This is a genomic window from Georgenia sp. H159 (genome assembly GCF_035607575.1).
GTDB lineage: Bacteria > Actinomycetota > Actinomycetes > Actinomycetales > Actinomycetaceae > Oceanitalea.
In genome coordinates this window covers 450,368-507,120 of record NZ_JAYDZY010000006.1, presented here as the reverse complement: position 1 = coordinate 507,120, position 56,753 = coordinate 450,368, and the positions used below count along the sequence as shown (strand labels likewise).

At 71.5% G+C, this 56,753-nt stretch carries 54 protein-coding genes and 1 pseudogene (2 of these 55 running past the window's edge); 39 read left to right on the top strand and 16 right to left on the bottom strand.

The features are described from left to right. The 4 genes in view from VR894_RS10545 to VR894_RS10530 are tightly spaced (at most 55 nt apart) and all read right to left on the bottom strand, a layout consistent with a single transcriptional unit that may run on beyond the window. Window positions 1-869, bottom strand: the 5' portion of a protein-coding gene (locus VR894_RS10545) for a glycosyl hydrolase family 32 (protein WP_324651354.1). It extends 91 nt beyond the left edge of the window; only the first 869 of its 960 coding nucleotides appear in the window; it begins with the start codon at window positions 867-869; its stop codon lies off the left edge, out of view. Between the two features lie 46 nt (window positions 870-915). Further along, complete coding sequence (locus VR894_RS10540; protein WP_324651353.1) at window positions 916-1,767, bottom strand: carbohydrate ABC transporter permease; 852 nt, start codon at window positions 1,765-1,767, stop codon at window positions 916-918. After that, complete coding sequence (locus tag VR894_RS10535) at window positions 1,764-2,699, bottom strand: sugar ABC transporter permease (RefSeq protein WP_324651352.1); 936 nt, start codon at window positions 2,697-2,699, stop codon at window positions 1,764-1,766. Before VR894_RS10535 ends, VR894_RS10540 begins: the two co-directional genes overlap by 4 nt. 55 nt (window positions 2,700-2,754) lie before the next feature. Next, window positions 2,755-4,092 carry a sugar ABC transporter substrate-binding protein gene (locus VR894_RS10530; protein WP_324651351.1) on the bottom strand — a complete coding sequence of 446 codons (1,338 nt, stop codon included), beginning with the start codon at window positions 4,090-4,092 and terminating at the stop codon, window positions 2,755-2,757. A gap of 333 nt (window positions 4,093-4,425) precedes the next feature. Between VR894_RS10530 and murA the strand changes: the two genes are divergently transcribed. From murA to VR894_RS10495, 7 genes are all read left to right on the top strand, one after another. Beyond that, window positions 4,426-5,760: a UDP-N-acetylglucosamine 1-carboxyvinyltransferase gene (gene murA / locus VR894_RS10525; RefSeq protein ID WP_324651349.1), complete on the top strand. Its 1,335-nt coding sequence runs from the start codon at window positions 4,426-4,428 to the stop codon at window positions 5,758-5,760. A 160-nt stretch (window positions 5,761-5,920) separates the two neighbouring features. Further along, window positions 5,921-6,898 carry an ABC transporter ATP-binding protein gene (locus tag VR894_RS10520; RefSeq protein WP_324651348.1) on the top strand — a complete coding sequence of 326 codons (978 nt, stop codon included), beginning with the start codon at window positions 5,921-5,923 and terminating at the stop codon, window positions 6,896-6,898. 33 nt (window positions 6,899-6,931) lie between these two features. Beyond that, window positions 6,932-7,765, top strand: coding sequence for an ABC transporter permease (locus VR894_RS10515; protein ID WP_324651347.1), 834 nt, complete (start codon window positions 6,932-6,934; stop codon window positions 7,763-7,765). 13 nt (window positions 7,766-7,778) lie between these two features. After that, the gene (locus VR894_RS10510) at window positions 7,779-9,035 is read left to right on the top strand and encodes a sensor histidine kinase (protein WP_324651346.1); all 1,257 of its coding nucleotides are present in this window, start codon (window positions 7,779-7,781) and stop codon (window positions 9,033-9,035) included. Further along, entirely contained in the window at window positions 9,032-9,637 is a 606-nt protein-coding gene (locus tag VR894_RS10505; RefSeq protein ID WP_324651345.1) for a response regulator transcription factor, read from the top strand. The genes VR894_RS10510 and VR894_RS10505 overlap by 4 nt, the downstream gene beginning before the upstream one ends. A gap of 71 nt (window positions 9,638-9,708) precedes the next feature. Further along, the gene (locus tag VR894_RS10500) at window positions 9,709-10,494 is read left to right on the top strand and encodes a lysophospholipid acyltransferase family protein (protein ID WP_324651343.1); all 786 of its coding nucleotides are present in this window, start codon (window positions 9,709-9,711) and stop codon (window positions 10,492-10,494) included. Continuing rightward, window positions 10,491-11,489 carry an NAD(P)H-dependent glycerol-3-phosphate dehydrogenase gene (locus tag VR894_RS10495; RefSeq protein WP_324651342.1) on the top strand — a complete coding sequence of 333 codons (999 nt, stop codon included), beginning with the start codon at window positions 10,491-10,493 and terminating at the stop codon, window positions 11,487-11,489. The genes VR894_RS10500 and VR894_RS10495 overlap by 4 nt, the downstream gene beginning before the upstream one ends. Before the next feature lie 85 nt (window positions 11,490-11,574). Here VR894_RS10495 and VR894_RS10490 read toward each other — a convergent pair whose 3' ends face one another. Together VR894_RS10490 and VR894_RS10485 are read right to left on the bottom strand one after the other, a co-directional pair. After that, window positions 11,575-12,270, bottom strand: coding sequence for a hypothetical protein (locus tag VR894_RS10490; protein ID WP_324651341.1), 696 nt, complete (start codon window positions 12,268-12,270; stop codon window positions 11,575-11,577). Window positions 12,271-12,307: 37 nt separating this feature from the next. Further along, entirely contained in the window at window positions 12,308-13,456 is a 1,149-nt protein-coding gene (locus VR894_RS10485; RefSeq protein ID WP_324651339.1) for a PLP-dependent aspartate aminotransferase family protein, read from the bottom strand. Window positions 13,457-13,738: 282 nt separating this feature from the next. Here VR894_RS10485 and VR894_RS10480 point away from each other — a divergent pair, with 282 nt between their 5' ends. Continuing rightward, the gene (locus VR894_RS10480; protein ID WP_324651337.1) at window positions 13,739-14,893 is read left to right on the top strand and encodes a D-alanine--D-alanine ligase family protein; all 1,155 of its coding nucleotides are present in this window, start codon (window positions 13,739-13,741) and stop codon (window positions 14,891-14,893) included. Between the two features lie 3 nt (window positions 14,894-14,896). Here the strand turns inward: VR894_RS10480 and VR894_RS10475 are convergent, their stop codons facing one another. Next, entirely contained in the window at window positions 14,897-15,463 is a 567-nt protein-coding gene (locus tag VR894_RS10475; RefSeq protein ID WP_324651336.1) for a DUF3515 domain-containing protein, read from the bottom strand. A gap of 90 nt (window positions 15,464-15,553) precedes the next feature. On the opposite strand from VR894_RS10475, the gene VR894_RS10470 reads away from it, so the two are divergent. From VR894_RS10470 to VR894_RS10440, 7 genes and pseudogenes are all read left to right on the top strand, one after another. After that, the gene (locus VR894_RS10470) at window positions 15,554-16,624 is read left to right on the top strand and encodes a thiamine-phosphate kinase (protein ID WP_324651335.1); all 1,071 of its coding nucleotides are present in this window, start codon (window positions 15,554-15,556) and stop codon (window positions 16,622-16,624) included. Between the two features lie 208 nt (window positions 16,625-16,832). Continuing rightward, entirely contained in the window at window positions 16,833-18,767 is a 1,935-nt protein-coding gene (locus tag VR894_RS10465; protein ID WP_324651333.1) for an FAD-binding monooxygenase, read from the top strand. Window position 18,768: 1 nt separating this feature from the next. Then, window positions 18,769-20,325, top strand: a complete 1,557-nt coding sequence (gene hpaE / locus VR894_RS10460) for a 5-carboxymethyl-2-hydroxymuconate semialdehyde dehydrogenase (protein WP_324651331.1) — start codon at window positions 18,769-18,771, stop codon at window positions 20,323-20,325. Between the two features lie 22 nt (window positions 20,326-20,347). Next, on the top strand, window positions 20,348-21,424 hold the full coding sequence (gene hpaD / locus VR894_RS10455; RefSeq protein ID WP_324651330.1) for a 3,4-dihydroxyphenylacetate 2,3-dioxygenase: 1,077 nt from the start codon (window positions 20,348-20,350) through the stop codon (window positions 21,422-21,424). A gap of 457 nt (window positions 21,425-21,881) precedes the next feature. After that, a complete protein-coding gene (locus VR894_RS10450; RefSeq protein WP_324651329.1) occupies window positions 21,882-23,078 on the top strand; it encodes an IS110 family transposase in 1,197 nt (398 codons plus the stop codon). Window positions 23,079-23,099: 21 nt separating this feature from the next. Next, window positions 23,100-23,456: pseudogene (locus VR894_RS10445) on the top strand (MFS transporter); the annotation flags it as partial. A gap of 52 nt (window positions 23,457-23,508) precedes the next feature. Beyond that, window positions 23,509-23,760 (top strand): hypothetical protein, encoded by a 252-nt coding sequence (locus tag VR894_RS10440; RefSeq protein ID WP_324651328.1) that lies wholly within the window; start codon window positions 23,509-23,511, stop codon window positions 23,758-23,760. A 218-nt stretch (window positions 23,761-23,978) separates the two neighbouring features. Here VR894_RS10440 and VR894_RS10435 read toward each other — a convergent pair whose 3' ends face one another. The 3 genes from VR894_RS10435 to VR894_RS10425 form a co-directional block, all read right to left on the bottom strand. After that, complete coding sequence (locus tag VR894_RS10435; RefSeq protein ID WP_324651327.1) at window positions 23,979-25,214, bottom strand: NAD(P)/FAD-dependent oxidoreductase; 1,236 nt, start codon at window positions 25,212-25,214, stop codon at window positions 23,979-23,981. A gap of 11 nt (window positions 25,215-25,225) precedes the next feature. After that, entirely contained in the window at window positions 25,226-25,552 is a 327-nt protein-coding gene (locus VR894_RS10430; RefSeq protein ID WP_324651326.1) for a 2Fe-2S iron-sulfur cluster-binding protein, read from the bottom strand. A gap of 66 nt (window positions 25,553-25,618) precedes the next feature. Next, a complete protein-coding gene (locus VR894_RS10425; RefSeq protein WP_324651325.1) occupies window positions 25,619-26,812 on the bottom strand; it encodes a cytochrome P450 in 1,194 nt (397 codons plus the stop codon). 113 nt (window positions 26,813-26,925) lie between these two features. On the opposite strand from VR894_RS10425, the gene VR894_RS10420 reads away from it, so the two are divergent. After that, complete coding sequence (locus VR894_RS10420) at window positions 26,926-27,852, top strand: LysR family transcriptional regulator (RefSeq protein WP_324651323.1); 927 nt, start codon at window positions 26,926-26,928, stop codon at window positions 27,850-27,852. A 7-nt stretch (window positions 27,853-27,859) separates the two neighbouring features. On the opposite strand, the gene VR894_RS10415 is transcribed toward VR894_RS10420, so the two are convergent. From VR894_RS10415 to VR894_RS10405, 3 genes are read right to left on the bottom strand one after another with little or no spacing between them, the layout of a single operon-like run. After that, complete coding sequence (locus VR894_RS10415; RefSeq protein WP_324651322.1) at window positions 27,860-29,011, bottom strand: thiolase family protein; 1,152 nt, start codon at window positions 29,009-29,011, stop codon at window positions 27,860-27,862. After that, the gene (locus VR894_RS10410) at window positions 29,008-29,412 is read right to left on the bottom strand and encodes a Zn-ribbon domain-containing OB-fold protein (protein WP_324651320.1); all 405 of its coding nucleotides are present in this window, start codon (window positions 29,410-29,412) and stop codon (window positions 29,008-29,010) included. The genes VR894_RS10415 and VR894_RS10410 overlap by 4 nt, the downstream gene beginning before the upstream one ends. Before the next feature lies 1 nt (window position 29,413). Continuing rightward, the gene (locus tag VR894_RS10405; RefSeq protein WP_324651319.1) at window positions 29,414-30,196 is read right to left on the bottom strand and encodes an SDR family NAD(P)-dependent oxidoreductase; all 783 of its coding nucleotides are present in this window, start codon (window positions 30,194-30,196) and stop codon (window positions 29,414-29,416) included. Window positions 30,197-30,360: 164 nt separating this feature from the next. Between VR894_RS10405 and VR894_RS10400 the strand changes: the two genes are divergently transcribed. From VR894_RS10400 to dctP, 16 genes are all read left to right on the top strand, one after another. Continuing rightward, the gene (locus tag VR894_RS10400; protein WP_324651318.1) at window positions 30,361-31,293 is read left to right on the top strand and encodes a LysR substrate-binding domain-containing protein; all 933 of its coding nucleotides are present in this window, start codon (window positions 30,361-30,363) and stop codon (window positions 31,291-31,293) included. A 132-nt stretch (window positions 31,294-31,425) separates the two neighbouring features. Beyond that, window positions 31,426-32,418 (top strand): helix-turn-helix domain-containing protein, encoded by a 993-nt coding sequence (locus VR894_RS10395; protein WP_324651416.1) that lies wholly within the window; start codon window positions 31,426-31,428, stop codon window positions 32,416-32,418. A gap of 17 nt (window positions 32,419-32,435) precedes the next feature. Continuing rightward, window positions 32,436-32,825 carry a nuclear transport factor 2 family protein gene (locus VR894_RS10390; RefSeq protein WP_324651317.1) on the top strand — a complete coding sequence of 130 codons (390 nt, stop codon included), beginning with the start codon at window positions 32,436-32,438 and terminating at the stop codon, window positions 32,823-32,825. Between the two features lie 82 nt (window positions 32,826-32,907). Then, the gene (locus VR894_RS10385) at window positions 32,908-34,083 is read left to right on the top strand and encodes an acyl-CoA dehydrogenase family protein (RefSeq protein WP_324651316.1); all 1,176 of its coding nucleotides are present in this window, start codon (window positions 32,908-32,910) and stop codon (window positions 34,081-34,083) included. A gap of 28 nt (window positions 34,084-34,111) precedes the next feature. Beyond that, window positions 34,112-35,683 (top strand): class I adenylate-forming enzyme family protein, encoded by a 1,572-nt coding sequence (locus tag VR894_RS10380; RefSeq protein ID WP_324651315.1) that lies wholly within the window; start codon window positions 34,112-34,114, stop codon window positions 35,681-35,683. After that, window positions 35,680-36,456 (top strand): enoyl-CoA hydratase/isomerase family protein, encoded by a 777-nt coding sequence (locus VR894_RS10375; protein WP_324651313.1) that lies wholly within the window; start codon window positions 35,680-35,682, stop codon window positions 36,454-36,456. The genes VR894_RS10380 and VR894_RS10375 overlap by 4 nt, the downstream gene beginning before the upstream one ends. Before the next feature lie 2 nt (window positions 36,457-36,458). Further along, the gene (locus tag VR894_RS10370) at window positions 36,459-36,893 is read left to right on the top strand and encodes a PaaI family thioesterase (RefSeq protein ID WP_324651311.1); all 435 of its coding nucleotides are present in this window, start codon (window positions 36,459-36,461) and stop codon (window positions 36,891-36,893) included. Next, the gene (locus VR894_RS10365; protein ID WP_324651310.1) at window positions 36,890-37,948 is read left to right on the top strand and encodes a CaiB/BaiF CoA-transferase family protein; all 1,059 of its coding nucleotides are present in this window, start codon (window positions 36,890-36,892) and stop codon (window positions 37,946-37,948) included. Before VR894_RS10370 ends, VR894_RS10365 begins: the two co-directional genes overlap by 4 nt. Further along, window positions 37,935-38,384: a thioesterase family protein gene (locus VR894_RS10360; protein ID WP_324651309.1), complete on the top strand. Its 450-nt coding sequence runs from the start codon at window positions 37,935-37,937 to the stop codon at window positions 38,382-38,384. The genes VR894_RS10365 and VR894_RS10360 overlap by 14 nt, the downstream gene beginning before the upstream one ends. 165 nt (window positions 38,385-38,549) lie before the next feature. Beyond that, window positions 38,550-39,002, top strand: a complete 453-nt coding sequence (locus VR894_RS10355; RefSeq protein ID WP_324651307.1) for a carboxymuconolactone decarboxylase family protein — start codon at window positions 38,550-38,552, stop codon at window positions 39,000-39,002. Window positions 39,003-39,005: 3 nt separating this feature from the next. Continuing rightward, entirely contained in the window at window positions 39,006-39,899 is an 894-nt protein-coding gene (locus tag VR894_RS10350; protein WP_324651306.1) for an NAD(P)-dependent oxidoreductase, read from the top strand. Between the two features lie 88 nt (window positions 39,900-39,987). After that, the gene (locus VR894_RS10345; protein ID WP_324651305.1) at window positions 39,988-40,593 is read left to right on the top strand and encodes a TRAP transporter small permease; all 606 of its coding nucleotides are present in this window, start codon (window positions 39,988-39,990) and stop codon (window positions 40,591-40,593) included. Between the two features lie 2 nt (window positions 40,594-40,595). Continuing rightward, window positions 40,596-42,038, top strand: coding sequence for a TRAP transporter large permease (locus tag VR894_RS10340; RefSeq protein WP_324651303.1), 1,443 nt, complete (start codon window positions 40,596-40,598; stop codon window positions 42,036-42,038). 47 nt (window positions 42,039-42,085) lie between these two features. After that, on the top strand, window positions 42,086-43,111 hold the full coding sequence (locus VR894_RS10335; RefSeq protein ID WP_324651302.1) for an enoyl-CoA hydratase/isomerase family protein: 1,026 nt from the start codon (window positions 42,086-42,088) through the stop codon (window positions 43,109-43,111). Next, window positions 43,111-43,953 carry a hypothetical protein gene (locus VR894_RS10330; protein ID WP_324651301.1) on the top strand — a complete coding sequence of 281 codons (843 nt, stop codon included), beginning with the start codon at window positions 43,111-43,113 and terminating at the stop codon, window positions 43,951-43,953. Before VR894_RS10335 ends, VR894_RS10330 begins: the two co-directional genes overlap by 1 nt. 237 nt (window positions 43,954-44,190) lie before the next feature. Next, entirely contained in the window at window positions 44,191-45,276 is a 1,086-nt protein-coding gene (gene dctP, locus VR894_RS10325; protein ID WP_324651299.1) for a TRAP transporter substrate-binding protein DctP, read from the top strand. Here dctP and VR894_RS10320 read toward each other — a convergent pair whose 3' ends face one another. Then, window positions 45,277-45,978, bottom strand: a complete 702-nt coding sequence (locus VR894_RS10320) for an IclR family transcriptional regulator (RefSeq protein ID WP_324651414.1) — start codon at window positions 45,976-45,978, stop codon at window positions 45,277-45,279. A 295-nt stretch (window positions 45,979-46,273) separates the two neighbouring features. Between VR894_RS10320 and VR894_RS10315 the strand changes: the two genes are divergently transcribed. From VR894_RS10315 to VR894_RS10290, 6 genes are all read left to right on the top strand, one after another. Beyond that, complete coding sequence (locus VR894_RS10315; protein WP_324651297.1) at window positions 46,274-47,755, top strand: APC family permease; 1,482 nt, start codon at window positions 46,274-46,276, stop codon at window positions 47,753-47,755. Window positions 47,756-47,783: 28 nt separating this feature from the next. Further along, a complete protein-coding gene (locus VR894_RS10310) occupies window positions 47,784-49,142 on the top strand; it encodes an NAD(P)/FAD-dependent oxidoreductase (protein ID WP_324651295.1) in 1,359 nt (452 codons plus the stop codon). Between the two features lie 96 nt (window positions 49,143-49,238). Beyond that, window positions 49,239-50,219: a helix-turn-helix domain-containing protein gene (locus VR894_RS10305; RefSeq protein ID WP_324651294.1), complete on the top strand. Its 981-nt coding sequence runs from the start codon at window positions 49,239-49,241 to the stop codon at window positions 50,217-50,219. Window positions 50,220-50,371: 152 nt separating this feature from the next. Beyond that, the gene (locus tag VR894_RS10300; protein ID WP_324651293.1) at window positions 50,372-51,808 is read left to right on the top strand and encodes an aldehyde dehydrogenase family protein; all 1,437 of its coding nucleotides are present in this window, start codon (window positions 50,372-50,374) and stop codon (window positions 51,806-51,808) included. 57 nt (window positions 51,809-51,865) lie between these two features. Next, window positions 51,866-53,518, top strand: coding sequence for a thiamine pyrophosphate-binding protein (locus VR894_RS10295; protein WP_324651292.1), 1,653 nt, complete (start codon window positions 51,866-51,868; stop codon window positions 53,516-53,518). A 302-nt stretch (window positions 53,519-53,820) separates the two neighbouring features. After that, on the top strand, window positions 53,821-55,008 hold the full coding sequence (locus VR894_RS10290; protein ID WP_324651291.1) for an MFS transporter: 1,188 nt from the start codon (window positions 53,821-53,823) through the stop codon (window positions 55,006-55,008). A 44-nt stretch (window positions 55,009-55,052) separates the two neighbouring features. Here VR894_RS10290 and VR894_RS10285 read toward each other — a convergent pair whose 3' ends face one another. Together VR894_RS10285 and rpmB are read right to left on the bottom strand one after the other, a co-directional pair. Then, on the bottom strand, window positions 55,053-55,577 hold the full coding sequence (locus tag VR894_RS10285; protein ID WP_324651290.1) for a GNAT family N-acetyltransferase: 525 nt from the start codon (window positions 55,575-55,577) through the stop codon (window positions 55,053-55,055). A 295-nt stretch (window positions 55,578-55,872) separates the two neighbouring features. Then, window positions 55,873-56,067 (bottom strand): 50S ribosomal protein L28, encoded by a 195-nt coding sequence (rpmB, locus tag VR894_RS10280; protein WP_324651289.1) that lies wholly within the window; start codon window positions 56,065-56,067, stop codon window positions 55,873-55,875. Window positions 56,068-56,288: 221 nt separating this feature from the next. On the opposite strand from rpmB, the gene VR894_RS10275 reads away from it, so the two are divergent. Then, window positions 56,289-56,753, top strand: partial view of a DAK2 domain-containing protein gene (locus tag VR894_RS10275; protein WP_324651288.1) — the 5' end (the start) only. 1,083 nt of this gene lie beyond the right edge of the window; the window shows 465 of its 1,548 coding nt (coding positions 1-465); its start codon is at window positions 56,289-56,291; its stop codon lies off the right edge, out of view.

The following is a 56,753-nucleotide window of genomic DNA, read 5'->3' as shown; positions in this document are numbered from 1 at the left end:
TCGACGTGCTCCCACGCGAGGAGGTACCACTCGCCGCGGTGCTCGACGAAGCGCCCCGCGTACAGGCTCGCCGTGGCGTCCCCGAGCAGGAAGTGCTCGTCGTCGAGTCGGAAGGGACCCAGCGGCCCCGGCCCGGTGAGGAGGTGGGTGCCGCCCTCGGCGACGAAACCCGGCCGTGCCTGCCGCGCGGTGCTGTGCTCGGCGGCGGTCAGGCAGAAGGCCACCCGCCAGGCACCACCGAGGTGGACCAGCTGGGGTACCTCGAGGTGGTAGAAGTCCCCGGGCTCGGAGACGGGGGCCGCGGCCTCCCAGGTGCGGAGGTCGTCGGACACCGCGTGCCCGATGACGCCGCGCCCGTCGAGCGGGCCGTGGTCGGCGCGGGCGGTGAGGAGCATGTGGAAGCGGCCGGTCGTCGGCTCGTGCCAGACCCACGGGTCGCGCCACGCCTCCTCCCGGACGCCGTCGTGCAGGCGCTCGTACCAGCGCGGGTCGGCCTCCAGGACCATCCCGTGCTTCGTCCACGTGACGAGGTCGGGGGAGGTCGCGCGGCCGACGCGCTGGACGGCCCCGCCCTCCGCCGTCGAGACGCCGGTGTAGAACATGTGCCACTCGCCGTCGTGCCGCAGGACGCAGCCGGTCCAGGTGGCGAGGGAGTCGAAGTCCCCGTCCGGTCCGGGGCCGAGCGCGTCCGGCAGCACCGTCCAGGTGCGCAGGTCGCGGCTCACCGCGTGGCCGACCGTCGCGTTGTGGTGGCGCAGCTCGGGATCCCCGAGGGAGCGCGGCGCCTGGAGGTAGAAGACGTGGACGTCGTCCCCGTCGTGGGCGAACCAGAAGTCCCAGACCCAGCGGTCGGGCAGGGCGAGTGTCATTGCGGATGCGGTGCTTTCTGTCGGGACGTGCGGACGTCGGCGCGGGTCAGCCCTTGAGGCCCGAGGAGGCCAGGGACTGGACGAACCAGCGCTGGAAGACGAGGAAGACGGCGAGGACGGGCAGCACCATGAGCACGCCGAAGGCGAAGATCTGGCCCCAGTCGTAGGGCGGCTGGCCCTGGAAGACCGCGATCGCCAGCGGCAGGGGGCGCTTCTGCGGCTGGTCGATCATCATGACCGGCCAGAGGAAGGAGCCCCACGTCGTGAGGAAGGACAGGATCGCGACGGTCGCGAAGGCCGGCTTGGACATCGGCACCACGATCTGCACGTAGGTCCGCCAGACGCCGGCGCCGTCGATCCGGGCGGCCTCCTCCATCTCCTTGGGCAGGCCGATGAAGAAGGAGTAGAAGAGGTAGATCGAGAACGCGCTCGCGACGAACGGCAGGATCTGGATGTAGTACGTGTTGCGGTGGTCGTTGAGCGCGTAGAACAGCGGCACCGCGATCGCCTCGAAGGGCAGGATCGTCAGGGCGACGACGCCGAGCAGGACGGCGTCCCGGCCACCCCACCGCAGGCGCGCCAGGGAGTAGGCGGCCATCGAGTTGACGAGCAGCCCGACGAGGACGACGGCGCTGGTCACGAGCAGCGACGTGAGGAAGAAGTCGTGGAAGTAGCCGGTGGCCGGGCTGGAGAAGCGCCCGAGCATGCCGGTGTAGTTGTCCAGCGACAGGTCGCGGGGGACGAAGCTGCCGACGCCGTCGATGACCTCCGAGGACGGCTTGAAGCTGCCGATGACGAGGTAGGCGATCGGTGCGACGAAGACGAGGGACAGCACGGTGAGCACGACGTAGCTGCCCACCGCACGCGCGGGCCTGGGGGGCTTGGTCGCGACGGTCATGAGATCTCACGCTCCTCGCGCAGGACGCGGCGCTGGACGAGGGTGATCGCCAGCACGATGACGAAGAACAGCACGGTGATCGCCGAGGCGCGCCCGACGTTGTTGGCGTCGAAGGCGGTGGTGACGGCCTGGTACATGACCGTCGTCGTCGCGTCCTGCGGGCCGCCGCCGGTCATGATGTAGACCTGGTCGAAGAGCCGGAAGGCGAGGATCGTGGTGACCATCGCGACGAAGATCAGGGTGTTGCGCAGCCCCGGCAGGGTGACGTGGCGCAGCTGCTGCCACCGGTTCGCCTTGTCGAGCGCTGCCGCCTCGTACAGCTCGGCGGAGATGCCCTGCAGGCCCGCGAGGAGGATGACCATCTGCAGCCCGGCCCCCTGCCAGATCGACATGACGATGATCGCCAGCAGCGCCGTTCGCGGGTCGCCCAGCCAGTCCTGTGCGGGGATGAGCCCGAAGGACACGGTGTCCAGCACCGAGTTGAGCAGCCCGAGCTCGCCGCGGGTGTAGATGACCTTCCACACGACGGCGACCAGGGCCATCGGGAAGACGACCGGCATGAAGAAGAAGGTGCGGAAGACCGGCATCCCGCGCAGCGGCCGGTTGAGCAGCAGCGCGAGCCCGAGCGCCAGCGTCGTCTGGACGGGCACGACGACGGCGGCGAAGAGCAGGTTGTTGCGCAGGGCGGTGTAGAAGTCCCCCCGGAAGTCCGGGTCGACGAGGATGCGCCGGTAGTGCTCCAGGCCGAACCACGACGGCGGCTGCGGCGTGTCGAGGCGCACGTTCTGCGTCGAGAGCCAGCCCGCCAGGAGGAACGGCACGAGGACGAACAGGACCAGTCCCACGGCGGCCGGTGCGATCATCGCCCAGCCACCCAGGGCCTCTCTGCGTTTGGCGCGCGGCTTGCGCGCGGCCTGGACGGTGGTGGTCATCGTTCCTCCTCCCGGGCGCCGGGGGCGGGAGCCGGTGCTCCCGCCCCCGGCGGGGTCAGTTGAGGCCGTAGCCGTCGTTGTCCTGGAAGTCCAGGTCGATGGTGCGGGCCGCGGAGTCCAGCAGCTCCTGGGCGTCGCCGCCCTCGTAGGCGCCGAAGAACGCCTCGGAGAACTGCTGGCTGATCACCGGGTAGGCAGGGGTGATCGGGCGGGGGACCGCGACGCAGTCGGCGCTCGGCTCGGCGTCGCCACAGGTGGCCTGCAGGGACTCGGCGAAGATCGCGAGGGGTCCGTCGGCTCCGTAGAGCTCGCTGCTCTCCAGGACGGTCGTCGTCGCCGGCGGTGCGGCGTTGGCGTCGGTCATGGCCGCGACCTGGTCGTCGCCGGCGAGGAAGTCGAGGAAGGCGGCTGCCCCCTCGGGGTTCGCGCTCTCGGGGTTGACGCCCCACGCCCAGGAGCCCTGGCCGCTCTTGGGGCCGGCCCCGAAGTCGGGCAGGGGGAGCACGGCGAGGTCCTCGCCGAGGGCCTCGGCGTAGGGGTTGTACATCCAGTGACCCACCCAGCTCAGGGCCACGCGTCCGTCGACGAACGCGGCGTCGTCGGTGTTCGGGTCGATGTACTCGCGCCAGCCGGCGAAGCGCTCGACGGCCTCGACGACCGCCGGGCTGTTGATGTGCCCGTCGGCGGTGTTGTCCACGATGATCTGCTCACCGGTCGACCAGGCGACGGGCAGGAAGCCGTACGTGGGCCACTCGGCGCCGTAGTTCTCCTTGATGTCGAGGACCTGGCCGTCGGAGTCCTCCGCGGCCAGCGTCTCCAGGGCCGCCTCGAACTCGTCGACCGTCCACGCGTCGTCGAGGCCCTGGGGGTAGTCGACGCCGGCGGCGTCGAGGAGCGCGACGTTGGCGTACATGCCGAGCGAGGCGTCGAACTGGGAGATGCCGTACACCTCGCCGTCACCGGGGTAGGTGTTCTGCGCGAGCGCGGAGTCGGTCTGGTTCTCGAGCGTCTCGGCGGCGACGAGGTCACCGACCGGCGCGAGCTTCCCGGCGTAGACGAGCGAGGCCATCATCGGCCCGTCGTACTCCAGGACGTCGGGCAGCGACTCGGGGGACGTCGTCGTCACCGTGCTCGTGTAGTCGGCCTCCGGGACGAGCTGGAGGGTCGCCTCCACGTCGTCCTGGGAGGAGTTGAAGGCCTCGACCGCGGCCTCCAGTGCGGAGACCTCGGACTCCTGGCCCTGGTGCGCCCAGACGGTGATCTCGCCGCCCTCGCTCGCGCCGCCGCCGTCGCCATTGCCGCTGCCTGCGTCGTCGTCCCCCGACCCGCCGCAGGCCGCCAGTGTCAGGGCCGCCGCCAGGACGACCCCGATGCGTGCTCGTCGAATGTTCATGTGTGCTCCCGACCACGATGTCCGATGGGTGGATCGACTCGCTTCCGATTCGTGCCGAATCGATTCGGCACGATGCTTGCAGCCGTGCCCTCACCTGTCAAGGTGATGACCCGGGCCCGGGGGGCCGAGCGCGCCGGGGAGCGTCCGGTGACCTCCCCCGTTCCCCTCCGAGCTCCCCCGTCCGAGCGCGGCCTGTCGAGGAGAACGGGGCGCTCAGGAGGTGAGTTTGGCCATCTTCACCGACCCTTCACCGCCTCACATCGCTCTCTCACATCCGCGGCCTATGCTGAACTGTCCGGGTCACGCGGGCCCGACGTGGGCAAAGAGGTGTGTATGAGCGCAGTACTGCAGGTGAACGGCGGGGCTCCGCTGAAGGGTGACATCACCGTCCGGGGGGCCAAGAACTTCGTCTCCAAGGCGATGGTCGCAGCACTGCTCGGCGAGTCGCCGTCCGAGCTCAGCAACGTCCCGCAGATCAAGGACGTCGAGGTCGTCTCCGGCCTGCTCCGCCTGCACGGCGTCAAGGTGGACTACGACGTCACCGCAGGCGTCATCCGCTTGGACTCCAGCGACGTCGAGACGGCGCACGTCGCCGACATCGACGCCCACGCCGGCTCCAGCCGCATCCCGATCCTCTTCTGCGGCCCGCTGCTCCACCGCCTGGGGGAGGCCTTCATCCCCGACCTCGGCGGCTGCCGCATCGGCGACCGCCCCATCGACTACCACCTGGCGATCCTGCGCGAGTTCGGCGCCGTCGTCGACAAGCGCCCCCAGGGCATCCACATCACCGCGCCCCGCGGGCTCACGGGCGCCAAGATCGCCCTGCCCTACCCGAGCGTCGGTGCGACCGAGCAGCTCCTCCTCACCGCCGTCCGGGCGAAGGGCAAGACCGAGCTGAGCAACGCCGCCACCGAGCCGGAGATCATGGCGCTCATCGCCTTCCTCCAGCGCATGGGCGCGATCATCTCCGTCGACACCGACCGCGTCATCCGCATCGAGGGCGTCGACCGCCTCCGCGGCGCCCGGTACACGGCGCTGACCGACCGCATCGAGGCGGGCTCCTGGGCCTGCGCGGCGCTGGCCACCCGCGGCGACATCTTCGTCCGCGGCGCCGACCAGCACGGCATGATGGCCTTCCTCAACACCTTCCGGAAGGTCGGCGGGGACTTCGAGGTCTTCGACGACGGCATCCGCTTCTGGCACTCCGGCGGTGACCTCAAGTCCATCGTCCTGGAGACCGACGTCCACCCCGGGTTCATGACCGACTGGCAGCAGCCGCTCGTCGTCGCCCTCACCCAGGCCGAGGGGCTGTCGATCGTCCACGAGACCGTGTACGAGAACCGCTTCGGCTTCACCGACGCGCTGCGCGGCATGGGCGCCCAGATCCAGGTCTACCGCGAGTGCCTCGGTGGCTCGCCCTGCCGCTTCGGGCACCGCAACTTCTACCACTCGGCCGTCGTCTCCGGCCCGACGCCGTTGCGCGCCGCCGACATCGAGGTCCCCGACCTCCGGGGCGGGTTCTCCCACCTCATCGCGGCGCTCGCCGCCGAGGGGACCTCCCGGGTGAGCGGCATCGACATCATCTACCGCGGCTACGAGAACTTCATGGGCAAGCTCAACGCCCTCGGGGCCGACGTCGAGCCCCTGGAGCTCGCCCGGGTGAGCTGACCCACCCCGACCACCCGGCCCGCCCCCGCCTGCAGCCGGACCCTCTGCGGATCCCGCTGCGGGCGGGATGACAAACGTCATGGCGTCGCCGTGCGCACCGCACCTCGACCGGTGACGGCGTGCACTGCTCCGCGCCGGGAACCGGGTGGAGGGTGGAGTCATGACCACCACCGACACCAGCTCAGTCATCAGCATCAGCGGCGTGCACCGCCGCTACGGCTCCGGCCGGACCTCCTTCAGCGCCGTCCGCGGGGTCGACCTCGCGGTGCGCCGCGGTGAGCTCTTCGCCCTGCTCGGCACCAACGGTGCCGGCAAGACCTCGCTGCTCGAGGTTGTCGAGGGCATCGCCCCACCGAGCGCCGGCACCGTCACGGTGCTGGGCAGCGACCCCTACCGCGAGCGCCACCTCGTGCGTCCCCGGACCGGGATCATGCTCCAGGAGGCCGGCTTCCCCTCGGACCTCACCACCGTCGAGACCGCCCGCATGTGGCACGGCACGCTCGGCGCGCCGATGGCCGCCGAGGCCGCCCTCGACCTCGTGGGCCTGGGACAGCGCGCCCGCGTCCAGGTGAAGTCGTTGTCCGGGGGTGAGCGCCGCCGGCTGGACCTCGCCCTCGCGATCATGGGCCGGCCCGAGATCCTCTTCCTCGACGAGCCGACGACCGGCCTGGACCCGCAGTCCCGGCGGGACGCGTGGGAGCTCGTGCGCAACCTGCTCGAGGCGGGCACGACCGTCGTGCTCACCACGCACTACCTCGAGGAGGCCGAGGAGCTCGCCGACCGGCTCGCGATCATGCACGCCGGGGAGGTCGTGCGCGCCGGCACGGTCGAGCAGATCGTCGCGGGGGAGCCCGCCCGCATCCGCTACCGCACCACCGCCGGGGACCTCGCCGACCCGCGCACGCTCCACGGCCTGCCCTCCCTCCTCACAGCCGCACGCTCGCGCTCCGGCGTCGTCGAGCTCGAGTCCCGTGACCTCCAGGCCACCCTCACCGCGCTGCTCGAGCGCGCCAACGCCGCGGGCGAGCTGCTGACCAACCTCGAGGCCAGCCACGCCTCCCTCGAGCGCGCCTTCCTCGCCGTCGCGAACGAGGACGCCGACGACGTCGCCCGCACCCCCGAGCCCGCCGCCGCCTGAGCGGCCCCACGTCTCCCGAAAGGCACCTCGACCATGACCACCACCGCCCCTGACCTGTTCCGCCCGGCCACCGACTCGGCGCCCCGCGCCGGGCGCGTGCCCCGGGTGCTCTCCCTCGTCCGCGCCGAGGTGCTGCTGCTCGTGCGCAACCGGACCACCCTGTTCAACGCCGTCGCGCTCGCGCCGCTCACCGTCGCGTTCCTCGGCAGCATCGGCATGGTGCCCGACGCCGCGGGCAGCGCCGTCGCCGGCATGCTCCTCACGACCCTCGTCGGCCTCGCGCTGGTCATCGTCGTCTACTACAACCTCACGACGACGCTGGTCGCGCGCCGCGAGGAGCTCGTCCTCAAGCGGCTGCTCACCGGTGACGTCTCCCGCGAGGAGATCATCGCGGCGACGACCACGCCGGCCGTCGTCGTCCTGCTCGCCCAGCTGGTGCTCGGCGTCGTCGCGATGGCCGTGTGGTTCGACGTGCCGACGGTGCAGAACATCGTCTGGGTGCTCATCGCGGTCGTCGGCGGGATCGTCGTCTTCGCGCTGCTCGCCGCGGCCTCGGCGGGCCTCACCCGCACCGTCGAGACGGCACAGCTCACCACGCTGCCGATCCTCATGGTCGCCACGGCACTGTCCGGACTCGCCGTCCCCCTCCACGTCCTGCCCGACGTCGTCGAGCGGGTGGCGGAGTGGACCCCGATGTACCCGGTCGTCGCGCTCATGCAGCACGGCCTGGGCGCCGTCGCGCTGGACGGCACGACCGCCTCGGGTGCCCTCGCCGACGTCACCCAGCCGCTCGCCGCGCTCGCCCTGTGGATCGTCCTCGGTGCGCTGGCCACCCGCCGGTGGATGCGGTGGGAGCCGCGGCGCTGACAGGATCGCCTCCATGCGAATGATGGACGCGTGGAACCGGCGGACCGGTCCGGAGCGCTTCGAGACCTACACGCGCTGGACGCTGTACATCCTGCTCGGGGTGCTCCCGCTCATGGCCCTTGCGGTCGTGGGCGCCACCGGGGAGGACATCGACGCCGACCGCAGCACCGCGCTCATGGTCTACCTCGGCCTCATCGCCGTCCAGGCGGCCGTCTCGATCGCGGTGATCCGCGAGGGGGTCACCGCGTTCCGGGACAGCACCCCGCTGCGCCGCGGCCCCCTCGTCGTGCTGCTCGTGCTCACCGCGGTCACCGTGGTGGCCGCGATGCTGGCCCTGCCCGCCGCGGGGGACGTCGGCTGGCAGGGCCGGGGTGCGGGGGTGCTCATCGCGCTCGCCGCGGCACTGTTCGCGGTGACACCCGTGCTGACCTCGGGCGTCCTCCTGCCGGCCGCGCTCGCCTGCGGGGTGGTGGCCGCGCTGCTCAACCGGCCCGCCCTGGACTGGCCGCTCGTCGTCTCGTCCTCGATCGTCTTCTCCGTCGTCATGGTCGCGATCACCCCGAGCTTCCGGATCTCGGTGTGGATGCTCGGCGTCGTGTGGGAGCAGGAACGCACCCGTCAGCTGCACGCGCGGCTCGCCGTCGCGGAGGAGCGGCTGCGCTTCTCCCGCGACCTGCACGACGTGCTGGGGCGCGCACTGTCCGCGATCGCCCTCAAGAGCGAGCTGGGCGCCGAGCTCAGCCGCCGCGGCCAGCAGGACAGGGCGGCCGAGCAGATGCTCGAGGTGCGTGAGCTCGCGAACGACTCCCTCCGGGAGGTGCGCGCCGTCGTGGCCGGCTACCGGCAGGCGGACCTCGCGACGGAGGTCGCCGGCGCCCGCTCGATGCTGCGCTCCGCGGGTGTGCGCACCCGCATCATCGGCGAGGAGACGGCGCTGCCTCCCCGCGTCCAGGCGGCGCTCGCCTGGGTGGTCCGGGAGGGGGCGACCAACGTCGTGCGTCACTCCTCGGCCTCGACCTGCACCATCGACGTGGCGGTGGTGGACGACGACGGCGGGCCGGTCGCGCAGCTGACGATCGTCAACGACGGCGTGACGGGCGCCCCGTCGACGGGCTCGGGGCTCGTCGGCCTCTCCGAGCGGCTCACCCGGCTCGGCGGGACCATCACGACCGAACCGCGCGGGGACACGTTCACGTTGCGTGCACGTGTGCCGCTCGGCGGCGACGACGACGTCCCGGTCGGCGCCGGTGAGACGATGGGCGCACCATGATCCGGATCCTGCTGGCCGATGACGAGAACCTCATCCGTGACGCGCTCGCCGGCCTCCTCGGCCTCGAGGACGACATCGAGGTGGTGGCCCAGGCCGCGTCCGGCCCGGAGGCCGTGGCCGCCGGGCGGCACCACGCGCCCGACGTCGCCGTCCTCGACCTCCAGATGCCCGGGCTCGACGGCATCGCCGTCGCCCAGCAGCTCGCCGAGGCGGTGCCCGGCTGCCGGTCGATCATCGTCACCAGCCACGGGCGGCCCGGCTACCTCAAGCGGGCGCTCGAGGCGGGCGTGTCGGCGTTCCTGCCGAAGACCGTCTCCGGCAAGGTGCTCGCCGACGTCGTCCGGCAGGTGCGCGACGGCGGGCGGTACGTGGACCCCGAGCTCGCCGCCGAGGCGATCAGTGCCGGCGACTCGCCGCTGACGCCGCGCGAGTCGGACGTCCTCGAGCTCGCCGCGGACGGCACGCCGGTCGAGGAGATCGCCCAGCGTGCGCACCTGAGCCCGGGCACGGTCCGCAACTACCTCTCCGCCGCGGCGATGAAGCTCGGTGCCGCGAACCGGCACGAGGCGGTCCAGGTGGCCCGCCGGCACGGGTGGATCTGAGGCTCGGTCGCCAGGGTCCGCCACGCCGCCGGGGTCGCGAGGCGGCCCGCGCCCGGGGATACGATCCGTCGGTGACCAGGCCCGTCCCTCCGATGTACCGCACCGCCGCAGCGATCCTGCGCCCCATCCTCCGCATGACCATGCGCCGTGACTGGCGGGGCGTCGAGCATCTGCCGGCCGAGGGCGGGTTCATCGCGGTGGGCAACCACATGACGAACGTCGACGCGCTCGTCTTCGCCCACTTCCTCTACGACCACGGCGCCGCGCCGCGGTTCCTCGCCAAGCACACGCTGTTCGAGGTCCCCGTCCTCGGGTGGATGATCCGCAAGGCGGGCCAGATCCCGGTCCGGCGGAACACCACCTCCGCCGCCGACGCCCTCGGACCGGCCCAGGCGGCACTCGCCGAGGGACTGTGCCTGGGGATCTTCCCGGAGGGGACCTTCACCCGCGACCCGGACCTGTGGCCGATGACGGCCCGGCTCGGGGCCGCTCGTCTCGCCCTGTCGGTCCGCGTGCCCGTCATCCCCGTCGCGCAGTGGGGGGCGCAGGACGTGCTGGCCCGGTACGGCAAGGTCCCTCACCTCGTCCCGCGCCGGACGGTCCACGTGCACGCCGGCCCGCCGGTCGACCTCGACGACCTCTACGACCGCGCGGCCGAGCCCGAGGCGGTGCGCGAGGCCACCGAGCGCATCATGTCCCGCATCACCGCGATGCTCGCCGAGATCCGCGGGGAGGAGCCGCCCGCCCGCGTCTACGACACCCGGCGCGACGGAGACCCCAGGGCCGAGGAGCTCGCGGCCCGCGCCGCCCGCAAGGGTGCCAGGCGGGCGCGCCGTGGCCGCGGGGAGGCTGCGTGACCGCCGCCGTCCTCGGCACCGGCAGCTGGGGGACCACCTTCGCCTCCGTCCTCGCCGACGCGGGCAACGAGGTCGTCATGTGGGGGCGCTCGGCCGAGGTGTGCCGGGAGATCACCGAGCAGCACAGCAACGAGCGCTACCTCCCGGGCGCCGAGCTCTCCCCGGGCATCAGCGCCACCGGTGACATCCGTGCCGCCGTCGCGGGTGCCCGGGTCGTCGCCGTCGCCGTCCCGTCGCAGGTGCTGAGATCGGTGCTGTCCGGGATCGCCGACGCCCTGGAGCCGGATGCCGTCGTCGTCTCCCTCATGAAGGGTGTCGAGCTGGGATCGGGGGAGCGGATGAGCGAGGTGATCCGGGAGGTGCTCGACCTCGACGACTCACGGGTCGCCGTCGTCTCCGGGCCCAACCTCGCCCGGGAGATTGCCGCCCACCAGCCGACGGCGACCGTCGTCGCCGCGTCGGACGAGCGCACGGCCGCCGCCGTCGCGCACGCGTGCGCCACCTCGTACTTCCGGCCCTACACGAACACCGACGTCGTCGGCGTCGAGCTCGGCGGGGCGGTGAAGAACATCATCGCGCTCGCCGTCGGCATGGCTCAGGGGGCCGGCTTCGGCGACAACACGACGGCGACGATCATCACCCGCGGTCTGGCCGAGACCACCCGGCTGGGCCTCGCCCTCGGCGCGCAGCCGGAGACGTTCGCGGGGCTCGCCGGGCTCGGGGACCTCGTCGCGACGTGCGCCTCGCGGCTGTCCAGGAACAACACCCTCGGGCGCCACGTCGGTGAGGGCATGACCCTCGGTGAGGCCGTCGACACGACGGGCGGGACGGCGGAGGGCGTGAAGTCCTGCCGGGCCGTCCTCGAGCTCGCGGCGGCCCACGGGGTCGACATGCCGATCAGCCAGGCGGTGGCGGCGGTGCTCTACGAGGAGCTGCCCGTGCTGACGATGACCGAGGCGCTGCTCTCCCGCCCGCGGAAGGCCGAGGGGCACTAGACGAGGGCGCGTCACCGGGCGGACCGACGACGAGGCCCCCGCTCGCCGGTGCGTGCCGAGCGGGGGCCGGTAGCCGGGAGAGGCGTCAGCCGTCCTCGGGGTCGGCGATGTCGATGACGAGCCGCGCCGGGTCGGCGAGGGTGAAGACGCGGTAGTCCGCCTCGCCGCCGTCCACGCCGATGAAGAGCTGGGTCAGCCCCTCGAAGGTCCCCACGTAGTGGACCTCCTCGACGACGTCCGAACCCTCGACCGGCCCCTGCGGGGCGTAGTGGTCCTCGCCCTCGTCGGGGTAGCGGGTGCCCGAGACGTAGACGCTGAGGATGGCGTCACCGTCGACGTCGATGGTCTCGCCGCGGCCGTCCTCGACGGCCTCGGTGACGTACTCGGTCTGCCAGCCGGGAACGCCGTCGCCGGTGAGCTCGAGGACGACGCGGTCGTAGCCCTCGTGGTCGCCCACCCGCATGTCGACCGGCAGCAGCATGTCGCCACTCGGCTCGACCGACTGCGGCGTGCCCGCGGGCGCGAAGGCCGGCAGCGCGGCCGGGTCGGTCTCCTCGTCGGTGGGGCCGGAGGACGTCGGCGTCTCGGTCGGACCGGCGGTGGTCGCGTCGTCCGTCGGCGTCGCGGTGCCCGGCTCGGTCGTCTCGACGACGGGCGGCGGGTTCGTACCGTTGCCGGACGTGGGCGGCTCGTCGTCGCCGCAGGCGGCCAGGCCGAGAGTGAGCGTTGCCGCGGTTGCTGCGGTGAGCAGCCGGGTGGCTGCCCTGTGTCGTGCGGTCATGTGTGCCTTCCTCTGCCGAGCGGTGTCAGTCCCGATGCTAGACGAGCGTGGCCGCTGCCAGCCCGACGCGCAGGTCGCGCCACAGGTCCTCGACGTCCTCGATGCCGACGGACAGCCGGAGGAGGTCCTCCGGCACGGTCGGGGCCTCGGAGGCGAACCGGCGACGACGCTCCAGGCTCGACTCGACCCCGCCCAGGCTGGTCGCGGGTACCCACAGCTCGACGGCGGCGGCCAGCGCGTCGGCACCGGCCGCCCCACCCGCGGGGCGCAGGGTGATGATCGAGCCGTACCCGTCCATCTGCGCGGTGGCACGCTCGTGCTGGGGGTGGCTCGGCAGCGAGGGGTGGCTGACCGCGACGACGTCGGCGTGCTCGGCGAGCCGCCGCGCGAGCTCGGCGGCGTTGGCCTGGGAGCGCTCGACGCGCAACGCCAGCGTCCGCAGCCCACGCAGGGCGAGCCACGTCTCCCAGGGGCCGGCGATCGCGCCGCCGATGTCGCGGCGCTCGCGGGCGGCGTCGTAGACCTCCCGCGAGTCGGTGAGGACCGCGCCGAGGATGAGGTCGGAGTGCCCGGACAGGTACTTGCTCACCGAGTGGACGACGACGTCGGCCCCCAGCTTCAGCGGACGCTGCGCCAGCGGCGTGGCGAAGGTGTTGTCGACGACGACGAGCGCGCCGAGCTCGTGCGCCGCGGCGCTGATCTCGCGGATGTCGGCGATCTCGAGCATCGGGTTGGTCGGCGTCTCGGCCCACACCAGCGACGTGGGCCCGCCGGCGATGGCCGCGCGCACGGCGTCGGTGTCGGCGATGTCGACCTCGACCACCTCGATGCCGCTGCGCTCGCGGAGCCGTCGCGCCGCCACCAGGGCCGCGTGGTAGGCGTGCTGCGGCACGACGACGCGGGTCCCGGGCCGGGCGAGGTCGAGGGCGGCGCTGACCGCGGCCATGCCCGAGCCGAACACGAGGCCGGGCTGGTCGGCGTGCTCGAGCCCCGCGAGGGCCTCCTCGAGGGGCTCCCAGGTCTCGGTGCCCAGGCGCGTGTAGACGGGGACGCCGGGCTGTGCCGCCCCGCGGCCGATGTACGTGGAGGAGAGCACGACCGGCGGGTTGACCGGTGCCCCCTCGGTGCGGTCGGGTCGTCCGGCGACGACGGCGTACGTGGCGGGGCTGAGGTCTCGGTCGGTCACGCGCACAGGGTAAGCCCGGCCCCGCTGGATGTGCCGTGGTGATCCATGGCCGGGCCCCCGGTCCGCCCGCCGGGAGGCGGTCGGTCCGCGTGACCGTGGGCCGTCCCACCGGACCGTGCGCCCGTTCATGCAACCGTGCGCCCGTTCTGCTGGGCGCACGGCTCCACAACGGGCGCACGGTTCAGCTGTGCCCACCCTGCGCAGGCGCACGCCGCCCGACCCCACGGTCGGGAGGGCGCGTCGCGGGTGCCGTGACGGACCGCGCCGGTAGTCTCGCTGGCGATGAGCGACTCGACCCAGCCCGCCGCCGCTGCCACCCCTGCCGGCGCCCCGCCGCGCCGCACCCGGGTGGCCCTCGTGTTCGGGGGGCGCAGCGGCGAGCACCCGATCAGCTGCGCCACCGCCGCGGGCGTGCTGCGCGCGCTCGACCGCGACCGGTACGACGTCCTGCCCATCGGCATCACCCGGTCCGGGCAGTGGGTGGTCGTCCCGGACGACCCCGACGCACTGGCCCTCCACGGCGCCGAGCTGCCCGAGGTGACGGCGGCCCCCGGTGACGTCGTGCTCCCGATGGCCGACGCGAGCCGCGAGCTCACCGTCACCGAGTCCGGCCGGGTACCGCAGAGCCTGGGGGAGGTCGACGTCGTCTTCCCGGTGCTGCACGGCCCCTTCGGTGAGGACGGCACCCTCCAGGGGCTGCTCGAGATGGCCCAGCTGCCCTACGTCGGCTCCGGCGTGCTCGCCTCGGCGGCCGGCATGGACAAGCACTACATGAAGGTCGTGCTGGCCGGGCACGGCCTGCCCATCGGGCCCTACACCGTCATCACGCCCCGGCAGTGGCGCGTCGACCCCGCGGCAGCGGTCGACGCCGTGGAGAGCCTGGGCTACCCGGTGTTCGTCAAGCCTGCCCGAGGAGGGTCGTCCCTGGGGATCAGCCGGGTCGAGGATCGCGAGGCGCTCGAGGCCGCCGTCCGTGAGGCGCAGCGCCACGACCCCAAGGTCGTCGTCGAGGCCGCGCTCGAGGGCCGGGAGATCGAGTGCGCGGTGCTGCAGGGCCGTGGGGACGCGCCTCCGCGCACGGCGCTGCCCGGCGAGATCGCCGTCTCCGGCCACGGCTTCTACGACTTCGAGTCCAAGTACATCGACGCGGAGGGCGTGCGGCTCAGCTGCCCGGCCGACCTGCCCGAGGCCGCCTCCCAGCGCGTGCGGGAGCTCGCGGCGCAGGCGTTCGAGGCGCTCGGCTGCGAGGGGCTGGCCCGGGTGGACTTCTTCGTCAGCGCCTCCGGCGGGGTGACGATCAACGAGGTCAACACCATGCCGGGCTTCACGCCGTACTCGATGTACCCGCTCATGTGGGAGCGCAGCGGCCTGAGCTACCCCGAGCTGGTCGACGAGCTCGTCCAGCTCGCGCTCGAGCGCCCGGTCGGCCTGCGGTAGCCGTCAGTACACGTCCTCGACGCCCACGCACTGGCGCTCGACGGTGGTGTGCTCGACCGCCGTGGCGATCTCGACGAGCGGCGCCGTGGGCTGGTCCCCGCCCCGTTCGGCGGGGACCACCACCTCGATCGCGGGCACCCGCCCGTAGGTGATGAAGGTCCACGCCCCGCGCTCGCGGCGGGCGTGCTCGGGGACCATCTCGTCGTCGCCCTCCAGGGCGAGCCAGTCGACGGAGGTGTCGCCGGACTCCACCGTGATGCACCGCTCGGTGCTCGGGCCGGGGACCTCGACGCCGCAGCGCAGCGCGACGGGGGGCTCGCCCCAGGCGGCGGTGGACTGGCTTGCGATCGACCGCCGCTCGCCGTCGGCGACCTCACCGGGCAGCTGCTGGAGGACCTCCGCGCACACCGGGTCGGCCGCGTACGGCCCGGGCGGGACGTTGACGGCAGCGGACCCGCACCCGGCGAGCACCGCGACCCCGGCCACCACCCCCAGTCCGCGCCGTGCCCGTCGGGGCGGGTGCACGGGATCCAGTGCTCGGCGGGGGGAGGGGGTGTTGCGTGGCGTCACGACGTTCACGGTAGCCCGCCGTGGCCGGCGGCCCGGACCACGCGCCGACCCCGCGGCGTCCTGCGCCGGCCGCCCCGGTAGCGTGGCCGGGTGACCAGCACCGGCCCCGACGACGCTGCCGCCGTCGTCGCCGACCTCACCGAGGGCGAGCTCATCGCCCGCTTCGTCCCCCTGCTCCCGCGGGGCCGGGCCACGCTGGTCCCGACCGGTGACGACGCCGCGGTCATCGCGGCACCCGACGGCCGGTTCGTCGTCTCCACCGACGTCCTCGTCGAGGGCCACCACTTCCGGTCCGGGTGGGGCACCGCCCGTGACGTCGGCGCCCGGGCGGCCGCGCAGAACCTCGCCGACGTCGTGGCGATGGGCGCCGTCCCGACGAGCATGGTCGTCGGCCTGGTCATGCCCCCGACGACGCCCGTCCCCTGGGTGCTCGACCTCGCGCGCGGCCTCGCCGACGTGTGCTCCCCGCTCGGTGTCGGCGTCGACGGCGGCGACCTCAGCGCGGGCGAGCAGCTCGTCGTCGCGGTCACCGTCCACGGCGACCTCGAGGGTCGCGCCCCCGTGCTGCGCTCGGGGGCTCGGGTCGGGGACGTCGTCGCCCACGCGGGCGCCGTCGGCCGGTCCGCCGCCGGCCACGCCGTCCTGGTGGCGGGAGAGCAGGGTACGCGCGGGCCCGGTGCGGCAGCCCGGGCCGGCGAGGCGGCCGCGACCGGTCCCGACGACGACGCCGCAGCGGCCGCCGTCGTCGGCTCCTTCCTGCGGCCCACCCCTCCCTACGACGCCGGTCCTGCCGCTGCCGCCGCCGGTGCCACCGCGATGATGGACGTCAGTGACGGCCTGCTGCGCGACGCCGGGAGGATGGCGCGCGCCTCCGGTGTCGACCTCGTCCTCGACCCGCTCACCGACTGCCTTCCGGACACGCTCGACGCGCTCGGGCCGCTCGCCCGCCGGCTGGGCGTCGACCCGGCGGTATGGGTGCTGACCGGGGGAGAGGACCACGGCCTGCTCGCGACGTTCCCCCCCGACCGGCCGCTGCCGCGACCGTTCCGCCGCATCGGGGCCGTCGTCGCGGCCGGGGCGGGGGGGCCCCGCGTGACCACCAGCCCGCAGGACGCGGAGCACGGGACCGCGCTCGGCTGGGACCACTTCCGTCCCGCGTAGGGGCGGAGTCGGGTGGCAACTCCCGGCAACCAAAGACGAGTATGCGATCACCTATTTGAAATCGTATATGCTCCTGCTAGGGTCGTGGGATGTGGATCACACCTGGGGTCCCGACCCCGGTGCCGCCCGTCGCGTCGACGCATGATGACGTGCACCGTGCCGGCCCGCAGGGTGACCAGCAGCGCCTCGCAACGACGGAGGAGTAGGAATGCAGTTCCACCATCACGGCTACGTCTCGCACGACCCCCGGATCCAGCCGGCGGCGGGCATCGGCCTCGACCGTCCCGCGGACCTGCCGGACGAGTTCGACGTCCTCGTCGCCGGCACCGGCCCGGCCGGCACCATCACCGCGGCGCAGCTGTCGCAGTTCCCGCACATCCACACCCGTCTCATCGACCGCCGTCCGCACCGGCTGAAGATCGGGCACGCCGACGGCATCCAGGCGCGCAGCGTCGAGACCTTCCAGGCCTTCGGCTTCGCCGGCCGCCTCACCGACGAGGCGTACCGGATCACCGAGATGGCGTTCTGGAAGCCCGACCCGGAGGACCACGACCGCATCGTGCGCACCGCCCGGCCCGCCGACGACCCGAAGGGCATCAGCGAGTTCCCGCACCTCATCGTCAACCAGTCGCGGATCATCGACTACTTCAACGAGTTCATGGCGAACTCGCCCTCCCGGATGGCGCCCGACTACGGCATCGAGGTCCTCGGGCTGGAGAACACCGGCGAGGGGGACCACCCGGTCCACGTCACGCTGAGGTACACCGCAGGGCCCCGCGAGGGTGAGGAGCGCACGGTCCGGGTGAAGTACGTCGTCGGCGGCGACGGTGCCCACAGCGTCGTGCGCAGGGCCATCGGCCGCCAGCACGTCGGTCAGCAGGCCAACCACGCCTGGGGCGTCATGGACGTGCTCGCCACGACCGACTTCCCCGACATCCGCCTCAAGTGCGCGATCCAGTCCCGGGCCGGCAGCATCCTGCACATCCCCCGCGAGGGCGGGCACCTGTTCCGGATGTACGTCGACCTCGGTGAGGTCACCGACGAGCGCGCGGCGACCGTCCGCCAGACCCCCCTGGAGGAGATCGTCGCCAAGGCCAACGCGATCCTCCACCCCTACACCCTCGAGGTGAAGCACGTCGCCTGGTGGAGCGTCTACGAGGTCGGGCACCGCGTCACCGACAAGTTCGACGACGTGCCTGCCGAGCGCGAGGGCGAGCAGATGCCCCGGGTGTTCATCGCCGGCGACGCCTGCCACACGCACAGCGCCAAGGCCGGCCAGGGCATGAACGTCTCCTTCCAGGACGGCTTCAACATCGGCTGGAAGCTCGGCTACGTGCTCACCGGACGCAGCCCCGAGACGCTCCTGGAGACCTACTCCGCCGAGCGGCAGGTCGTCGCGCAGAACCTCATCGACTTCGACCGCGAGTGGTCCACCCTCATGGCCAGGCCCGCCGAGGAGTTCGAGAACCCCGCGGAGCTCGAGGACTTCTACGTCAAGACGTTCGAGTTCCCCGCCGGCTTCATGACGCAGTACACCCGCTCGCTCATCACGGGTGCGGACGACCGCCAGTCGCTCGCCGCCGGGTTCCCGGTCGGCAAGCGCTTCAAGTCCGCGATGGCCGCGCGGGTGTGCGACACCAACCCGCTGCACCTCGGCCACCTCGCCACGGCCGACGGCCGCTGGCGGATCTACGCCTTCGCCGACGGCGCCGCGGCCGGGCAGGACTCCGCCCTCGCGCGCTGGGCGCAGTGGCTGGGCAGCGCACCGGACTCACCGGTCGTGCGCTACACGCCCGCCGACGGCGACGACGACGCCCTGTTCGACGTCAAGGTCGTCTACCAGCAGGGCCACCAGCAGATCGACATCAACGCCGTCCCGCGGGTGTTCAAGCCCACCGTCGGCCCGTTCGGGCTCACCGACTACAACAAGGTGTTCGGGACCCTCGAGGGCAACGACATCTTCGACGTCCGCGAGATCGACCGGGGCGGCGCCGTCGTCGTCGTCCGTCCCGACCAGTACGTGGCGCACGTGCTACCGCTCGACGACACCGCCGGGCTCGCCGCGTTCTTCAACGCATTCCTCCTCGAGCCGGCGCAGGCCGCGACCGAGCCCACGCCCACCCCCGTCACGGAAGGAGTCTGAGATGACCCAGACCCAGCCCTCGCTCACCGTTCCCGCCGGCGTCCCGGAGCGGATCCGTCACTACATCAACGGCTCGTTCGTCGACTCGGTCGGCGGACAGACCTTCGACGTCCTCGAGCCGACGACCAACACCGTCTACGTCCAGGCCGCTGCCGGCCAGCAGGCCGACATCGACGCCGCGGTCGCGGCGGCGCGGGAGGCCTTCGAGAACGGGCCCTGGCCGCGGATGAAGAACCGCGAGCGGGCCCGGGTGCTCAACAAGATCGCCGACGCCGTCGAGGCGCAGGACAAGGCGCTGGCGGCGATGGAGTCCTTCGACACCGGGCTGCCGATCACCCAGGCGCAGGGCCAGGCGCGGCGCGCGGCGGAGAACTTCCGCTTCTTCGCCGACCTCATCGTCGCCGGCTCCGACGACGCCTACAAGGTGCCGGGCATGCAGATGAACTACGTCAACTCCTCACCGGTCGGCGTCGCGGGCCTCATCACCCCGTGGAACACCCCGTTCATGCTCGAGTCCTGGAAGCTCGCCCCGGCGCTCGCCTCGGGCTGCACCGTCGTGCTCAAGCCCGCCGAGTTCACCCCGCTGTCCGCGTCCCTGTGGGCCTCGATCTTCGAGGAGGCCGGGCTCCCGGCGGGCGTGTTCAACATGGTCAACGGGATCGGCGAGGAGGCCGGTGACGCCCTCGTCAAGCACGAGGACGTCAACCTCATCTCCTTCACCGGCGAGACCACCACCGGTCAGCTGATCTTCGGCAACGCCTCCCCGACGCTCAAGGGCCTGTCGATGGAGCTCGGCGGCAAGTCCCCGGCCATCGTCTTCGCCGACGCCGACCTCGAGGCCGCGCTCGACTCCACGCTCTTCGGGGTCTTCTCCCTCAACGGGGAGCGGTGCACCGCCTCCTCCCGGATCCTCGTCGAGCGGTCCGTCTACGACGACTTCGTCGCCGCCTACGCCGAGCGGGCCAGGAACATCAAGGTCGGCCCGCCGTCGGACCCGGCCACCGAGGTCGGTGCCCTGGTCCACCCCGAGCACTACGAGCGGGTCCTCGGCTACGTCGAGGCCGGTAAGGCCGAGGCCCGGCTCGTCGCCGGAGGGGAGCGCCCCGAGGGGCTGCCCGAGGGCAACTACCTCAGCCCCACCGTGTTCGTCGATGTCCCGCCGTCGGCCAAGATCTTCCAGGAGGAGATCTTCGGTCCCGTCGTCGCCATCACGCCCTTCGACGACGAGGAGCACGCCGTCGAGCTGGCCAACGACGTCAAGTACGGCCTGGCCGCCTACATCTGGACCAACGACCTCAGGCGCGCCCACACGGTCGCCGACCGCGTGCAGGCCGGGATGGTGTGGATCAACTCCCACAACGTCCGCGACCTGCGCTCGCCCTTCGGTGGCATCAAGGCCTCGGGGCTGGGAAACGAGGGCGGCTACCGCTCGCTGAGCTTCTACACCGAGCAGAAGGCCGTCCACATCACCCTCGGCGACGTCCACACCGCCCGCTTCGGGGCCGAGGGCTACAACGACGACGACCCGTTCTTCGCCGCCAAGAACCTGCAAGCCTGACCCGCTGACAAGGAAGACAGCCATGACCGACATGCCCGCGATCGCGACCGACCTGCCCGCCCCCGACATCCTGCGCTGCGCCTACATGGAGCTCGTCGTCACCGACCTCGCCGCCTCGCGCGAGTTCTACGTCGACATCCTCGGCCTCGTCGTCACCCACGAGGACGACGACGCCATCTACCTGCGCTCCTTCGAGGAGTTCATCCACCACAACCTCGTCCTGCGCAAGGGGCCCGAGGCGGCCGTCGCGGCGTTCGGGTTCCGGGTCCGCAGCCCCGAGGACGTCGACCGCGCCGAGGCCTACTACCGCGCCCTCGGCTGCGACGTGCGCCGCTCCGCGGAGGGCTTCGTCCGGGGCGTCCGCAACGCCGTACGCGTGCAGGACCCGCTCGGCTTCCCCTACGAGTTCTTCTACGAGGTCGACCACGTCAAGCGGCTCGCCTGGAACTACGAGCTCTACGGACCCGGTGCCCTCGTCCGCCTGGACCACTTCAACCAGGTCTACCCCGACGTCGTCACCGGCGCGGAGTACCTCGAGAACCTCGGCTTCAAGCGCACCGAGGACATCCAGGACGAGAACGGCGTCGTCTACGCGGGCTGGTTCGCGCGCAAGCACACCGTCCACGACACCGCCCTCACCGGCGGGGACGGGCCGCGGATGCACCACGTGGCCTTCTCCACCCACGAGAAGCACAACATCCTCTACATCTGCGACAAGCTCGGTGCGCTGCGCCGGTCGGACTCCATCGAGCGCGGCCCCGGGCGGCACGGCGTGTCCAACGCCTTCTACCTCTACCTGCGCGACCCGGACGGGCACCGCGTGGAGATCTACACCCAGGACTACTACACCGGCGACCCTGACAACCCCGTCGTCACCTGGGACGTGCACGACAACCAGCGGCGCGACTGGTGGGGCAACCCCGTCGTGCCCAGCTGGTACACCGAGGCCTCGACGGTCCTCGACCTCGACGGCAACGCCGTCCCCCTCATCCAGCGCGAGCAGCCCAAGGAGATGGACGTGACCATCGGCGCCGACGGCTTCTCCTACACCCGCAAGGGCGACACGGACCGCGGCTTCAAGCTCGGCAACCAGGTCTGACCCGTCCCGCACAGCATCGGAGCCGTCATAGCAGCAGAGCAACGAGTGCTCAACCCCATGCAACGGGAAGACTGACGCGTCGCCGTCGCCACCCTCGCCGGCCCACCATCGAGTGGTACGACTTCTCATCTATGTCAGCGCGGCAGCCCTCGTGCTCGCGCCGCTGTTCTTCGAGCCCTTCACGAGCTCGATGAGCGACCTCGCCCCGTTACCTTCTTCCTAGCTCCGATGGGTCGGGGCTCTGGTCGCCAGGTCCGGTATGACTGTCTGCCCCTGTCGTTTGCATGATCCGGGGGGTGTTGTCGCCGGGGCTGGTGGCGTGGGGTGACCGCTGATAGGGACAGGGCCGCCTCTCGCCCGGTGGGGTCGGGGGCAGGTCTCTTCGTAACGTGGGTGTCGGCTTCCTGCGCCAGACTGCGGCCAGTCAGGGACTGGGCTCGCAGAGGAGAACAGGAAGATGGTCCCCAGCGATTACGCGGTATTCGTCGGCTTGGACGTGGGCAAAGAAGAGCATCACGCCTGCGCCCTGGATCCGGGCGGTGCACGACTGCATGACAAGGTGCTGCCTCAGTCCGAGACTCAGATCCGCCGAGTGCTGACCGGTCTGGCGACGCGAGGCCCGGTGCTGGTGGTGGTCGACCAGCCCGCCTCGATCGGAGCGCTGGCTGTCACCGTGGCCCGTGACGTCGGCATCGACGTCGCCTATCTACCCGGACTGGCGATGCGGCGGATCGCGGACCTGCATCCGGGCAACGCCAAGACCGACGCCCGCGACGCCTACGTCATCGCCGAGGCTGCCCGGTCGATGCCCCATGCGCTGCGCCGCGTTGACGCCGGGGATGAGGCACTGGCCGACCTGGAAGTCATCGTGGGCTACGACGATGACCTGGCCGGGGAGGTCACCCGTGTCAGCAACCGGATCCGCGGACTGCTGACCCAGATCCACCCGGCGTTGGAGCGGGTGCTGGGACCCAAGATTCAGCACCCGGCCGTCCTGGAGCTGTTGGTGCGCTTCGGTGGCCCCCAAGGCCTGGCCGGGGCCAGTCGCCGGCAGTTGCTGGCAGCGACGAAGACCCGCGCTCCGCGGTCCTACGAGGCACTCATCGACTCCCTCACCACGGCCTTGGACGAGCAGACCGTCACGGTCCCCGGCACTCGGGCCGCAGAGCTCGTCCTGCCCAGGCTAACGGCGACCTTGCGCGAGCTCCTCCAACAACGGGAACAAGCCGCAGGCCAGATCGAGGAGATGCTCGATGCGCACCCTCTTTCCACGGTCCTGACCTCGATGCCCGGCATCGGCGTCAGGACCGGAGCCCGCATCCTGCTCGAGGTCGGCGACGGGTCGTCCTTCCCCACCAGCGGACACTTGGCCGCCTACGCCGGCCTGGCCCCCGTCACCCGCCGTTCGGGCACCTCGATCCGCGGCGAGCACCCCGCCCGCGGGGGCAACAAGCAACTCAAACGCGCGTTCTTCCTGGCAGCGTTCGCCTCGTTGTCAGACCCCGCCTCCCGCGCCTACTACGACCGCAAACGAGCCGCCGGCAAGAAGCACAACGCCGCCCTCATCTGCCTAGCCCGCCGCCGCATCGACGTCCTGCACGCCATGCTCCGCAACGGCACTCTCTACGAGACCAGACCCGCCCAAGCCGCTTGACCAACCGATAGGGACTCCCCCGCCCGGCTCATCTCCTCCGCCATGGTGGGCGTGAGCTCATTCTTCCGGCCGCTCGCGGCGATGGTCGCCGGGCACTACGGTGGCCGGCTGGCAAGCTCATGTTCGTCCTCATGGGCGGGGCGACGGTCCTCATCGGCCTCCTGCCCACGTACGACAGCATCGGGATGTGGGCGCCGATCCTGCTCGTCCTCCTCCGCGGCTCTAGGGCTTCTCCGCCGGAGGCGAGTGTGGCGGGGCGGCACTCATGGCCGTCGAGCACGCCCCGCCAAGAAGCGCGGCCTGTTCGGCCGGTTCCCGCAGATCGGCGTGCCGCTCGGCATGCTGCTGGCGGGCGGCGTCCTCGCGATGGTCACCTCGACGACGACGGAGGGTTCCTGCTCTCGTCGTGCTAGACGGCGACCGTGCCGAGATGTGCAGCGTCGCCCCTCCGGAGCAGAGCGGTTTCATCGGGCGTGACGGGACGGTGTCCCCGCGCTACGCCGACCAGCTCGAGCTCTACGTCGACTTCGAGTGCACGACCGACCACCTGTCCGCCGAGGACGTCGACGCCAATGTCGAGAGCATCACTTTGCTCGTGCCGCCGGCTCCCGAGCCGACGCCTACGCCGCCGCCGACACCCACGCCGAGCCTGACGGACGTGCAGCCGCCCGCGCCCACGTAGCCGCCGACCGCGGACACCGGAGGGCCGGGTGGCGGGGTTCGTTGCCGTCGACGGGGGCCGACGGGCTGATGCTCGGACGCTCTCCCTCGCTCTCGTCGTGGCGGGTGCAGCAGCCGCGGTGGCGGTTCGTCGCCGAGGCGCCGGGGGCGCTTAGCAGGTGCCCCGCCCGCGGGAGGGCTCGGTCGCGCACGGCGCGGCCGAGCCCTCCCGGGGACGCGTCAGCCCGCGGGCGTCTCTTGCTTGGAGTACGCCTTGAGGTCGAACTCCGGGTCCTGCACCTGGCCGACGGTCACCGGGAGCCGCTTCTGGAGCACCCGTCGGGCGGCCATGTGGTCGGCCGGCTGGTTGACGGACTCGACCGCCACCAACCGGTCCGCGTGGAAGGAGAAGACGGAGAACTTGCCGGTGGCCTGGTCCCCACGCGTCACCGTGAGGACGTCCGGAGCGGTCAGGCCGGCGATCTGGAGGCGGTAGGGGCCCTGGTTGGACCAGAACCACGGCGGGTCGGTGTACGGCGAGTCGTGCCCGACAAGGACCTTGGCGACGTGGCGCCCCTGGTCGGTCGCGTTCTGCACCGCCTCCAGCCGCACCCGGGCGTCGGCGTCGACGCTGGGGAAGGCGGCGCAGTCCCCGATGGCATAGATCGCCGGGTCCTGCGTGCGCAGTCGGTCGTCGACCACGATGCCGTTGTCGACCTCGAGGCCGGCGTCGACGGCGAGCTCGACGTTCGGCACCACCCCGATCCCGATGAGCACGAGGTCGGCGGGGTAGCGAGCACCGGTCGTGCTCCACGCGGCGGTCACCCTACCGTCGTCCCCCTCGAAGTGCTCGATGCCCTCGGACAACCGCAGGTCAGTGCCCAGTGCGGCGTGGGCGTGCACGAAGTACTCCGACATTGCGGAGGAGAGCACCCGCCCCATCGGCCGCGGCGCCCCCTCCAGCACCGTGACCTGCAGGTCGTGAGCGCGGGCGGCGGCTGCGAACTCCAGACCGATGAAGCCCGCGCCCACGACCACCACCCTCCGGACGCGGCCCAGCTCCTCCCGGAGGGTTTCCGCGTCGGTCAGGGTGCGTAGCCCGTGGATCCCACCGAGCTCGATGCCCGGGACCGAGAGCCCACGGTTCCGCGCACCGGTGGCCAGGACAAGGGCGCCGTACCCGAGCTCGCTGCCGTCGGCCAGGTGCACGGTCCGGCTGCGACGGTCTATCCCGGTGGCGGCCACCCCCGAGCGCAGGGTCACGCCGCTCTCGGAGTAGAAGCGGTCCCCGCGGAGCGGCAGCGGGGTCGGCTGCCCGTCGGGAAGCATGTAGTCCTTAGACAGCGGCGGCCGCTGGTAGGGCGCCACGCTCTCGTCGGCGACGATGGTCACCGCGCCGGTGAACCCGCCGGCGCGGAGGGAGTCGGCTACCTGCACGCCGGCCTGCCCACCGCCGACGATGACGACGTCGTCCATGGCGCCGCGGCTCAGACCTGGCTGGGCGGAACGTCGACCTCGAGCCGGTCGAAGTGCGTACCGCACTTGAGCTGGCAGCTCAGGCGGCTGCGCTCGTCGTCGCGCGGCGCCGTCGTGCAGTCGAGCATCTCGTCCTCGTCGTCGCTGATCTCCGGCAGTCCGTCGAGGTACTCCTCACGCACGTACACGTGGCACGTGGCGCACATGGCCTGGCCGCCACACTCACCGACGATGCCGGGGACGCCGTGTCCGACGGCGGTGCGCATGACGCTGGTGCCGTCCTCTGCCTCGACGACGTCGGGGTCGGCGTCCGGGTGGTGGTAGGTGACTGTGGGCATGGTGGCGCTCCTAGAGGGGGTGAGGGAGGGAGGTGTCAGTGGTACGTCCGCGCGGAGGACAGGTGCTCAGCCCCAGTGCACCGGCAGGCTGAGCATGCCGCGGAACACCCATCCGGCGTCCTTGGCGGAGTTGTACGGGTCCAGTCGCAGGTTCGGCAGCTCGTCGAACAGCATCGGGGCGGCAACCTGCATCACCGACGCGCGGGCCACCCATGTGCCGGCGCAGAAGTGGTTACCGCCACCGAAGGCGAGGTGCGGCTGCTTGGGCCGATTGATGTTGTAGGTCTCGGGGTCCTCGAACACGGCGGGGTCCCGGTTGGCAGCGCCGATGACGACCCCCAGACGGGCACCCTTCGGCACCATGACACCGTCCAGGACGGTGTCGCGGGTGGCTTCGCGCGGGTACATCCCGATGGGGGCGACCCAGCGCACCGACTCCTCGAAGGCGTCCGCCCAGCGGCCGTCCTGCAGCACCTGCTGCAGCTGGTCGGGATTGGACAGCAGCGCCCACACCATGGTGCCCAGGGCGTCACGCGGCTCGTTGAGCCCGCCGCCGATGGTCATCTTCATGTTGGCGCGGACCGCCTCGAGGGAGATGGGCATGTCGGCGAGCTGGGAGAGCAGGCTGCCATCGGGGTTGTCGCGGTAGTACGGCAGGAGCTGGTCGATGGCCTCGTCCACCTCCTGGGAGGAGGTAAGGGCCTTCGCCCACACGTCGGGGTCGTCGGCGTAGTTGCCGGTCCCGTCGATCATGGTCTGGGACCACCGCTGCATGTCCTCCTGGGTGGCGTCCCGGAAGCCCATGATGAGGCGCAGGTTCTCGGCGGCGTAGGGCGCGGCGAACTCGGCGATGAGGTCCGCACCCGACCCGGCGTCCTTCAGCCGGTCGAGGTAGGTGCGGGCGTTGCGCTGGAAGACCTCGGTCCAGTGCTGCTTGATCGCCCGGGGGCGCAGCACGCCGCCGTAGGACTTGCGCTCCACCTCGTGCTCGGGGTCGTCCTTGCGGAGCATGCTGTGGCCCATCGAGCGCTTCATCAGCGAGCCGGTCTCGTCGGCGGAGAAGCGCTCCTGGTCCTGCTCGATCTCGTGGCAGGCGTGGTAGCCGACCACCATGTACCGGCCCACCGCGGGCACCCAGTGCACCGGGGCATCGGCGCGCATCCGCTGGTAGATGGGGTAGGGGTTGGCGTACAGGTCCGCGATGGTGACCCAGTCCGCGGTGGGGATCGGGCGGGCGTCAGCGGTGGCTTCGGTGGTCATCCTCGACTCCTTCATGTCGCCGGCCGGCGGTCGGTCGTTGGTTCCAGTGTGAGGCCCCGCACTTCACCTAGTAAAGTTCAAGTTTCCGCACAGACACCACTAGATCGGTTCATATGGCTCCGCCCCGCTACACACTGCGGCAGCTCGCGTACTTCGTCGCCGTGGCCGACACCGGGTCGGTGTCCGCGGCGGCGACGCGCCTGCACGTCTCACCCACGGCCGTGTCGGCCGCGATGACCCAGCTGGAGAAGGTGCTGCGGACCCAGCTCATGGTTCGCCGCAAGGCCCACGGGGTGTCGCTCACGCCGGCGGGCACCTACCTGTACTCGCGCGCACAGGGGCTGCTGCAGGAGGCGGAGGAGCTCGAGCTGAGCGTGGCCAGCGGGGGACAGGTGCTGCGCGGGCCGCTCGTCATCGGCTGCTACGTCACGGTGGCGGCCACGGTGGTGCCGCCGCTGATGGAGGGGTTCGCAGCCGAGCATCCTCAGGTCGACCTGTCCTTCGTCACGGGCACCCAGGACGAGATCCCGCTCCGCCTGCTCGACGGCGAGCTCGACCTCGCCGTCGTCTACGACATGGACCTGCCCGAGGGCCTGCACATGCGCGTACTGTTCGAGACGGCCGCCTACGTGCTGCTGCCCGCCGGTCACCGGCTGGCCGACGCCCCGGAGGTGGCGTTGGCCGACCTTGCCGCCGACCCGATGATCCTGCTGGACGCGCCGCCGAGCAGCCGGCACACCATGACCCTGTTCGACCGTGATCGCGTAACTCCGCACGTCGCGCACCGCACCACCGACTACGAGCTGACCCGCTCGCTCGTGGCACGTGGCTTCGGGTACGCGATCCTGGTCCAGCGTCCCGCCGGTGACCTGTCCTTCGAGGGGCTGCCCGTTGTGGCCCGGCCCATCGTCCCGGCCGTGCCTCCTGTCCAGGTCCTCATTGTCTGGGCCCAGGGCACGCGGTTGACCGACCGGGCCCGGGCGATGATCGCCTACGCCCCGCAGGTGAGGTTCCCGCGCATCGAGGACCCGGCGCCCTGAGTGCCGGTCAGACCGTGAGGACCTGGACCGCGCACGCCCCCGTCTCGATCCCGGCCGAGGCGCCACCGAGCATCTGCGCCACACCGACCCGCGCCCCGGGCACCTGCACGTCGCCGGCCGTGCCACGCAGCTGCGCGGTGACGTCGGCGACCACGCGCACCCCCGATGCCGAGAGGGGGTGCCCCAGGGACAGCAACCCCCCGCTGGGGTTGACCGGCACGCGGCCACCGAGGCTGGTGGCTCCCGAGCGCAACAGACCCACCCCGTCACCGACCGGGCACAGCTGGAGATCCTCGTAGTGGACGATCTCCTCGGAGGCGAAGGCGTCGTGCAGCTCGACGACGTCCACGTCCAGTGGGTCGACGCCCGCGGACTCGTACGCCAGTGCGGCCGTGGTGGCTCCCAGGGTGAAGGAGGTGAGGTCACGCCGCTTGTAGAAGTAGTCGCCCGAGCGCAGCACGGACGCGGCGATCCGCACCCGCGGTGTCGAGCTCGCGATCCGCTCCGCGTACTGCGCCGAGCACAGGACGACCGCGGCCGCTCCGTCGGTGTTCGGACAGCACTCCAGGAGCCGGATCGGGTCGGCGATGACCCGCGAGGCGAGGACCTCCTCCACGGTCAACCGCGCGCGGTACTGCGCGCGCGGGTTGAGCGCCCCGGCGTCGTGCGCCTTGACCGAGACGCGGGCGAAGTCCTCCTCCGTGGCCCCGTGGGTTTCCATGAGGCGGCGCGCCTGGAGGGCGAAGACGACGGGCATCGTCATGCCCAGCTGCCCGTCGAGGTCCGACTCGGCCGGCGGGATCAGCTTCCCGGCCACCGGGCTCGTGGTCATCGACTCCACGCCGAGGGCGAGCCCGACGTCGCAGAACCCGCCGGCGATGCTCTTGTACAGCTCGTGCACCGCCGTGGAGCCGCCGGCGCAGGCGTTCTCCACGTTCACCATCTCGATCGCGGTCACCCCGATGCCCTTGAGCACGACTTGGCCGGTGATCATCTCCGAGTACAGCCGCGAGGTGTAGGCCATCTGCAGGTCCGAGCCGCGGATCCCGGCATCGGCGAGCGCCGCGGTCGCTGCCTCGCCGCCCAGCTGCTCCACGGTCGACTCCCGGAGCTTGCCGAACTGGCTCTGCCCCACACCGAGGACGACGACGTCCCTCATGCGCGCTCTCCCTCCGCCGGGACGAACACGTGCCCGCGCACGGGCGTGCCGTCCTCCCGCTCCCACAGGTCCTGCACGTCGACGGTCATCGGCTGGCCGACCCGGTAGGTGTCGGAGCCGCGCAGCTGACCGAAGACGAGCACCGGCGTACCGTCCGGGTCGGTGAAGCGGACGTAGCCCACCGTGTAGCCCGGAGCGAAGTTAGCGGCGGCCATCGCCACCCGCGTATACGTGAACAGCTCACCGGTTCGGCCCAGCTCGACCTCCGTCCAGCCGGCCCGCCCGGTCGGGGGGAACGCGACGGCGCCGGTCGCCTCCTCGCGGGAGGCCAGGAGGACCGGCCCGGCGGGCCCCTGGCGCACCGTCCCCTCCCTCAGCGGCGTGGTTCCGTCCGTGCTCATCTCAGCTCCGTCCGGGCGCGACGGGGAGGTACACGCCGCCGTCGAACCGGTACGTGCGTCCGTTGTGCAGGCGATTGCGGAGGAGCTCCTCGACGAACATGGCGAACTCGACGCCCGCGCCGAGCCGCTTCGGGAACAGCGTCACGTCGACCATCTCCTCCTTGACCGCCGGCGGGATCGTCTCGTAGATGGGGGTGTCGAACGCGCCGGGAGCGATCGTCATGACGCGGATGCCGTGCTCGGCGAGCTCCCGTGCCAGCGGCAGGGTCATTGCCACCAGCGCCCCCTTGGAGGCGCTGTAGGCCACCTGCCCGACCTGCCCCTCGAAGGCCGCCCCGGAGGCCACCGCGATGAGCACGCCACGCTCGCCGTCGGGGCCGGGCTCCCCGGCCACCATCTGCGCGGCCGCCGCGCGCATGACGTGGACGGTCCCGTAGACGTTAACCTTCATCACCGCGTCGAACCGCTCCATGGGCAACGGCCCGCGCTGGCCGAGCAGCTTGCCCGGAGCGGCGATGCCGGCGGCTGCGACGACCGCGGTGATGCCGTTGAAGGCATGTGCTCCCTGGGCGACTGCCACATCGACGGCGTGCTCGTCGCTGACGTCGACGTTGCTGTAGAGGTAGCGGTCACCGAGCTCGTCGGCGAGGGCCGCGCCACGCTCGGCATCGACGTCGAGGGCCACGATGCCGCGCGCGCCGAGGCCGAGCAGATGACGGGCGGTCGCCTCGCCCAGGCCCGAGGCTGCCCCGGTGATGACGGCGACCGTCCTCGAGATGTCCACGTGTGCCCTCCAGGGGATCGAGGGAGGAGCGGTCCTCCCCGCTCTGTCATGCGCGGGTGCGCGGCGACGTGCCGCGCCTCCGAGCTCGACTATGCCCGTGACATGCAGTTGTGTAAAACGCGTAAAGTTAAGCAGTCCTACCGGAATTAGTCCTAAGGAGCGATGTGCGCACCGGCGTGACCCTGCGCCAGCTGGCCTACTTCATCGCGGTCGCCGAGACGGGGACGACCGCGGCGGCTGCCGAACGGCACTACATGTCGCAGTCGGCGATCTCCGCCGCCCTCACCGACCTCGAGCGGACGCTGCAGGTCCAGGTCCTGATCCGGCGCAGGGGCAAGGGCGTGGAGCTCACCGGCGCCGGACGCGAGATCCTCGCCGACGCCCGCCACCTGCTCACCGCGGCCGAGGAGCTCGAGCGCAAGGCCTCCGGCCTGCAGCAGTCGTTGTCCGGCAGCCTCGTGGTGGGCTGTTTCGCGACCATCGCCCCGCAGGTCATGCCCCGGCTGCTGGCCGGGTTCGCCGACCTGCATCCCGAGGTGGACGTCGACTTCCTCGAGGAGGGGCAGCCCGAGCTCCACGCGGCGCTGCTCGAGGGGCGGCTGGAGCTCGCCGTCCTTTATGACCACGACACGCCCGACGGAATCGTCGGGGAGGTGCTGTACGCCCCGCGCGCGCACGTCCTCCTGCCGTCCGGACACCGGCTCGCCGACGCCGCGTCGGTGTCCCTGCGGCAGCTCGCCGGAGAGCCGTTCGTCCTGCTCGAGGCACACCCGAGCCAGCTGTTCGTCCGGGAGACCTTCGCCGCCGCCGGGGTGGAGCCGGCAGTACGGTTCCGCTCGCGGAGCTTCGAGCACATCCGGGCGCTGGTGCACCGTGGCCTGGGCTACACCGTTCTCGCCGAGCGCGAGGGGGGAGACCCGCACCGCTGGGGCCCGGCGCTGAAATCCGTCCTCGTCGCCGATCCGGTGCCGCCGCAGACCATCATGCTGGCGCGAGCCGCGGGGGCACGCATGACCCGCCGGGCTCAGGCCTTCCGCGACCTCTGCCTGGACACAGCGCTCGGCTCGCTTCCCGCGGTAGGTCCGGAGACGGCTTGACAGGTGACGCGGAGCACATATGATCGTATAGGACATCGTCAATGACGGCGGGTCTGGGGCAGTCGCCCGTCACCTGGGGGCAGTGGCGGGCGGGGCCATTCATCCAACGGTAAGGAGGCTGTGGCCTTGACGGTGACCGTAACGCTGGCCCCCTCGGCGCCCACGCTCGAACAGTGCGCCGCGAACACCTTCGGTGAGTGGGTCGACCTGATCGGCAGCCGGTTCGTCCGCCTCAACCTCAGTACGCCGGATCCCGCCGTCTTCAATGGCGAGCTGCGCTCCCTCGCGATCGAGGGCACGCACATCTCCGATATCCGGGCCGGTGCCCACCGGGTGGAGCGGCGGGAGACAGACGTCCTCCCCAGTGACCCACGCCACCTCAAGGTCACCCTCCAACTGCGGGGCACTGGCGTCGTCGCGCAGGACGGACGCGAGGCGGTCCTCCACGCGGGTGACGTCGCCATCTACGACACGTGCCGACCGTACACGCTGGAGTACAGCGACGACATGCGCACCCTGGTGATGGTCTTCCCGCACCAGACGCTCGGGGTCTCGGCCGGCCTCGTGCACAACCTCACGGCGGTCCGCCTGTCGGGGGACAGTGGCATCGGCAGAGTCATCTCTCCCTTCATGCAGCATGTCGCGGAAAACCTCGACCAGCTCACCGGGGCGAACGGCTCCAGGATCGTGCGTAGCGCCCTCGACCTGCTCACCGCCATGCTGTCGGAGGAGCTCGTGGAGCACCACGCTCCCGAGGAGCCGTGGAAGCGCATCCTGGACGCCGTCCAGCAGTACATCGACAGCCACTTGGACGACCCCGAGCTCAGCGCCGCCAAGGTCGCTCGTGAGCACTACGTGTCGCTGCGGTACCTGCAGTACCTGTTCCACCAGGAGGGACAGACCGTGTCGGGCTACATCCGCCAGCGTCGGCTGGAGCGGTGCCGTCTGGACCTCCAGGACCCCGCGCTGCAGGACCAGTCGATCCTGCGCGTGGCCCAGACCTGGGGGTTCACCGACCCGAGCCACTTCAGCAAGGTGTTCAAGGCGGCCTACGCCACCAGTCCCCGCGAGTACCGGGCCCGCTTCGAGGCGCAGCGCGAAGCGCGCCGCGCCGCGGCCTCGTGATCCCGACAGGAGCAGTGATGGAACCAGTTGAAGTCGTCATGGCGCACTACGAGGCGATGTCCCGCGGTGACGTCGAGGCCGCCATGCGGAACTTCGCCGCGGACGTGCGGTGGACCGAGGCGGCCGGCTGGCCGTACCCCGGCACGTCCGTGGGCCGGGAGGAGGTTCTGGCCAACGTCTTTGGCCAGATATCGCGCGACTGGGAGAAGTTCGCCGCTATCCCCTCCGAGCCCGTGGCCCAGGGTGACACCGTCGTGGTCCTCGGTACCTACCGCGGGACCCACCGGGTGACCGGCCGGGCGTTCGACGCGCGCTTCGCGCACGTGTGGCGGGTGCGTGGGGGAGAGGTCGTCGAGATGGAGCAGATCGCCGACTCCGCCCGTGCCCTGGCGGTGATGGGGCAATGAGCTCGGCGTCCCTGCGCGTGCACCGTAGTGCACTGCACCCAGGGACAAGCCACATTCGGCCGGTCTCCGCGAGTATCGGTACATGACCACCCAGACAGCAGCCACCCAGTTCCTGTTCACCGCCGAGCAGGAGGACTACCGGGCGCGATTGCGGGCCTTCGGTGACACCTTCGCCGATGGCTACCACGAGAGAGCGCTGAGCACCGAGTTCTTCTGGGACGTCTACGAGGGCATGGCCGACCAGGGAGTGCTCGGGCTGTCGGTGCCCCGGGAGCTGGGCGGCCAGGGCGAGACCGCCATAACCTCCGGGATCGCGATGGAGGAGATCGCACACGCAGACTTCAACGCCGGGTTCGCCCTCTTCGGTGCCCTGTGCACCAATGCGCTGCTCGCCGAGCACGCTTCCCCCGAGGTCCGAGACTCCTGGCTGCCGCGGGCGCTGGCAGGGAAGACGGCGATCGGCCTCGCGCTCACCGAGCTCGTCGCCGGGTCCGACGCTCGCGGCATCCAGACCCGCGCGACCAAGGTGGACGGCGGGTGGACGATCACGGGCCACAAGACCTCCTCGGGGTTCACCATGGTGGCCGGAGCGACGATCGTGTTCGCCCGCACCGGTGACGGCCCGAAGGACATCACCGCCTTCCTCGTCCCACTGGACAGCGCCGGCGTGGACCGCGAGCGGATCCCGAGCTTCGGGTTCCGACCCACCGGCCGCGGGAAGATCGGCCTGAGCGACGTCTTCGTCCCCGAGGTGAACGTCGTCGGTCAGGTCGGCCAGGGGTTCGGCCTTGTCATGGAGGCCTTCGACTACACCCGTGCCATCCTCGCGCTGCTCGGGGTGGGCACCGCCACCCGTGCGCTCGACGTGACGATCGACTTCGTCAGCGAGAGGGAGACGTTCGGGCAGAAGCTGGCCACCCGTCAAGGGGCGACCTTCCCCATCGCCGAGCACCTCACCGTGTTGGAGTCCGTGCGCTGGATGGCCTACCACACCCTGGCCCTGAAGGACGCCGGCCTGCCGCACACCAAGGAGGCGGCCATGGTCAAGTGGTATGGCACCAAGGCTTCCGTCGACGCGGTCCGCGACGCCATCGTGCTCTTGGGTCACCGCGGCTACTCCGAGGAGCTTCCCCTTATGCAGATGATGCGGGACCTCGCGGGGCTGGAGATCGCGGACGGCGCCCCGCAGATCCAGAAGATGATCATTACCCGGGAGGTCTTCGGACGGTCCCACTACCGACGCGGCACGACGGCGTGAGACCGGCGCGGCAAGGAGAGGCACGACGATGAAGGTCATCGACAACTTCGACACGGGGCTCGCGCTGGGACCAAACCGTCCCGTCCTCGTGGACCCGGGCACCGGTGAGGTGCGGACATACAACGAGGTGGCGCGCTTCACCCACCGGTTCGCGCACGCCGTCCGTTCCCGCGGCCTCGGCAAGGACTCGAAGATCGCCGTGCTGAGCCGCAACGACGTACTCATGTACGAGGTGATCCTCGGCACCATGCGGTCCGACGCGATCTGGACGCCGATCAGCGCCCGGGCGAGCTACCCCGAGACGGTCGACCTGCTCACCCGCTTCGACTGCGACGTGCTGTTCTACGAGGAGGGCACCGAAGCGCTGCTCGGGCTCATCGCCGCCTCCTCTCGCCGCGGCATGGATACCGTGCCGCTGAACCGCGAGGCCGTCGAGCGCTGGGTCGGGGACCAGCCCGACACGGACTTCCGGTCCGACGCGACGGGCGAGACCATCTACGCGATCCAGGCCACGGGCGGTACCACGGGTGTGCCCAAGGGCGTGCTGTTCTCCAACGACAACGCCGAGTACATCGTGCGCAGCTTCGAGACGATGTGCCCCTTCACGGCGACCGAACGGACACCACACCCGGTCTTCCTAGCCTCGGCGCCGCTCACCCACGCTGCGGGCCAGGTGATGCAGCTGGCCCTGCGCCAGGGCGGGACCGGCGTCGTCGTCGGTGCGGCCCGCCCGGCGGAGCTGCTCGAGCTGATCGAGCGCTTCTCGGTCACCCACCTCTTCCTGCCTCCGACGGTCATCTACGGGATGCTCGAGCAGCCCACCCTGACCGCGCACGACTACTCCTCGCTGCAGTACCTCCTCTACGGCGCCGCGCCGATGTCCCCGAACAAGCTCGCGCAGGCCGTCGACGCCTTCGGTCCGGTGCTCGCCCAGCTCTACGGGCAGACCGAGACCGGCGTGCCCAACGTCTTCATGCGTCCCGAGGAGCACTTCGTCGACGGTGACCCGGCCAACGGCATCGCCCCCGCCTCCCGGCTGACGGCGGCCGGACGCCCCGTTCCCGGCACGAGTCTGGTCATCCTGGACGAGGACGGCAACCCCCGACCCGTCGGGGCGACGGGCGAGATCGCCATCGACTGCAAGGGGGTCACCCCGGGCTACTACGACGATCCGGAGGCCACGGCCGCCGTGAAGGCCGGGCGCTACCACCGCACCGGTGACATCGCGTTCATCGACGAGGACGGCTTCGTCCACATCGTCGACCGCAAGCGCGACATCATCATCACCGGCGGGTTCAACGTGTACTCGGCCGAGGTGGAACGCCGCATTCTGTCCTTCCCCGGGGTACAGGAGTGTTCGGTCTTCGGTGTTCCCGACGAGAAGTGGGGGGAGGCGGTCACCGCCGCCCTCGAGCTCTCACCCGGCGCCACGGTCGACATCGAGGAGCTGCGTGCCTACTGCCGGGCCGAGCTCGGCCCGGTGAAGACCCCCAAGCATTTCGAGATCCGCGACCGACTGCCCCGCAGCGCCGTGGGCAAGGTCCTCAAGCGCGAGCTGCGCGCGGAGCACTGGAAGGGCAACAAGAGGATGGTTTCATGACGGACGGCACGCTGATGGCCGAGCGCACCGGCGACGTCCTCGCCGTCACGCTCAACCGGCCCGACTCCCTCAACGCCATCACCATGGAGATGCTCGACGAGCTGGACGCGGTGCTCGACGCGGCACTGACCGACGGCACCCGGGTGGTGACCCTCACCGGTGCCGGGCGCGCGTTCTGCGCCGGCGCGGACCTCAGCGCCTTCGGGACCGAGCCCGGCGCGACCCTGCCCTTCCTCGAGCGGCTGCAGGCGGTCCTCGTGCGGATCACCGAGCTGCCGCTGCCGGTGGTGGCCGCCGTGAACGGGACGGCGATGGGCGGCGGACTGGAACTTATCCTCGCCTCCGACTTCGCCATCGCCGCGGAGTCGGCCAAGGTCGGCGACGGGCACACCAACGTCGGGGTCATCCCCGGCGGCGGTGGCGCGACGGTCCTGCACCACCGGGTACCGCCGGCGATCGCCAAGTACGTCGTCTTCACCGGTGGCCGCCTCACCGCCGCGCAGTGGCAGACCTACGGGCTCTTCGCCGAGGTGGTCCCCGGGGACGAGCTCGCCGAGCGCACCGGCCAGGTGGCCGCCCGGCTCGCGGCCAAGAGCCCGCTGGCGCTGCGGTCGATCAAGGCGCTCATGGCGAGGACGCGTGAGGTCACCAACCCCGCGACCGCCCTCGGCATGGAGCTCGCGGCCAACGTGGAGTACTCCACGTCCTTCGACATGGCCGAGGGCGTTCGCGCCTTCAACGAGAAGCGCACCCCCCGGTTCCGGGGGGAGTGAGCGTGTCCGCCGTCGGCACCGACACCCGACGAGCGCGAGCGCAGCGTCTCCTCGCCGGCGACCCCAGCACCCGCGAACCGGGCGTCGAGCTCGTCGACGCCACCGAGGAGGAGCTCGTGCTGCGGCTGCCCGTCGGCGAGCAGGACGCCAACGGCGTGGGTGTGTGCCACGGCGGGGTCATCTACCACCTGGGCGACAGCTGCGCCGGCATCGCCGCGAACTGCAGCGGCACCGGCTCATGGGTCACGACGACGGCAACGGTGACCTACGTCGCCCCTGGCCGGCCGGGTGACGTCCTGACCGCTCGGTCCCGCGTGCGGTGGGACGGTGGCCGCTCCCGGCTGGTGGACACCGAGATCACCGGGCCCCGCGGGACGGTCGCGCTCATGCAGTCCCAGATGCTCCGCCTGCGCACGGCCGAGGGGGAGGGGCAGTGAGGCCACTGGAGGGTGTGCGCGTCGTCGAGCTGGCCGCACTCGGTCCGCTCGAGCATGCCGGCATGCTGCTGGCCGACCTCGGCGCCTCGGTCCTGCGGGTGCACCGCCCCGGTGCGCCCGGTGACCCGCGCAACCCCATCCTGCGTGGACGCCGGCACCTGGAGCTGGACCTCAAGACCGAGGACGGGCGTGCCTGCCTCCTGGACGAGGTCCGCGACGCCGACGTGCTGCTCGAGGGCTTCCGTCCAGGAGTCATGGAGCGCCTGCGACTCGGGCCGCATGACCTCGCCGAGGTGGCTCCTGGCCTCGTCTACGGTCGCATGACGGGCTGGGGCCAGTCGGGGCCGCGGGCCGCCAGGGCCGGGCACGACATCAACTACACCGCCGAGACCGGTGCCCTCTGGGCGACCCGGACCGACGGCGCACGCCCCACGGCGGCGCTCAACCTTGTCGGGGACAACGGCGGCGGCTCGCTGTACCTCGTCGTCGGGGTGCTGGCGGCCCTCCTCGAGAGGCGGCGCACCGCGCGGGGCGCCGTCATCGACGCCGCGATCGTCGACGGCGTCAGCTCGCTGCTGCAGACGGTCCGCGGCCTCCAGACCGAGGGCCGGTGGGGTCAGGAGCCCGCCGCGAACCTGTTCGACAGCGGGGCGCCCTTCTACGACACCTACCGGTGCGCGGACGGCGAGTACATGGCCGTCGGGGCCATCGAGCCGCAGTTCTACGACGCGTTCGTCCGCGGCCTGGGACTGGACCCGGCTGGGCTACCGGACCGGGCTGATCGGACCACCTGGCCGACCCTGCGCGCACGTTTCGCCGAGATGTTCGCTGCCCACACCCGCGCGCACTGGGCGCGCGTGTTCGCCCCGCTGGATGCCTGCGTCAGCCCGGTGTGGAGCCTGGCGGAGGCCGGTCACAGCGACCATCTGGTCAGCCGCCGCACGCTGCTCCCGGACAGCACCGGTGGCTGGAGCGCCGCGCCGGCTCCCCGGATCCACCCGCTGCCCGCACCCGACGACTCCCGAGCCCCCGAGAGGACCCATGCGAACTCCTGAGATCGGCACCTCCCACACCCTCGAGTACACCGTCCGCCCCGAGGACGCCGCGACCTTCGACGGGGAGATGATCCACCCCGTGTACTCGACCCCGTCGGTGGTTCGCACGATGGAACGCGCGGCCCGGCTGGCGCTGCTGCCCTACCTGGAGGAGGGAGAGGTCGGTGCCGGCCACGAGGTGCACGTCATCCACCGGGCGCCCGCCCCCATCGGGGCGCACGTGCGGGTGACGGCCACCATCACCGCGCACGCACCGCGTCGCCTCACCTGCACGACGGTGACCAACCACGGCGATCGCGTCATCGCCACCGGCACCGTGGTGCAGGGCATCGTCGCCGCAGCGGACTTCCGGTCGCGCTACGAGGCCGCGCAGGACGCTCCCGGACCCGCTCCGGGCGCCGGTGCCGGGCACCGCGACGACCCCGCGCTGCGCTGACCGTTCACCAATGGCCGGGGGAGCCTGCATCCCTGGACAAGACCCCCGACAGCCGTGTCCGCAAGACTGCCGGTGGAGCCAGCTACCGCACCGTGCCGCGTGCGACCTGGCCGCACCGGCGCCACGAGGGCCGCCGGAGCCGCTGACACGAACGAGAGGTGCACGATGATCCGTGACGAGTTGTACGACACCGGCCTGGCGCAGCGCCGCGCCATGTTCGGCCCGGCCGGCGCCGAGGACCAGGTCGAGCACACCACCGACCTCGACGACAAGCTGCAGGACTTCGTCACCCGGTACTGCTTCGGAGACATCTGGCAGCGGGAGGGCCTGTCCGTGGCCGACCGCAGCAAGATCACGCTGGCGATGCTCATCGCCACCGGCAAGCCGCACGAGATCCGTGTCCACACCCGCGGCGCCCTGGAGAACGGCGTCTCTCCGCTGGAGCTGCGCGAGGTCGTCGTGCACTCCCTGCTCTACTGCGGCATCCCCGCTGCCGTCGAGGGCATGCGCGCGCTCGGGGAGATCCTCCAGGAGAAGGGGCTCTCGCTCGACCTCGACGGCGAGGCCGACCGGCCGACGACGAAGGCCACCGCGAGCACCGGCAAGGGAGCGAAGTAGGCGATGAGCATCACGCGCGCCACCACGACGGTCGGCTTCATCGGATTGGGCACCATGGGCGGACCCATGGTCACCAACCTCGCCAAGGGCGGTGTCGACCTGCATGTCTACGACGCCGACCAGCAGCGCACCGCCGAGCTCGCCGCCGAGCTCGGCGCCACCCCCGTCACCGACGTCGCCGGCCTCGCCCGGTGCGACGTCGTCGTCCTCATGCTGCCCACGAGCAAGATCGTGCAGGCCGTCCTCCTGGACGACGCCCGCACGGGCCTGCGCATCCCCTTCGAGCCCGGCGCCGTCGTCGTGGACATGAGCTCCTCCGACCCCATCGACACCGTGGAGACCGGTCGCGTCCTGGCCGACCACGGCGTGTCGATGGTCGACGCCCCGGTCTCCGGTGCACGCGAACGCGCCATCGCCGGGACCCTGTCGATCATGCTCGGGGCCGACGACGAGGCCGCCGCCGAGCGCGCCGTGCCGGTGGTCGACACCATGAGCCAGCAGATCTTCCGCACCGGCAAGCTGGGCAGCGGGCACGCCATGAAGGCGCTGAACAACTACGTCGCTGCGGCCTCCTTCACCGCCAGCACCGAGGCCCTCGTCGCCGGCCAGCGGTTCGGGCTCGACCCGCAGGTCATGGTGGACATCTTCAACGCCTCGACCGGACAGAGCTTCGTCACCACGCACGTGCTCGGCCCGCACATCGTCGACGGCAAGTACGCCTCGGGCTTCGCCCTGCCGCTGATGACGAAGGATGTGCGCATCGCCCGCTCGCTGCAGCAGGCCGTCGAGCACGAGGCGCCGGTGTGCGAGGCCGTCACCGGCGCGCTCGGCGACGCGCTCGACGCGCTGGGCGACGTCGACCACACCCGCGCGCACGAGTTCTGGTCCCAGCGCTGAACGCGTCTCGTTCGCCGGACACCGGCGGGCGATCGGGAGTAGACAGCACAGCAAGCATGTCCTCACCAGTCCGATGAAAGGACGCGGGATGTTGGAGAAAGCCCTGCGAGGAGTGAGCATCGTCCTCGCGATCATCGCCACGCTGAGCATCATCGTGCTCATGCTGGCGATCGCCCTGGACGTCACGTTCCGGTTCACCACCGGGGCCAGCGTGCCCGGCATGCTCGAGCTCGCCGAGTCCTGTCTGGTCGTGGCGGTGTTCTTCGGCCTGGCGTGGGCGGGCATACAGGGTGAGCACATCGCGGTGACCCTCGTCGCGAACCGGTTCGGCCCCCGGGTCAACCGGGTCTTCGACCTCGTCACCTGGACCGTGTCCACCGCCTTCCTGGCCTGGCTGGTCTACGCCTCGATCGAGCGGGCCAGGGCAGCGACGGCCCTAGGGGAGTCTCGCTTCGGGCTCATCGAGTGGCCGCTGTACCCGTGGCGGTGGGTCATCGTCATCGGCCTGGCCGCCCTGCTGCTCGTCTCGCTCGCCAACCTGCTGCGCTCCGCCATGGGGCGCGAGCCGTATGGCACCTCCACGGTCCCGGTCACCGTCGACCGCACGCTGGACGTCGACGACGACGCCCCGGACCCCGCCCAGACGCACCGCACGGCAGTCGCGGGGACCCCTGAAGAGAACAGGACCAACTGACTGTGGACGTTTCGACGATCATCCTCATCACCCTGCTGGCGCTGGTCGGCCTCCTGGTCATCAAGACCCCGGTCGCCCTCGCCCTGGGCATCAGCGGCGCGTTCGGGCTCTTCCTCCTCCGGGGGTTCGACTACACGACGAGCGTGCTCAGCTCGACGCCGTTCTCCACCACCTCGAGCTTCAGCCTGACCATCGTGCCCATGTTCATCCTCATGGGGCTGTTCGCGGTCAAGGCCCGCGTGGCCGAGAGCGTGTTCGCGGTGGCGAACCACTTCGTGCGCCGTGCCCCGGGCGGGCTCGGCGTGGCCACCGTCATGGCGTGTGCCGGATTCTCGGCGGTCTCGGGGTCGAGCATCGGCACCGCCGCGACGATGTCCAAGCTCTCGGTCTCCGAGATGCGCGCCATGGGGTACCCGGCGAGCCTGGCCACCGGACTCGTCGCCATCGCGGGGACGCTCGGCGTCATGATCCCGCCCAGCACCTTCCTCGTCCTGTACGCGATCATGACGAACTCCTCCGTGGCGCAGATGCTCGCCGCGGGCATCGTCCCGGGTCTGCTCTCGGCGCTCGCCTACATCGTCTACGTCATGGTGCTGGGCCAGCGGAAGATCGGACGCTCCACCGACGTGGACGACCTCGCGACCGCGGTCTCCCGGGCCCACGACGCGGCCAAGGTGGCTGCCGGACGCGAGAGCCGCAGGGGCGTCGCCTCCGCGGGCGTGGACACGGTGACGGCCGAACGCCCGGGGGACGGTCCGCGGCGGCACACCCTCCGCACGCTGCCGTGGCGCGGGGTCGTCTACATGGCCCTCCTCTTCGTCATCGTCATCGGCGGCATGTACTCCGGGATCTTCACCGCCACGGAGTCGGCGGCCATGGGCGCCATCGCGGCGGTGATCATCCTCGTCGTGGAGAACTGGAAGGACGGCGTCAAGGGCGTCGCGGCGAAGGTCAAGGACGCGCTGCTGGACACCGCGGCCACGACGTCGATGGTGTTCTTCATCATCGTCGGTTCGGCCGTCCTGTCCGCCTTCTTCGTGGCGGCCCGGGTGCCGGAGGCGATCACCGGGTTCGTCTCGGAGCTGGGCCTGCCGGCCATGCTCACCATGGCACTGCTCCTCATCTGCCTGATCCCCCTGGGCACGGTGCTCGAGTCGCTGTCCATCCTGGTGATCACCGTCCCGATCCTCCACCCCATCGCGGTCGAGCTCGGCTTCAGCGAGATCTGGCTCGGCATCATGATCGTCAAGCTCATCGAGCTCGGCATGATCACCCCACCGGTGGGCATCAACGTGTTCGTCGTGGCCGGCAGCACCGGCGTGCGGCCCGAGACGGTGTTCAAGGGCGTGATGCCCCTGTTCGTCGTCGACCTGGCCATCACCGCCCTGCTGTTCCTGGTACCGGCCATCACCCTCTTCCTGCCCGGGTTCGACCCCTCGTCGTAGACAATCTCCCGCCGACACCCGCCACACGAAAGGTCCACACCAAGCTGATGAGCTACTCCGACACCTCCGACACCGACGTCCTAGTCCGGCGCGAGGGCGGCCTGCTGCACCTCACGCTGAACCGTCCGAAGGTGATCAACGCGCTGACCGCGCAGATGGTCGCCACCCTCGAGGCCGCACTGGACGACGCCGCCCAGGACCCGTCCGTGCAGGCGGTCTACCTCGACGGCGCGGGGGAGCGGGGGTTCTGTGCGGGCGGTGACATCACAATGACGGTCTCGGCGCCGCGTGAGGTGCTCCTGGCGTTCTGGGAGCACGAGTACCGGCTGAACCTCAAGATCTCCAGGTTCCCCAAGCCCTACGTGGCCGTCATGGACGGCATCACCATGGGCGGCGGGATCGGTGTCGCTGCCCACGCCAACACGCGCGTGGTCACCGAACGCTCCCGCCTGGCCCTGCCCGAGGTACGCATCGGGTTCATCCCGGACGTCGGCGGCTCGCTGCTGCTGGCTCGCGCACCCGGGGAGCTCGGCGCCCACCTGGGGCTCACGGCGGGGGACATGAACGGCGCAGACGCGCTGCTGTGCGGCTTCGCCGACGTCTACATCGCGTCCGAGACGCTCCCCCGACTGCGCGCGGCGCTCGCGGCCGACCCGGGCAACGCGTCCGCCGTCGTCCAGCGGTTCAGCGAGCCGGCGCCCGCCTCACGGCTCGCCGAGCAGCGCGAGTGGATCGACGCCTGCTACAGCGCCGACACGGTCGAGGAGATCATCGCGCGACTGCAGGCCCGCCCGGAGCCGGAGGCCCAGCGAGCTGCCGAGCTCATCGGGCAGATGTCGCCCACGTCGGTGGTGACCGCCCTGGCCGCCCTGCGCCGTGCCCGGGAGCTGGACGACCTCGAGGCCGTGCTCGGCATGGAGCTGCGCATCGGGAACCACCTCATCGACACCCCGGACATGAAGGAGGGGGTGCGGGCGCAGATCGTGGACAAGGACCGCAACCCGCGCTGGCAGCCGTCGACGGTGGGTGACGTCGACACCGGGTGGCTGGATGGCACGCTGCAGAGGACCTGATGACCGCGCCCATCGAGTACGTCCGGCGCATGATCGAGTACCACGCCGACCACGAGCCCTACCGGTGGCTGCGCCACGACACCTCCCCCCCGCTGGCACCGCTTACCGCACCGCTGCCGGAGGCCAGGGTGCTGCAGGTGACCCTGGCCGGGGTGCACCACGAGGACGAGGCCCCGTTCTCTGTGCGGGAGGACACCACTGTGCGGGTGCTGCCCACGGACGCGGATCCCACGCGGCTGCGCATCGCGCATTTCGGGTTCAAGCTGGAGCGCGCCCAGGCCGACGTCGGCACGGTCTTCCCCTACCGAGCTCTGCGGGCCTTGGTACGGGACGGCCTGGTGGGCTCGGACACGGGGGCGGCGGTTTCGATGATGGGGGCCGTGTACTCCCAGCGGCGAGTCCGGGAGCAGCTCACCCCGGCGCTGCTGGAGGCGGTCGCTGCCCGGGACCCCGACCTGGTGCTCCTCCTGCCCGCCTGCCCGCTGGACCACCAGACGGCCGGATCCCTCGCCCGCGCCGTGGAGACCAGCGGTATCCCGACCGTGGTCCTGGCCGGCGCGCGTGACATCACGGCTCTGGTGCGCCCGCCGCGCAGCGTGTACGTACACGCCCCTCTCGGCTGGCTCACGGGTATGCCCGGGGACCTCGATGGTCAGGCGCAGCGCCTGCACGCGATTCTCGAGGCGGGGCTCACGATCACGGAGTCCGGCCACGTCTTCGACCTCCCTCCTCGCTACCCGCTGGGAGCCGGCGCCGTGCCGCCCGACTACTGGCACCCGGACCTGACCGACTGGGAGGAGCGCGAGTTCGCGCGGGGCTACGTCACCGGCGGGGTGCGCTAAGCATTCGTTAAACACCGACAACGGTTCGCCTAGGCACAAGTGCGACGTGACCCCCGCCCATACGATCGACGCACACGGGCGATGAGGCCGCGGTTTTCGAGTACGCGCCCATCTTCGACCAAACGCCGGAAGGCGTTCGTACCGAGAGGAAGAACGATGAAGTTCACACAGCAAACAGGACGCGGCCGCCCCCGCGCGCGCGTCGTAGCTGCAGGCGTCGCGGCGACCGTGGCGCTCGTGTTGGCAGGCTGCGGTGGCGGCGACAACGGCGGAGGAGACGGTGACGCCGGGGGTGGGGACTCGGAGGAGACCTTCGAGTTCACCCTCGCCACCGGCGCCACGGCCGGGACCCCGAACGAGGCGGTCCAGGACTGGTTCCTCGACCGGGTCGAGGAGGAGACCGACGGCCGGATCACCTTCGAGCGCACCGCGACCGAGGCCCTGTGCAAGATGCAGGAGGTCGTCGACTGCGTGCGGGACGGGCGCGCCCAGATCGGCGTGACCGTGCCGGACTACACCCCGCAGTACTTCCCCTCCACCTCGATGGTGAGCATCCCGTTCCTGAGCCAGAACTCGGCGGCGGTGACCCAGACCATCCACGAGATCCACACCGAGTTCGAGCCGGCCCAGCAGATCATGACGAACAACGGCCTGTTCCACATCTCCACGTGGCCGGCCGGACGGTTCCTGTTCGGCTCCAACGAGCCCATCGAGAGCGTCGGGGACCTCGCGGGGTGGCAGGCCCGCAGCTCGGGCCCCATCATCCAGCAGGTGCTCAGCGACGCGGGCGTGAACGTGGTCGCCACGACCGCCGGTGAGACCTACGAGGCCGTCCAGCGCGGCGTCATCGAGGGCGTGGGTGGTGCCATCGACTTCCCAGTGAACTACCGGCTCATGGAGCTGCTGCCGTACTGGACCGACCCGGGCGTCGGCCAGTACTCGGTGTTCGGCATGTGGTTCTCCCGCGAGGCCTACGACAGCCTGCCCGACGACCTCAAGGAGATCGTCAACCAGGTCACCGAGGAGCTCAACAGCGGCGCCGGCATCGAGGCGTTCAACGAGGTCGCGGCCGGACAGTGCCAGGAGATGCTCGACTCCCCGGACGTCGAGGAGCTCGACCGGTGGAGTGAGGAGGCCACCGAGGAGTGGCAGAGCCAGGTCGGCGAGCAGGGCAAGCAGATGTGGGTCGACCTCGCCACCGAGCAGGGCCTGGAGAACGCCCAGGAGGTCCTGGACCGGTACGTCGCCGGTCTGGAGGAGCATTCCGACATGGAGTACACCGACGCGACCATCGAGTGCGTGGACACGTTCGCCAGCGAGTGATCAGCTCTTGCTCCCGGGTACCGCACCTGCGGTGCCCGGGAGCAGCGTGCGTTCCTCAGGCCTGCGTGAGGACCGCGAACTCGCGCGCGGTGTGCTGCAGCCGCTGGGCGGCCACCTGGTCGGGAAAGGGCCGACCCCCGTAGACGACGGTGAGCGCGGCCGGCCAGCCGATGGCCCCCGGACCGGAACCGCGACCGAACGCACGCCGGGGATGACCTCGTCGTGCGACACGGCCCAGCCCCGGGCACGTGCCTCCTGGACGTAGGCCAGGCGCTCGCCGGCGAGTGCCGCGAGCCGCGCGGCGCTCATGGTGTCCGCGAGTGAGACGAGCAGGGCGATCCCCGGCGCGCCGAGCGTGAGCGGGTGGACGGTGCCGGAGCGCTGGACCAGGTTGACGCCGTCGCTGCGCGGCTCGACCAAGGCGCGGGTGACGCACAGGTCGTGCTCCGCGACGGCGAGGAACGCCGTCACCCCGAGATCGTCGACGACGCCCTGGAGGATCGGCATCGCCCTGCGCTGCTGCGGCTGCTCGGCAGACTCGAGCAGCACGCGCAGCGCGGGCCCGGGGACGTACCCGTCCTCCGTGCGGCTCGCCAGGCCGTGGTGCTCCAGGGTGCGCAGCAGCCGGTAGGCGACGGACCGGTGGACCGCGAGCTCCGCGGCGACCTCGCCCACCCGCATCGGCGACGGCCGGGCGCACAGAGTCTCCAGCGCGCAGGCCCCGGGACAGGGTCTGGGCGGTGCCCGCGGGCGTATCGCTCATCGTTGACGTCTCTCCGTGGCCACTCGGCTCCAATATCGTATTGGATTTGCGGCTCGGTATGCGAATATCGCACGCAGCGTCTTTGCCCACCTTGTCGAATCACGCAGATCGCTTGTCGGAGTGTGGTCTGGCTCATGCATCCCGTTCCGCGGCCCCGGTACGGTCCGTAAGGTCTGCACGCGGGGGCAACGAGTACTCGACGACGAGGCTCGAGACCTGAAGGAGCGTGACCCGATGACGACGTCACCGACGACAAGTACCCAGGACCTGTCCACCGAGGCGGGCCTGGCACGCCGAACGTTGACCGTCCCACACCTGGTGTTCCTCATCATCGCCGCCTCTGCCCCGCTGACGGTGGTGGCCGGTGGCGCGCCGACGAGCTTCGCGGTCACCGGCCTGACCGGCGTGCCCGTCGGGTACCTGGCGCTGGGGCTCATCCTCGTCGTCTTCGCCATCGGCTACGGCGCGATGAGCGCCCAGGTGCAGAATGCGGGCGCCTTCTACGCCTACGTCAGCGCGGGGCTCGGCGTGCGGCAGGGCATCGGCGCCTCGATGCTCGCGCTCATCAGCTACAACGCCATGCAGGTCGGCCTCTACGGCATCTTCGGGTTCGCGCTCGCCTCGTTCGTCTCGGCGAAGACGGACGTCGACGTCCCGTGGTGGGCCGCGGCGCTCGTCGGCTTCGTCGTCGTCGGCTGGCTCGGCCTCAACAAGATCGACCTGTCGGCGAAGGTGCTGGCCGTCGTCGTCGTCCTCGAGTTCGCCGTCGTCATCGCCGTCAATGTCGTGTCCTTCGTCGTCGCCCCGGAGGGCGTCGGCGCCGAGCCGTTCGCCCCGGAGAACTGGGCCACCCACGGGATCGGTGCCGTCCTCGCGTTCGGCATCGCAGCGTTCATGGGCTTCGAGTCCGGCGCGATCTACAGCGAGGAGGTCAAGGACCCCCGGCGCTCGGTCGCGCGTGCCACCTTCATCGCCGTGGGCATCATCGCCCTGTTCTACGCCTTCTCCGCGTGGGCGCTGGCCGTCGGCGTCGGGGTGTCGAACGTCGTCCCGCTGTCCCAGGAGTACGGCCCCGACCTCATGTTCGTCTTCCTCGAGGAGCAGGGCACGGTGCTGCTGGCCGACATCGCCAACGTCCTGTTCGTCACGAGCCTGTTCGCGGCGCTCATGGCCTTCCACAACGCCGCTGCTCGGTACTTCTTCTCCCTCGGCCGCGCCCGGGTGCTGCCCCACGTCCTGGCCTCCTCGAGCCGCCGCAACCACGCGCCCGTCGCCGGCTCCATCGCTCAGTCCGCCCTCGCGCTGACCCTCATCGTCATCTTCGCGGTCGTCGGCGCGCGGTCCGAGCTCGGCCCGCTCTTCCCGGTAGTCACGATGTTCACCTGGCTGACGAACGCCGGCGCCTTCGGGCTCGTGTTCCTCCTGTTCATCACCTCGATCGCCGTCATCGCCTACTTCTGGCGCGACAACCGCGGCTACCCCGCCCTCGTCCGGCTCTGGGCACCCGCCCTTGCCGCACTCGGCCTCGGCACGGTCTTCGCCCTCATCCTCGTGAACTTCGACGTGATGATCGGCGCCGAGGGACCCTCGCCGCTGGTCGTCGTCATGCCGGCGATCATCCTCGGGGCCGGCGTCGTCGGCCTCGTCTGGGGCGAGGTGCTGCGTCGTACCAGGCCGCACGTCTTCGCCGCCCTGCGCGACGCCGACGTCGGCTGACCGTCCCCCAACCCCCGAACGGAGTCCCATGCCCGCCAAGGTCGTCATCGTCGGCGCCGGCTTCGCCGGCCTCGTCGCCGCACGTGAGCTGCAAACCGCCGGGGTGGGGGTGGAGATCTTCGAGGCGCGCGACCGCATCGGCGGACGAGCGTGGACGGAGGAGCGGATGAGCCATACCCTCGAGCTCGGGGCAACCTGGGTGCACTGGATGCAGCCGTTCGTGTGGACCGAGATCGCCCGGTACGGGCAGGAGATCTACCCGAGCCCCGACTACGAGCGCGCATACTGGATCGCCGATGGGCAGGTGCGCGAGGGCGCCGAGGCCGACCTCGACGCCGCCCTGGCCCGTCCCCAGGCGAAGATCTTCGAGGGCTCGGAGGAGTTCTTCCCCTACCCCCACGACCCGCTGCACGTGCTCAGCGCGGACTACGACGGCCCGGACGACGTGCCCGAGCGCTTCCGCGCCGCCGACCACGGTAGCGTCCTCGACGCGCTGCGGGACGGCACCTTCTCCCAGGAGGAGATCGACGTCTGCGACGCGTACTGGTCGGCCGGCTACAACGGCTACACCGCCACCGCGTCACCGCTCATGGCCAAGCACTGGGCGGCGCTGTCGGACCACCGGCTCTCCCTGCTCGACGAGCAGACACTGAAGTTCAAGCTGCGCAACGGCATGCGCGGCCTGTACGAGAACATCGCGGCCGACCTGCGGTGCCCGATCCACCTGTCCAGCCCCGTGACCGCCGTCGAGCACGACGACGACGGCGTCCGCCTCACCCTGGAGGACGGCTCGGTCCGCGAGGCCGACGCCGTCATCGTCACGATCCCGATCGGCGCGCTGCGCTACGTCGGCTTCACCCCCGACCTGCCGGCCCCCATGCGCAAGGTCGTCGCCGAGGGCACCAACAGCACGGGCTTCAAGATCTGGATCAAGGTCGAGGGGCACCACAACTTCATCGCGACCGCGCCGACGGGGAGCCCGATCGCGATGATGAAGAGCGAGTACTTCCTCGACGACGGGACGACGATCCTCGTCGGCTTCGGGCCCGACCACACGACGATCGACCTGCACGACACCGCCCACGTGCAGCAGGTCGTCCACCAGTGGCGCCCGGACCTCACCGTGGTCGACAGCGACGGGCACGACTGGTGCGCGGACCGGTGGAGCGGTCAGACCTGGGCCACCATCAAGTCCGGGCAGTTCATCGAGGGCTGGAGCACCTTCCACGACACCGACACCCGGCTCTACTTCGCCGGTGCGGACATCGCCAAGGGCTGGAACGGCGTCGTGGTCGACGGCGCGATCGAGACCGGCATCACGACGGCCCGGCGCGTGCTGCGTGAGCTCGGGACGAGAGGGGTGAAAAGCGCCGCTGCCGCGCAGTGAGTGACCCGCCCGTGCCACGACGGTGCCGCGCGGAGCCCCTGGCGCCCCCGGTCGGCGGATATGGTGGGAGCCATCTCCTCCGACGAGGGAGGCCCCATGCCCCGCTTCGCGGTCGACGTCGTGGACATCGACCACCTCCCCGACACGCTCGACCTGGACACGTGGCGTTCGGTCATCGCGAACAGCTTCGTGCCGCTGGAAATCGACGCGCTCGGCAGCGCGCCCTTCCGCGGGCACCTGGACCGCACGGTCGTCGAGGACGTGTCCGTCTTCGACATCGTCGCCACGCCGCACGAGGTACGCCGCACGCCCCGGCTCATCGAGCAGGTGGAGGGCCGGTACTACAAGCTCAGCCTCCAGCTCACGGGTCCGGCCGTCCTCGAGCAGGACGGCCGGCAGGTCACGCTGCTCCCCGGCGACATCGCCATCTACGACACCCATCGCCCCTACCGGCTCACCTTCCCCGAGCAGAACCGCGCGATGGTCATCATGTTCCCGCACGAGGCGGTCGACCTGCCGCGGGACGAGGTCGCCCAGGTGACGGCCGTGCGCTTCCCGCGCGACCGGGGGCTCGGGCGGGTGATCAACCCCTTCTTCGTCGAGCTGGGCCGCAACATGGACGAGCTGTCCGGGTCCCACGCCTCCCGGCTCGTGCACTCCGCGCTCGACCTGCTCGTGACAATGCTCTCCCAGGAGCTGTACCAGACCCGCCACGGCGCGGTCGGGCCCGCGCGCAGCCTCGCGCGGGAGGTCCGCGAGTACATCCTCGACAACCTCGGAGACCCGGAGCTCACGCCGGCGTCGATCGCGCAGGCGCACTACATCTCCACTCGGCACCTCTACACGATCTTCTCCGAGGAGGGGGAGACCGTCTCGGCGTGGATTCGGGCCCGGAGGCTGGAGCGCATCCGCCGCGACCTCATCGACCCGCTTCGCGTCGACCGCCCCGTCTCGGCGGTCGCCGCGCGGTGGGGCCTGCTCGACGCCGCCCACTTCAGCCGGCTCTTCAAGGCAGAGTACGGGCAGTCCCCGACGGCCTACCGGGTTGCTGCCGCTGCCCGCAGCGGCGCGGCCTGACGCTTCCGGGCTCACCGTGCACGTGCGGTCAAGTCGAGGGCGTGGAAGCACAAGACCGCGGCCGGTGCGCCGGGTGACGCTGGACGCAGCGCCACATGTGGCCCACGTCACGGCGCCCCCCGCAGACCGACCCTCCGCTGGAAAGAGACACGATGACCACCCAGGACTCCACCCTCACCGCTCTCACCTACGACGACCTCCTCGCGGCGATCGTGCCCGCGGAGGGCGGTCGGGAGATCACGGACCCGGCGACCGGAGAGGTCGTCGCACGCGCGCCGGAGCACACCACCGCAGACCTCGATGCGGCGGTCGAGGCGGCGCGCCAGGCCCAGCCGGAGTGGGCCGCGCTCGGCCACGAGCGCCGCAGCGAGCTCCTCAACCGGGCTGCCGACGCGATCGAGGCCTCGGCCGAGGCGCTCGCCGAGCTCCTCTCCCGCGAGCAGGGCAAGCCGCTCAACGGCCCGAACGCCCGCTTCGAGGTCGGCGCGTGCGCCGGCTGGCTGCGCGCGACGGCGGCGTTCGAGATCGAGCCGGAGGTGCTCGTCGACGACGACGACGGCGCCCGGTCCGAGATGCACTACCGGCCCCTCGGGGTCGTCGGGGCGATCGGCCCGTGGAACTGGCCGATGATGATCAGCATCTGGCAGCTCGCCCCCGCGCTGCGCATGGGCAACACCGTGGTGATGAAGCCCTCGGAGTACACGCCGCTGAGCGTGCTCGCGCTCGGGCACGTCATCAATCAGGCGCTGCCGGCGGACGTGCTCCACGTCGTCTCCGGCGGCCGCGACGTCGGTGAGCGCCTGGCGGCCCACCCGGACGTCGCCAAGATCATGTTCACCGGCTCCACCGCGACCGGGAAGGCGATCATCCGCTCCTCCGCCGACACCGTGAAGCGCCTGACGCTCGAGCTCGGCGGCAACGACGCCGGCATCGTGCTGCCCGACGCGGACCCGAAGGCGATCGCGCAGAACCTGTTCTGGGGCGCCTTCATCAACACCGGCCAGACCTGCGCCGCCCTCAAGCGCCTCTACGTCCACGAGGACATCTACGACGACGTCTGCCAGGCACTCACCGAGGTCGCCGCGCAGACCCCGATGGGCGTGGGCCTCGACGAGGACAACGTGCTCGGACCACTGCAGAACAAGGCGCAACTCGACATCGTCACCGACCTGGTCCAGGCGGCCAAGGACGCCGGTGCCCGGGTGCTCCTCGGCGGCAACCCCGACCCGGACCAGCCCGGCTACTTCTACCCGACGACCCTCGTCGCGGACGTCGACAACGACAACCCGCTCGTCGCCACGGAGCAGTTCGGCCCGGCCCTGCCCATCGTGAAGTACTCCACGGTGGACGAGGCAGTGGAGATGGCGAATGGCCTCGAGGTCGGCCTGGGCGCCTCCGTCTGGGGCTCGGACCGCGACCAGGCCCGTGCCGTCGCCGCCCGCATCGAGGCCGGCACCGTGTGGATTAACAACCACGGCGGCATCGACCCCCGCGTGCCCTTCGGCGGCGTCAAGCAGTCCGGCTACGGGCTGGAGTTCGGCGTCGCGGGCCTCAAGCAGCTCGCCGCCCCCCAGGTCATCACGTACTGACCCCGGCCGGGCGCGCCGTCGTTTGATCTGCGGCGGCGCGCCCGCCATCCTGAGCCCATGACATCGACGAGGACGTCGCTGGGTACCGTCTCCACTGCCGTCGCCGACGTCGTCGCCGAGCGCAGTGGCGCGGTGTTCGGCGTCATGGGCAACGGGAACGCCTACGTCGTCGGCCATCTCACGGCCGGCGGCGCGCCCTACGTGCGCATGCGGCACGAGGCGGGCACGGTGGCCGCCGCCCAGGCCTACCACCTGGCCTCCGGCGGGACGGCGACGGCGACCACCACCTACGGGGCCGGGTTCACCAACGCGCTCACCGCGCTCGCGGAGGCCCGCCTCGCGCGGGTCCCGCTCGTCCTGCTCGCCGGGGAGGGGCAGAGCAGCGGGCCGCGCTGGTGGGACGTTGACCAGGACGCGCTCGCCGCGGGCCTGGACGTGCCCGTCGTCCCGGTCCACGCGGACGGCGCCGCGGCCGCCGCCCACTACGCCTACGACCTCGCCGAGTGGGACCGCACGCCGGTCATCCTCTCGATTCCCTGCGACGTCGCGACGGCGCCGGCCACCGCGCACCGCACCGCCCCGCCGATCGAGCGGCCGGACCCGCCGCGACCCACCGACGAGCAGGTCGCCGCCGTCGCCGCAACCCTCCGCGGCGCCGAGCGCCCGCTCCTGCTCCTCGGCCGCGGTGCGCACCTGGCCGAGGCAGGTGAGCTCCTGCGGCGCGTCGGCGACCGGGTGGGCGCGCTGTTCGCGACGTCCGCGATGGCGGCAGGACTGCCCCGCTCGCCGTGGGACCTCGGCATCGCCGGCGGCTTCAGCACGCCCGGTGGCTGGGAGCTCATCACCCGGGCGGACGTCGTGCTCGCCGTCGGGATCTCATTGGGCGACTTCCAGGACCAGCGCGGCCACCTCCTCTCCGGCGCGCGCGAGGTGCTCCAGGTGGACCTCGCCCCGGTCGCCACGCACGGGCAGGTGACCCGGTACGTCCGCGCCGACGCCGCCGCCTTCGCATCCGCGCTCCTCGCCGAGATGGACGACGACGACGCCCCCGCGGCGGCGTCGTCCGGCACCTGGCGCGAGCGCGCCCCGCACGCCGCCGGGGACCTGCGCGCGGCCCTCTCCGCGGTGCCCGAGCTCGCCGAGGACGGCCGGCTCGACCCGCGGCTGGTCGCGCGGCGGCTGGACGAGCTGCTCCCTCCGGCCCGCGCCCTGGTCCACGACGGCGGGCAGTTCATCGGGTGGATGCCGCAGCACGCGCGGGTGAGCGACCCGAGCCAGCTCGTCCTGGTCGGCACCGCGCTGCAGACGATCGGGCTCGGCTCGGCCTCGGCCGTCGGGGCGGCCCGCGCCCGGCCGGACCGCCCGACCGTCCTCGTCACGGGCGACGGCGGAGGCACCATGGGCCTGGCCGACCTCGTGACGTTCGTGTCCGAGGTGCGCTCCGGCGTCGTCGTCGTCTTCAACGACGCGGCCTATGGCGCCGAGCTGCACCAGTACGGCGCCAAGGGCGTGGACCGCCGGGGCATGCTGCTCGACGACGTCGACTTCGCCGCGCTCGGGCGCGCGCTGGGCGCCGGCGGCCGGCGGGTGACGCGGCTGGCCGAGCTCGACGTCGTGGGGGAGTGGGTGCGGGACGGGGCGCAGGGCGTGCTCGTCGTGGACGTCGCGGTGTCCCGGACCGTGGTCGCGGACTTCATCAGAGGTCATTGACGGCCCGGCGGGCGGCGGACGCCGGCGCCCGCCCAGCTCCCGCCGGCCCCGTCCGCCGCGTGCCGCGTGCCGCGTACGCGTACCGCCAGATCGCAGCTGGGCGCCGGCATCGCAGCCGCGCGCTGCGATGCCGGCGCAGGACTGCGATCTCGCCGAGCGGTGGTGTAACCGTCTGCGACCTCGGCTCGGGACTGCGATCTCGCGGAAGCGACCTCGACGTCCCAGCGGCAGCAGATCGTATATGGTCAGCCGGGAACATCTCCCCGATGACGAGGTGAGCTGATGAGCCTGGTGGCGGACGCGTGAGCCGCGACGCGCGCACACAGCCCGGCGAGCGGCTGTGGACGGCGGAGTTCGTCACCGCCGTCGTCGTCAACTCCCTCGTCATGGTCGTCTTCTACCTGCTCATGACGACGATGGCGCTGTACGCGGCACAGCGCTTCGCGGCGTCGGACAGCCTGGCCGGGCTCGCCTCGAGCATGTTCATCATCGGCGCGGTCGGTGCCCGGTTCGTCGCCGGGCGGCTTGTCGGCGCGGTCGGACCGCGCCGGGTACTCGTGCTGGCGCTCGTCGTCTTCATCGGCATGTCGCTGGCCTACCTCGTCGCCGTCGAGCTCGTCCTCCTGCTCGCGGTGCGTCTCGTGCACGGCGTGGCGTTCGGCCTCGCCAACACCGCGGTGACGACCATCGCCCAGTCGATCATCCCGCAGGCCCGGCGCGGGGAGGGCACCGGCTACTTCAGCCTCAGCGTCCCGCTCGCGACCGCGCTCGGGCCGCTGGTGGCCCTCGCCCTCATCGAGCGGTGGGGCTACGACATGCTGTTCTGGGCGTCGGTGGCCGTCTCCTGCGCGGCCTTCCTCAGCTCTCTCCTGCTCCCCGAGCGCCCGGCACGGCCGCAGCCCCGGGGGCTGGGGTGGCGCAGCTTCGTCGACCGCGACGCACTACCGATCGCCACGGTCATGCTCGCCGTCGGGGTCGTGAACTCCTCGATGATCACCTTCACCCACCCGTTCGCCGACTCCCTGGGGCTCGGGTCGCGCGCAGGGACGTTCTTCGCGGTGAACGCCCTCGGGGTGCTGGCGTCGCGGCTGTTTACCGGACTGGTCCAGGACCGGTTCGGGGACAACTGGGTGATGTACCCGGCTCTTGCCGTCTACGCCGGTGGGCTCGCGGTGCTCTCCCAGGTCGAGTCGACGGGCACGCTCGTGGTGGCGGCGCTGCTCATCGGCCTCGGCTTCGGCACCGTGATGCCCACCGGTCAGGCGGCAGCCGTCCGACTCGCCCAGCCGCACAGCATCGGCCTGGCCGTCGCGACCTTCTACCTGCTGCTCGACCTGGGCACCGGCCTCGGCCCGGTCGTGCTCGGCGGGCTGGTGAGCGCCTGGGACTACCGCGTCATGTACCTCGCCGTGGCCGGCCTCGTGCTGGCCACGGCGCTGCACTACCACCTCGTGCACGGGCGCCACCGGGAACGGGCGCACCGCGGCTGAGCCGGTGACGTGCCGCGCGGCTCCCGGTGCCGCCGAGGGCGCCGCTACCGGTCGGCGACGAACAGCTCGCACGTCGTGTTGTAGAAGCGGTCCGTCGTCCCGCGGTGCTCCATGCCGATCCGCACCGCGACCCGCTGGGAGGCGTGGTTCTCGGCGTGCGTCACGGCGACGACCCGCTCCAGGCCGCCCGCGAAGGCGTGGTCCAGGGCCGCGGTGGCAGCCTCGGTGGCGTACCCGAGACCCCAGGCGCCGGGGTGCAGGTGCCACCCCACCTCGGTCTCGCCCGAGGGCGCGAGGTCGGGCCCGGATGCCGGGATCGGCTTGAGGAGCAGCGTGCCGTAGGGCTCCTCCGTCATGAGGTCGGACACCAGCCAGATGGCGTGGACCGGGTGGTCCAGCGCGGCGAAGCGCGCCACGCGCTCGGCCGCCTCGGCGCGGTCCTCGACGACGCGCGGGCTGGTCCCGATGTACTGCTGGACCTCCCAGCGCGAGTAGAGGTCCAGCGCGAAGTCGACGTCGTCCTCGGTCCACGCGCGCAGCAGCAGCCGGCGGGTGGTGAGCTGCTTCACGGATCCACGGTAACGGCCCCGCCGGTCACGGGCTCGCCCAGGCATCACCACGCTCCAGGGCCCGCGACCGCAGGTGAACCTGCCGGGCGCGGGCCGCGTTTCACCCGCGGTCGTCAGTGTCGCGTGCGGCCGATCAGCAGGGGCCGCCAGCCGACGCCGTGCGCCCCGGAAGGACGCCGCGTGGCCGCCGCCGGCGCGCCCCGCGGCCGCAGCGTCCGGGCACGCCGAAGGGCCGCCCGACGATGTCGAGCGGCCCTTCGGCGATGCTCAGCTCACCCGGCGGACCGGGGAGGTGTCAGACAGCGGCGCGCTGGACCTTGCCGGCCTTGAGGCACGAGGTGCACACGTTGAGGCGCTTGGGGGTGCCGTTCACGACGGTGCGCACGCGCTGGATGTTCGGGTTCCACCGACGGCTCGTCCGCACGTGGGAGTGCGAGACGCTCTTGCCGAAGCTGGGGTGCTTGCCGCAGACGTCGCAGGTGGCAGCCACGGTCTTCTCCTGAATCTCTTGCTGGCACACGATCTGGTGATCGCGGGGGTCTGTCGTGGTCGACGGCGCGAGCCGCGACCGCCCGTGAGGGCAACCTGAGCAGGATACCCGACGGCGCGCGGGCCACCCAAACGGTGCCGGGCGACGTACGTCACCCCGGGCACGGGTGTCGGTACCTGCTACTAGCCTTGACGCGATCGACCATACCTGGAGGACGGACCGTGACCGACACGCTCACCGTGCTCGGCCCGGCGCACGTGCGCCGCTGGTTCGAGCTCGGGCTGCGGTCGATGCTGGCGGTGCGCCGGCAGGTCGACGTGCTCAACGTCTTCCCCGTCCCCGACGGCGACACGGGCACCAACCTCGTCCTCACGCTCGCCGGGGCAGCCCGGGCAGCGGGCAGGCTCGGGCCCCACGCCGGTCTCGCCGAGCTCACGGCCGCTGCCGCCCGTGGCGCGCTCGTCGGGGCACGGGGGAACTCCGGGGTCATCCTCAGCCAGGCCATGCGCGGCCTCGCCCGCTCGGTGGCGCAGGGTGAGTCCCTCGACGGTCCCGGCCTGGCCGCGGCGCTGTCCGCCGCCGCCACGGCCGCCCGGGAGGCGGTCGAGCGGCCGGTCGAGGGCACCGTGCTCACCGTCGCGTCGGCGGCGGCCCGGGGTGCCCGGGACGCCCCTGACCCGAGCCTC

What these genes read in the sequence shown, in the direction of transcription:
- murA (WP_324651349.1), top strand. Translation starts at nt 4,426, where the DNA reads ATGAGCGCAGTACTGCAGGTGAACGGCGGGGCTCCGCTGAAGGGTGAC.
- VR894_RS10510 (WP_324651346.1), top strand. Translation starts at nt 7,779, where the DNA reads ATGCGAATGATGGACGCGTGGAACCGGCGGACCGGTCCGGAGCGCTTC.
- VR894_RS10335 (WP_324651302.1), top strand. Translation starts at nt 42,086, where the DNA reads ATGAGCTACTCCGACACCTCCGACACCGACGTCCTAGTCCGGCGCGAG.
- VR894_RS10415 (WP_324651322.1), bottom strand. Translation starts at nt 29,011, where the DNA reads ATGAGGGACGTCGTCGTCCTCGGTGTGGGGCAGAGCCAGTTCGGCAAG.
- VR894_RS10435 (WP_324651327.1), bottom strand. Translation starts at nt 25,214, where the DNA reads ATGGACGACGTCGTCATCGTCGGCGGTGGGCAGGCCGGCGTGCAGGTA.
- VR894_RS10375 (WP_324651313.1), top strand. Translation starts at nt 35,680, where the DNA reads ATGACGGACGGCACGCTGATGGCCGAGCGCACCGGCGACGTCCTCGCC.
- VR894_RS10505 (WP_324651345.1), top strand. Translation starts at nt 9,032, where the DNA reads ATGATCCGGATCCTGCTGGCCGATGACGAGAACCTCATCCGTGACGCG.
- hpaD (WP_324651330.1), top strand. Translation starts at nt 20,348, where the DNA reads ATGACCGACATGCCCGCGATCGCGACCGACCTGCCCGCCCCCGACATC.
- VR894_RS10450 (WP_324651329.1), top strand. Translation starts at nt 21,882, where the DNA reads ATGGTCCCCAGCGATTACGCGGTATTCGTCGGCTTGGACGTGGGCAAA.
- VR894_RS10300 (WP_324651293.1), top strand. Translation starts at nt 50,372, where the DNA reads ATGACCACCCAGGACTCCACCCTCACCGCTCTCACCTACGACGACCTC.
- VR894_RS10440 (WP_324651328.1), top strand. Translation starts at nt 23,509, where the DNA reads ATGTGCAGCGTCGCCCCTCCGGAGCAGAGCGGTTTCATCGGGCGTGAC.
- VR894_RS10310 (WP_324651295.1), top strand. Translation starts at nt 47,784, where the DNA reads ATGCCCGCCAAGGTCGTCATCGTCGGCGCCGGCTTCGCCGGCCTCGTC.
- hpaE (WP_324651331.1), top strand. Translation starts at nt 18,769, where the DNA reads ATGACCCAGACCCAGCCCTCGCTCACCGTTCCCGCCGGCGTCCCGGAG.
- VR894_RS10540 (WP_324651353.1), bottom strand. Translation starts at nt 1,767, where the DNA reads ATGACCGTCGCGACCAAGCCCCCCAGGCCCGCGCGTGCGGTGGGCAGC.
- VR894_RS10530 (WP_324651351.1), bottom strand. Translation starts at nt 4,092, where the DNA reads ATGAACATTCGACGAGCACGCATCGGGGTCGTCCTGGCGGCGGCCCTG.
- VR894_RS10490 (WP_324651341.1), bottom strand. Translation starts at nt 12,270, where the DNA reads ATGACCGCACGACACAGGGCAGCCACCCGGCTGCTCACCGCAGCAACC.
- VR894_RS10515 (WP_324651347.1), top strand. Translation starts at nt 6,932, where the DNA reads ATGACCACCACCGCCCCTGACCTGTTCCGCCCGGCCACCGACTCGGCG.
- VR894_RS10295 (WP_324651292.1), top strand. Translation starts at nt 51,866, where the DNA reads ATGACATCGACGAGGACGTCGCTGGGTACCGTCTCCACTGCCGTCGCC.
- VR894_RS10350 (WP_324651306.1), top strand. Translation starts at nt 39,006, where the DNA reads ATGAGCATCACGCGCGCCACCACGACGGTCGGCTTCATCGGATTGGGC.
- VR894_RS10410 (WP_324651320.1), bottom strand. Translation starts at nt 29,412, where the DNA reads ATGAGCACGGACGGAACCACGCCGCTGAGGGAGGGGACGGTGCGCCAG.
- VR894_RS10315 (WP_324651297.1), top strand. Translation starts at nt 46,274, where the DNA reads ATGACGACGTCACCGACGACAAGTACCCAGGACCTGTCCACCGAGGCG.
- VR894_RS10520 (WP_324651348.1), top strand. Translation starts at nt 5,921, where the DNA reads ATGACCACCACCGACACCAGCTCAGTCATCAGCATCAGCGGCGTGCAC.
- VR894_RS10345 (WP_324651305.1), top strand. Translation starts at nt 39,988, where the DNA reads ATGTTGGAGAAAGCCCTGCGAGGAGTGAGCATCGTCCTCGCGATCATC.
- VR894_RS10360 (WP_324651309.1), top strand. Translation starts at nt 37,935, where the DNA reads ATGCGAACTCCTGAGATCGGCACCTCCCACACCCTCGAGTACACCGTC.
- VR894_RS10425 (WP_324651325.1), bottom strand. Translation starts at nt 26,812, where the DNA reads ATGACCACCGAAGCCACCGCTGACGCCCGCCCGATCCCCACCGCGGAC.
- VR894_RS10480 (WP_324651337.1), top strand. Translation starts at nt 13,739, where the DNA reads ATGAGCGACTCGACCCAGCCCGCCGCCGCTGCCACCCCTGCCGGCGCC.
- VR894_RS10430 (WP_324651326.1), bottom strand. Translation starts at nt 25,552, where the DNA reads ATGCCCACAGTCACCTACCACCACCCGGACGCCGACCCCGACGTCGTC.
- VR894_RS10330 (WP_324651301.1), top strand. Translation starts at nt 43,111, where the DNA reads ATGACCGCGCCCATCGAGTACGTCCGGCGCATGATCGAGTACCACGCC.
- VR894_RS10385 (WP_324651316.1), top strand. Translation starts at nt 32,908, where the DNA reads ATGACCACCCAGACAGCAGCCACCCAGTTCCTGTTCACCGCCGAGCAG.
- VR894_RS10355 (WP_324651307.1), top strand. Translation starts at nt 38,550, where the DNA reads ATGATCCGTGACGAGTTGTACGACACCGGCCTGGCGCAGCGCCGCGCC.
- VR894_RS10380 (WP_324651315.1), top strand. Translation starts at nt 34,112, where the DNA reads ATGAAGGTCATCGACAACTTCGACACGGGGCTCGCGCTGGGACCAAAC.
- VR894_RS10420 (WP_324651323.1), top strand. Translation starts at nt 26,926, where the DNA reads ATGGCTCCGCCCCGCTACACACTGCGGCAGCTCGCGTACTTCGTCGCC.
- VR894_RS10305 (WP_324651294.1), top strand. Translation starts at nt 49,239, where the DNA reads ATGCCCCGCTTCGCGGTCGACGTCGTGGACATCGACCACCTCCCCGAC.
- VR894_RS10535 (WP_324651352.1), bottom strand. Translation starts at nt 2,699, where the DNA reads ATGACCACCACCGTCCAGGCCGCGCGCAAGCCGCGCGCCAAACGCAGA.
- VR894_RS10465 (WP_324651333.1), top strand. Translation starts at nt 16,833, where the DNA reads ATGCAGTTCCACCATCACGGCTACGTCTCGCACGACCCCCGGATCCAG.
- VR894_RS10390 (WP_324651317.1), top strand. Translation starts at nt 32,436, where the DNA reads ATGGAACCAGTTGAAGTCGTCATGGCGCACTACGAGGCGATGTCCCGC.